General features: G+C 64.3%; 43 protein-coding genes and 1 pseudogene. 16 read left to right on the top strand and 28 right to left on the bottom strand.

Going from position 1 to position 42,203, the window contains the following annotated elements; all coding sequences use genetic code 11:
- Positions 1-424: 424 nt before the first annotated feature.
- Positions 425-1,096 carry a response regulator gene (locus AOQ71_RS11490; protein WP_057746103.1) on the bottom strand — a complete coding sequence of 224 codons (672 nt, stop codon included), beginning with the start codon at positions 1,094-1,096 and terminating at the stop codon, positions 425-427.
- Between the two features lie 303 nt (positions 1,097-1,399).
- On the opposite strand from AOQ71_RS11490, the gene AOQ71_RS11485 reads away from it, so the two are divergent.
- Entirely contained in the window at positions 1,400-3,103 is a 1,704-nt protein-coding gene (locus tag AOQ71_RS11485) for an MFS transporter (RefSeq protein ID WP_057746100.1), read from the top strand.
- Positions 3,104-3,173: 70 nt separating this feature from the next.
- Here AOQ71_RS11485 and AOQ71_RS11480 read toward each other — a convergent pair whose 3' ends face one another.
- From AOQ71_RS11480 to AOQ71_RS45915, 3 genes are all read right to left on the bottom strand, one after another.
- Positions 3,174-3,650: a secondary thiamine-phosphate synthase enzyme YjbQ gene (locus tag AOQ71_RS11480; RefSeq protein ID WP_057746097.1), complete on the bottom strand. Its 477-nt coding sequence runs from the start codon at positions 3,648-3,650 to the stop codon at positions 3,174-3,176.
- 132 nt (positions 3,651-3,782) lie between these two features.
- Entirely contained in the window at positions 3,783-4,301 is a 519-nt protein-coding gene (locus tag AOQ71_RS11475; protein ID WP_057746814.1) for a hypothetical protein, read from the bottom strand.
- A 42-nt stretch (positions 4,302-4,343) separates the two neighbouring features.
- The gene (locus AOQ71_RS45915) at positions 4,344-4,571 is read right to left on the bottom strand and encodes a hypothetical protein (protein WP_057746095.1); all 228 of its coding nucleotides are present in this window, start codon (positions 4,569-4,571) and stop codon (positions 4,344-4,346) included.
- Between the two features lie 113 nt (positions 4,572-4,684).
- Here AOQ71_RS45915 and AOQ71_RS45015 point away from each other — a divergent pair, with 113 nt between their 5' ends.
- The 5 genes from AOQ71_RS45015 to AOQ71_RS11445 all read left to right on the top strand — a co-directional run bounded on the left by AOQ71_RS45015 (position 4,685) and on the right by AOQ71_RS11445 (position 7,312).
- Positions 4,685-5,059, top strand: coding sequence for an AtpZ/AtpI family protein (locus AOQ71_RS45015; protein WP_057746092.1), 375 nt, complete (start codon positions 4,685-4,687; stop codon positions 5,057-5,059).
- 115 nt (positions 5,060-5,174) lie between these two features.
- On the top strand, positions 5,175-5,924 hold the full coding sequence (locus AOQ71_RS11460; RefSeq protein WP_057746088.1) for a F0F1 ATP synthase subunit A: 750 nt from the start codon (positions 5,175-5,177) through the stop codon (positions 5,922-5,924).
- A gap of 53 nt (positions 5,925-5,977) precedes the next feature.
- On the top strand, positions 5,978-6,205 hold the full coding sequence (locus AOQ71_RS11455) for a F0F1 ATP synthase subunit C (protein WP_018643436.1): 228 nt from the start codon (positions 5,978-5,980) through the stop codon (positions 6,203-6,205).
- Positions 6,206-6,254: 49 nt separating this feature from the next.
- Positions 6,255-6,821, top strand: coding sequence for a F0F1 ATP synthase subunit B (locus tag AOQ71_RS11450; RefSeq protein WP_057746086.1), 567 nt, complete (start codon positions 6,255-6,257; stop codon positions 6,819-6,821).
- Positions 6,822-6,826: 5 nt separating this feature from the next.
- Complete coding sequence (locus AOQ71_RS11445; RefSeq protein WP_057746083.1) at positions 6,827-7,312, top strand: F0F1 ATP synthase subunit B family protein; 486 nt, start codon at positions 6,827-6,829, stop codon at positions 7,310-7,312.
- A gap of 205 nt (positions 7,313-7,517) precedes the next feature.
- Here the strand turns inward: AOQ71_RS11445 and AOQ71_RS11440 are convergent, their stop codons facing one another.
- The 5 genes from AOQ71_RS11440 to AOQ71_RS11420 all read right to left on the bottom strand — a co-directional run bounded on the left by AOQ71_RS11440 (position 7,518) and on the right by AOQ71_RS11420 (position 12,660).
- Positions 7,518-8,168, bottom strand: coding sequence for a hypothetical protein (locus AOQ71_RS11440; protein ID WP_057746080.1), 651 nt, complete (start codon positions 8,166-8,168; stop codon positions 7,518-7,520).
- Between the two features lie 122 nt (positions 8,169-8,290).
- Complete coding sequence (locus AOQ71_RS11435; protein WP_018316343.1) at positions 8,291-8,878, bottom strand: GNAT family N-acetyltransferase; 588 nt, start codon at positions 8,876-8,878, stop codon at positions 8,291-8,293.
- Positions 8,879-8,935: 57 nt separating this feature from the next.
- Positions 8,936-10,225: a M16 family metallopeptidase gene (locus tag AOQ71_RS11430; protein WP_057746075.1), complete on the bottom strand. Its 1,290-nt coding sequence runs from the start codon at positions 10,223-10,225 to the stop codon at positions 8,936-8,938.
- Positions 10,222-11,640: a threonine synthase gene (thrC, locus tag AOQ71_RS11425; RefSeq protein WP_057746072.1), complete on the bottom strand. Its 1,419-nt coding sequence runs from the start codon at positions 11,638-11,640 to the stop codon at positions 10,222-10,224. Before thrC ends, AOQ71_RS11430 begins: the two co-directional genes overlap by 4 nt.
- 360 nt (positions 11,641-12,000) lie before the next feature.
- Positions 12,001-12,660, bottom strand: coding sequence for a response regulator transcription factor (locus AOQ71_RS11420; protein ID WP_057746069.1), 660 nt, complete (start codon positions 12,658-12,660; stop codon positions 12,001-12,003).
- Between the two features lie 86 nt (positions 12,661-12,746).
- Here AOQ71_RS11420 and AOQ71_RS11415 point away from each other — a divergent pair, with 86 nt between their 5' ends.
- Positions 12,747-14,087 (top strand): histidine kinase, encoded by a 1,341-nt coding sequence (locus AOQ71_RS11415; protein WP_057746066.1) that lies wholly within the window; start codon positions 12,747-12,749, stop codon positions 14,085-14,087.
- On the opposite strand, the gene AOQ71_RS11410 is transcribed toward AOQ71_RS11415, so the two are convergent.
- The 9 genes from AOQ71_RS11410 to coxB all read right to left on the bottom strand — a co-directional run bounded on the left by AOQ71_RS11410 (position 14,084) and on the right by coxB (position 21,169).
- Entirely contained in the window at positions 14,084-14,449 is a 366-nt protein-coding gene (locus AOQ71_RS11410; RefSeq protein WP_057746063.1) for a nuclear transport factor 2 family protein, read from the bottom strand. The genes AOQ71_RS11415 and AOQ71_RS11410 overlap by 4 nt on opposite strands.
- Before the next feature lie 110 nt (positions 14,450-14,559).
- Positions 14,560-15,324, bottom strand: coding sequence for an SURF1 family protein (locus tag AOQ71_RS11405; protein ID WP_057746060.1), 765 nt, complete (start codon positions 15,322-15,324; stop codon positions 14,560-14,562).
- A complete protein-coding gene (locus AOQ71_RS11400; protein ID WP_057746057.1) occupies positions 15,321-15,722 on the bottom strand; it encodes a DUF983 domain-containing protein in 402 nt (133 codons plus the stop codon). Before AOQ71_RS11400 ends, AOQ71_RS11405 begins: the two co-directional genes overlap by 4 nt.
- A gap of 99 nt (positions 15,723-15,821) precedes the next feature.
- Complete coding sequence (locus AOQ71_RS11395; protein ID WP_057746054.1) at positions 15,822-16,718, bottom strand: cytochrome c oxidase subunit 3; 897 nt, start codon at positions 16,716-16,718, stop codon at positions 15,822-15,824.
- A gap of 65 nt (positions 16,719-16,783) precedes the next feature.
- The gene (locus AOQ71_RS11390) at positions 16,784-17,434 is read right to left on the bottom strand and encodes a cytochrome c oxidase assembly protein (protein ID WP_057746051.1); all 651 of its coding nucleotides are present in this window, start codon (positions 17,432-17,434) and stop codon (positions 16,784-16,786) included.
- Between the two features lie 6 nt (positions 17,435-17,440).
- The gene (locus tag AOQ71_RS11385; RefSeq protein WP_057746048.1) at positions 17,441-17,617 is read right to left on the bottom strand and encodes a hypothetical protein; all 177 of its coding nucleotides are present in this window, start codon (positions 17,615-17,617) and stop codon (positions 17,441-17,443) included.
- A complete protein-coding gene (locus tag AOQ71_RS11380) occupies positions 17,614-18,558 on the bottom strand; it encodes a heme o synthase (RefSeq protein ID WP_057746045.1) in 945 nt (314 codons plus the stop codon). The genes AOQ71_RS11385 and AOQ71_RS11380 overlap by 4 nt, the downstream gene beginning before the upstream one ends.
- 65 nt (positions 18,559-18,623) lie before the next feature.
- Positions 18,624-20,240 (bottom strand): cytochrome c oxidase subunit I, encoded by a 1,617-nt coding sequence (ctaD, locus tag AOQ71_RS11375; RefSeq protein WP_057746042.1) that lies wholly within the window; start codon positions 20,238-20,240, stop codon positions 18,624-18,626.
- An 89-nt stretch (positions 20,241-20,329) separates the two neighbouring features.
- A complete protein-coding gene (gene coxB / locus AOQ71_RS11370; protein ID WP_057746038.1) occupies positions 20,330-21,169 on the bottom strand; it encodes a cytochrome c oxidase subunit II in 840 nt (279 codons plus the stop codon).
- 445 nt (positions 21,170-21,614) lie between these two features.
- Here coxB and AOQ71_RS11365 point away from each other — a divergent pair, with 445 nt between their 5' ends.
- From AOQ71_RS11365 to AOQ71_RS11350, 4 genes are all read left to right on the top strand, one after another.
- A complete protein-coding gene (locus tag AOQ71_RS11365) occupies positions 21,615-22,187 on the top strand; it encodes an invasion associated locus B family protein (RefSeq protein WP_057746811.1) in 573 nt (190 codons plus the stop codon).
- Positions 22,188-22,294: 107 nt separating this feature from the next.
- A complete protein-coding gene (tldD, locus tag AOQ71_RS11360) occupies positions 22,295-23,722 on the top strand; it encodes a metalloprotease TldD (RefSeq protein WP_057746808.1) in 1,428 nt (475 codons plus the stop codon).
- A complete protein-coding gene (lepB, locus tag AOQ71_RS11355) occupies positions 23,719-24,495 on the top strand; it encodes a signal peptidase I (protein ID WP_057746034.1) in 777 nt (258 codons plus the stop codon). Before tldD ends, lepB begins: the two co-directional genes overlap by 4 nt.
- Before the next feature lie 12 nt (positions 24,496-24,507).
- Positions 24,508-25,074: a nucleotidyltransferase family protein gene (locus AOQ71_RS11350; RefSeq protein ID WP_057746031.1), complete on the top strand. Its 567-nt coding sequence runs from the start codon at positions 24,508-24,510 to the stop codon at positions 25,072-25,074.
- 130 nt (positions 25,075-25,204) lie between these two features.
- Here AOQ71_RS11350 and AOQ71_RS11345 read toward each other — a convergent pair whose 3' ends face one another.
- From AOQ71_RS11345 to AOQ71_RS11335, 3 genes are all read right to left on the bottom strand, one after another.
- Positions 25,205-25,798, bottom strand: a complete 594-nt coding sequence (locus AOQ71_RS11345) for a PAN domain-containing protein (RefSeq protein WP_057746804.1) — start codon at positions 25,796-25,798, stop codon at positions 25,205-25,207.
- 119 nt (positions 25,799-25,917) lie between these two features.
- Positions 25,918-27,288: a glutamate--cysteine ligase gene (locus AOQ71_RS11340; RefSeq protein ID WP_057746029.1), complete on the bottom strand. Its 1,371-nt coding sequence runs from the start codon at positions 27,286-27,288 to the stop codon at positions 25,918-25,920.
- 102 nt (positions 27,289-27,390) lie between these two features.
- A complete protein-coding gene (locus tag AOQ71_RS11335; protein ID WP_057746026.1) occupies positions 27,391-27,885 on the bottom strand; it encodes a MarR family winged helix-turn-helix transcriptional regulator in 495 nt (164 codons plus the stop codon).
- A gap of 126 nt (positions 27,886-28,011) precedes the next feature.
- Between AOQ71_RS11335 and gstA the strand changes: the two genes are divergently transcribed.
- Positions 28,012-28,626: a glutathione transferase GstA gene (gstA, locus tag AOQ71_RS11330; protein ID WP_057746023.1), complete on the top strand. Its 615-nt coding sequence runs from the start codon at positions 28,012-28,014 to the stop codon at positions 28,624-28,626.
- A 249-nt stretch (positions 28,627-28,875) separates the two neighbouring features.
- Here gstA and AOQ71_RS11325 read toward each other — a convergent pair whose 3' ends face one another.
- Genes AOQ71_RS11325 through AOQ71_RS11310 form a run of 4 tightly spaced genes read right to left on the bottom strand, consistent with a single transcriptional unit; the run spans position 28,876 to position 34,579 of the window.
- On the bottom strand, positions 28,876-31,086 hold the full coding sequence (locus AOQ71_RS11325; RefSeq protein WP_057746020.1) for an FAD-dependent oxidoreductase: 2,211 nt from the start codon (positions 31,084-31,086) through the stop codon (positions 28,876-28,878).
- Between the two features lie 18 nt (positions 31,087-31,104).
- A complete protein-coding gene (locus tag AOQ71_RS11320) occupies positions 31,105-32,313 on the bottom strand; it encodes an acetyl-CoA C-acetyltransferase (protein WP_057746017.1) in 1,209 nt (402 codons plus the stop codon).
- A gap of 48 nt (positions 32,314-32,361) precedes the next feature.
- Entirely contained in the window at positions 32,362-34,152 is a 1,791-nt protein-coding gene (locus tag AOQ71_RS11315; protein ID WP_057746014.1) for an acyl-CoA dehydrogenase C-terminal domain-containing protein, read from the bottom strand.
- A gap of 40 nt (positions 34,153-34,192) precedes the next feature.
- Complete coding sequence (locus AOQ71_RS11310; RefSeq protein ID WP_057746011.1) at positions 34,193-34,579, bottom strand: nuclear transport factor 2 family protein; 387 nt, start codon at positions 34,577-34,579, stop codon at positions 34,193-34,195.
- Positions 34,580-34,754: 175 nt separating this feature from the next.
- On the opposite strand from AOQ71_RS11310, the gene AOQ71_RS11305 reads away from it, so the two are divergent.
- Positions 34,755-35,342, top strand: a complete 588-nt coding sequence (locus AOQ71_RS11305) for a PadR family transcriptional regulator (RefSeq protein WP_057746008.1) — start codon at positions 34,755-34,757, stop codon at positions 35,340-35,342.
- A 20-nt stretch (positions 35,343-35,362) separates the two neighbouring features.
- On the opposite strand, the gene AOQ71_RS11300 is transcribed toward AOQ71_RS11305, so the two are convergent.
- Together AOQ71_RS11300 and AOQ71_RS11295 are read right to left on the bottom strand one after the other, a co-directional pair.
- On the bottom strand, positions 35,363-35,947 hold the full coding sequence (locus tag AOQ71_RS11300) for a response regulator transcription factor (RefSeq protein ID WP_057746005.1): 585 nt from the start codon (positions 35,945-35,947) through the stop codon (positions 35,363-35,365).
- Positions 35,948-36,448: 501 nt separating this feature from the next.
- The gene (locus AOQ71_RS11295) at positions 36,449-36,838 is read right to left on the bottom strand and encodes a hypothetical protein (protein WP_157083488.1); all 390 of its coding nucleotides are present in this window, start codon (positions 36,836-36,838) and stop codon (positions 36,449-36,451) included.
- Positions 36,839-37,291: 453 nt separating this feature from the next.
- Between AOQ71_RS11295 and AOQ71_RS11290 the strand changes: the two genes are divergently transcribed.
- A complete protein-coding gene (locus AOQ71_RS11290) occupies positions 37,292-39,076 on the top strand; it encodes a methyl-accepting chemotaxis protein (RefSeq protein WP_057745999.1) in 1,785 nt (594 codons plus the stop codon).
- A gap of 138 nt (positions 39,077-39,214) precedes the next feature.
- On the opposite strand, the gene AOQ71_RS11285 is transcribed toward AOQ71_RS11290, so the two are convergent.
- Positions 39,215-40,111 carry a LysR family transcriptional regulator gene (locus AOQ71_RS11285; protein ID WP_057745996.1) on the bottom strand — a complete coding sequence of 299 codons (897 nt, stop codon included), beginning with the start codon at positions 40,109-40,111 and terminating at the stop codon, positions 39,215-39,217.
- Between the two features lie 132 nt (positions 40,112-40,243).
- Here AOQ71_RS11285 and AOQ71_RS11280 point away from each other — a divergent pair, with 132 nt between their 5' ends.
- Together AOQ71_RS11280 and AOQ71_RS47645 are read left to right on the top strand one after the other, a co-directional pair.
- Positions 40,244-41,617 (top strand): MFS transporter, encoded by a 1,374-nt coding sequence (locus AOQ71_RS11280; protein ID WP_057745991.1) that lies wholly within the window; start codon positions 40,244-40,246, stop codon positions 41,615-41,617.
- 36 nt (positions 41,618-41,653) lie between these two features.
- Positions 41,654-42,203 (top strand): annotated as a pseudogene (locus tag AOQ71_RS47645) (FAD-dependent monooxygenase); the annotation flags it as partial.

The raw sequence follows: 42,203 nt of genomic DNA, 5'->3' as shown, positions 1-42,203 counted from the left end.
GCCGCGGCTGCGGCTGCGATGCCGAGGAACTGGCGGCGATGCTGATCGATCATCTGTGTCATGGTCCTGGTTCCTTGTTAGTTGCTGATGTCGCTGTCGGACACGCATCCTGGCTCATGAGCGCCTCGTTGCAGCTACGCAACTGACTATCAGCGTGTTACGCGCGACGCCCGTTTGGACCTGTGAGAAGTTGTGAGGCACTCCATCAAAAGCCCGTCATTGCGAGGAGCTCTTGCGCCGAAGCAATCCAGAATCCCTCCGCGGAAAGACTCTGGATTGCTTCCAGCTTCGCTCTGCGGCTTCGGCGGACAAGTCGCGCGCCCGAAATGACGGTCGAGCCTTTTGCCCGGATTACGCTTTCCACCTTCGCTCTGCGCGCTACGACGGGGACAAGCCGCTCCATCCGGGCTCCAGCAGCCGGTAGCTACCCCGTCGGCGTGCCCTGCTTCCACTGGCCGCCGGCGATCTTGGCGGCGGCGATCACGGCCTGGGTGCGGCTCTCGACGCCGAGCTTTTGCAGGATGGCCGAGACATGCGCCTTGATGGTCGCCTCGGAGACGCCGAGCTCGTAGGCGATCTGCTTGTTCAGCAATCCCTCCGACAGCATCATCAGCACCCGCACCTGCTGCGGCGTCAGCGTCACCAGGCGGTCGCGCAGCTTGGTCATGTCGGGGTCGGCGGCGGCCGTCAGATCCGTGTCGGCGGGAACCCAGACGTCGCCTTCCATCACCTTGAGGATGGCATCGCGCAGCGTCTCGACGCCAAACCGCTTCGGGATGAAGCCGGAGGCGCCGAAATCGAGCGAGCGGCGGATCGTGGCGCTGTCGTCGGAGGCCGAGACGATCACGACGGGGATCGCCGGATATTGCGCGCGCAGATAGATCAGGCCGGAAAAGCCGGAGATGCCGGGCATCGAGAGGTCGAGCAGGACCAGGTCGACGTCCGAAGTCTGTTCCAGAAGCTTGGTCAGATCGTCGAACGATCCGGCCTCGTCGATCTTCGCGGTCGAGAGAACGCCCGCCACCGCCTGCCGCAGCGCATCACGGAACAGCGGATGGTCATCGGCAATGACGAGATGGGTGGAGGGAGCGTTCATCGATCTCTTGCTGTCGTTTATGTCAGCGCCAGTAATCCTGATAGGCACGATGGTCAATTCTTCCCCGCCCGGCCGTGGCATGCAAGAGCACATTATTCCTTTGCCGAAAGGGGGTTAATCCGCAACCCGCCCGCGACCGCGCGGCGCTATAAGTCACCACCGTCAGTTGCGCGTCAGTGCGGAAGGCCGAAAGTCGTATTGGGGCAGGTTTCACGCCGATGTTACCTTGGGGGCAAGACCTGGGTTGATCCGGCATGCCCGGACCGGGACGCGAGGAAACGAGATACGGGGAGCGCATTCACGATGTCCACACTAGCTGCAACGTCGGCTCGGTCGACCGGCATGACGAAGGATGAGCGGTTCGTCATCCTCGCATCGTCACTCGGCACCGTCTTCGAGTGGTACGACTTCTATCTCTACGGATCGCTGGCCGGCATCGTGGGCACGCAGTTCTTCACCATCGCCGGCGCCGACGGCAAGCCGATGTTCGATCAGGCGACGCGCGACATCTTCGCGCTGCTGGCCTTCGCGGCAGGCTTCCTGGTCCGTCCGTTCGGCGCAATCGTGTTCGGTCGGATCGGCGACATCGTCGGCCGCAAATACACCTTCCTCGTCACCATCCTCATCATGGGTCTGTCGACCTTCATCGTCGGCCTGCTGCCGGGTGCCGCGCAGATCGGCATCGCGGCGCCGATCCTGCTGATCGGCCTGCGCCTGCTGCAGGGCCTCGCGCTCGGTGGCGAGTATGGCGGCGCGGCGACCTATGTCGCCGAGCACGCGCCGCCCGGCAAGCGCGGCTATTACACCTCGTTCATCCAGACCACCGCGACGCTCGGCCTGTTCCTGTCGCTGCTGGTGATCCTGTTCACGCGCACCGCGACTGGCGAGCCGGGCTTTGCCGGCGCTCCGGGCGCCTATTGGGGCGGCTGGCGCATTCCATTCCTGGTTTCGGTGTTCCTGCTCGGCATCTCGGTCTGGATCCGTCTGCGCCTCAACGAGTCACCCGTGTTCCAGCGGATGAAGGAGGAAGGCAAGACTTCCAAGGCGCCGCTGACCGAAGCCTTCGCCAACTGGAGCAACGCCAAGATCGTGATCCTGGCGCTGGTCGGCCTGACCATGGGCCAGGCGGTGATCTGGTACACGGGCCAGTTCTACGCGCTGTTCTTCCTGCAATCGATCCTGAAGGTCGACGGCTACACCGCCAACCTGCTGATCGCCTGGTCGCTGCTGCTCGGCACCGGCTTCTTCCTGGTGTTCGGCGCGCTGTCCGACCGGATCGGCCGCAAGCCGATCATTCTGGCGGGCTGCCTGATCGGTGCACTGACCCTGTTCCCGATCTTCAAGATGATCTCGTCCAACGCCAACCCGGCGCTGGAGAAGGCCTATGAGACGGTCAAGGTGCAGGTGGTGGCGGATCCCGCAAGCTGCGGCGATCTGTTCAACCCGGTCGGCACCCGCGTCTTCACGGCGCCTTGCGACACGGCACGCGCCTTCCTCGCCCAATCGTCTGTGAAGTACTCCACGGTTCCGGGGCCGGCGGGCGCCGTGAAGATCGTCGTCAACGACAAGGAAGTGCCCTACACGGATGCCAAGACGTCGAACCCCGCGATCACCGCGGCAGTGCAGGCGGCGGGCTATCCGAAGCCGGGTGACGCGGGCATCGTCAAGATGTCGAATCCGTTCGACATCTTCCGTCCGCAAGTGTCGGCGACCATCGGCCTGCTGTTCATCCTCGTGATCTACGTCACCATGGTGTACGGCCCGATCGCGGCGATGCTGGTCGAATTGTTCCCGACCCGCATCCGCTACACCTCGATGTCGCTGCCTTATCACATTGGCAACGGCTGGTTCGGTGGCCTGTTGCCCGCATCCGCTTTCGCGATCACCGCAGCGAGCGGCGATATCTACGCGGGCTTGTGGTACCCGGTCATCTTCGCGGCTATCACGGCGGTGGTCGGCTTCTTCTTCGTCCCCGAGACGAAGGACGTCGACATCACCAAGACCTGATCGCGCGTCGCAAGACGCTGACACAACATCCGGCCGCGGAGCGATCCGCGGCCGGTTTGCTTTTCCGGGGCTATTGATTGCTGCCGATGAATTGCAGCACGATCTCGCGGCGATGCGGACGGCTGCGGTGCTCGACGAGATAGATCGCCTGCCAGGTGCCCAGCGCGAGCTTGCCGCCCAATACCGGCACCTGCAGCGAGGTCTGCGTCAACATCGTCTTGACGTGCGCGGGCATGTCGTCCGGCCCCTCGGTGTCGTGTGTCCACGGCACGCTTTCCGGCGCGAGCCGTGACAGTGCGGTGGTGAGATCGACCAGCACGGACGGATCGGCGTTCTCCTGGATGGTCAGCGACGCCGAGGTGTGGCGGATGAACAGCGTCAGCGCGCCGTCGCCTGCGTGGGCCTCGCGGACGAATTTTGCGGCCTCGCTGGTGAGATCGGTGAAGCCGCGGCCCTTTGTCGGCACGGTGAGCAGCAGCGATGAGACGATCGTGGTGGCTTGCACCGATGATGGCGTGGAGCGGGTGATGGATTTGGCCGATGTCATCGACGGTCTCTCAACGTGCAGGGTGCCGTAGGGTGGGCAAAGCGGAGCGTGCCCACGAATCGGTGCGACGATGTCCAGGTGGTGGGCACGGCACGATGCGCCTTTGGCCACCCTACGGCACCGCGTGGTATTTCAAATCTTCCCCGACACGTCCTTCTGCACGCGGTTGGCCATGTCGATCAGGCGGCGCCAGGCCCTTTCCAGGAACGACATCGCGCGGTCGAGGTCCTGGTCGCTCGGCAGCGGAATCTCGAGCTTGCGCTCGCCCTCGGCGACCTTTGGCTCGGCCTTTTGCAGCGGGTCGGATTTTGGCAGCGCTTCGTCGATCTTGCCGGAGACTGTGGGCCCGGCGGCGAGCTGCCCCTTGAGCTTCTCGACCTCGGCCTGAAGGCGGCCGATCTCGGCGTCGAGTGCAGAGCGCTCGTCGGGAACGGCGTAACAGGCCCAGCCAGCGCCATTCTTGCTGCAGGTCGAGACCGTGCCGGTGCGGGTGTCGAGCCGCAACACGCCCTCGGGGATCGGCGTCATGGTGTAGCGGCCATTTTCGCCGTCGGGCGCCGATTGCGCGGCAACCAGGCTGCCGCTGACAGCGGTCACCACGACGATGGCCGCCGCGCACCATGATGTTGTGGATGGTTTTGCAGGTCTCATCGTGCTCTCCGCCACGCCGCGCAGGTGGCACATCATCGAATTCTACACCCCGCCGGGCGACGGCGCATCGCCGGCGCGCGCGAATCCGCCGCCTAAACCGCGCCTTGTGGAATCAATGATGACGGCCATCCCTTTGATCCCGAGAGCGCGGCGAAATGTCGACCGCAGCGGCAGATCACGCGGCGAGCTGCTGCGGTGCGGCGTCACGCTGTGTGCGGCGCTCGCGCGCGGGTCGATATCTCCAGCAAAATCAAACATATAGCTGATCACGACGCGATCGTGACTTGGCTTGACTTGATTATGTGCGGTCAGTATGGTCCGCGCGGCTTTTGAGGGTGGCGGGCGTAATTTCCATTCAACCGCAGCGTTCGGGTCTTCGTGGCATGGCTCAAGACACGGGACACAGCGGGAATGGAGATCGCGATAGATCGCCCGAGGAAGCTGCGCTTTCCGAACGGCTCGGAAGTCTCGATCAGCGGTTGTCCGAATTTCGCGACCGCCACGTCAAGACCGAGCAACCCGCAGGTGACGGTGGAGACGGAGCGGCCAGAGCCTCGGCGATGGCGCTTGGTTTTCGGTTATCCTCCGAGTTGGTCGCCGGTGTCGCTGTCGGAGCGGGGATTGGCTGGGGTTTCGACCGCTTGCTGTCGACGTCGCCCTTCGGATTTATCGTGTTCCTGCTGCTGGGCTTCGTGGCCGGCGTGGTGAATGTGGTGAGGTCGGCGGGCGCAGGTCAGAACAGGCGTGGGGGTTCGTAAGGCCAATCCGCACACGGAGAGGAATTGTCGCGCCGGGATCCCCGGTGCGGGCCGGCCCGGCCGGCAGAAATCGAGACACGCCGGCCCGTCCGGCAGACCAAGAGATGCCGCGCCGATGAAAATCGATCCGATCCACCAGTTCAACATCGAGCCTCTCTTCACGATCGGCCATATCGGCCATCAGACGATCGCCTTCACCAATTCATCGCTCTACATGCTGGTGGCCGTCGTCATCATCTCGCTCCTGATGCTGGCCAGCGGCGCGCAGCTGGTTCCGGGGCGCCTGCAGTCGGTCGCCGAGATCTCCTACGAGTTCGTGGCCTCGACCATCCGCTCGACCGCCGGCGCGGAAGGCATGAAATTCTTCCCGCTGATCTTCTCGCTGTTCATGTTCATCTGCGTCTCGAACCTGGTCGGCATCATCCCCTACACCTTCACGGTCTCCAGCCACCTGATCGTCACCGTAGGCCTGGCGCTCCTGGTCTTCTTCACCGTGCTGATCTACGGCGTCGCCAAGAACGGCCTGAAATTCTTCTCGATTTTCGTTCCTCACGGCGTCCCCGGCTACATCCTGCCGCTGGTCATGTTCATCGAGATCCTGTCGTTCTTCCTGCGGCCGGTCTCGCACAGCATCCGTCTGTTCGCCAACATGCTGGCCGGCCACATCGCGCTGAAGGTGTTCGCGGGCTTCGTCGCCATGCTCGGCTTCTCGCTCGGCGCCATCGGCTGGGTCGGCGGCGTGCTGCCGCTGGCGCTCACCATCGCGCTGTACGCCCTCGAGATCCTGGTCGCGTTCCTGCAAGCCTATGTGTTTGCGATCCTGACCTGCATCTACCTCAACGACGCCATTCATCCGGGACACTGAGCGGTCCGGGGAATTTCCACCCACAACCCAATCTTTCTTCCAAGGAGTCTAAAATGGATCCGGCAGCAGCAAAACTTATCGGCGCGGGCATCGCGTGCATCGGCATGGGCGGTGCGGGCGTCGGCGTGGGCGTGATCTTCGGCAACTACCTCGCCGCAGCCGTCCGCAACCCGTCGGCCGCTCAGGGCCAGTTCGGCAACCTGATCTTCGGCTTCGCCGTGACCGAAGCGCTCGGCATCTTCTCGCTGCTGATCGCGCTGCTTCTGCTGTTCGTTTTCTAAAGAACGACTTCTTCCGCNAAGCGGCGCGTGACAGCAACAGGAGTACTCCATGGCCGAGAGTCATGGCGGGGCGAAAGCTCCGGCGACCGACGCCCACACCGAAGCCGATGGCGGTCATCACGGCGGCGGCTTTCCGCCGTTCGAGAGCAGCACCTTTGCTTCGCAGCTGGTGTCGCTCGCGATCTTCTTCGTCGTGCTTTACGTGATCGTGTCCAAGCTCGCGCTGCCGAAGGTCGGCGGGACGATCGAGGCGCGTCAGAACAAGATCGAGGGTGACCTCACTGAAGCGCAGGCGCTGAAGGATCAGTCCGAGGCGGCGCTGAAGGCCTATGAAAGCGAGCTCGCTGCGGCGCGCGCGCGGGCGCAGGCGATCGGCAACGAATCCCGCGACAAGGCGAATGCGCAGGCGGAAGCCGAGCGCAAGGCCCTGGAAGAGCAGCTGGCGGCCAAGCTCGCCGAGGCGGAGAAGACCATCGCCTCGACCCGCGCGACCGCCATGAGCAACGTCCGCAGCATCGCGGCCGATGCGGCAGGCACCATCGTGCAGCAGCTCACCGGCGTCGTTCCGGATGCGGCGTCGGTCAATGCCGCCGTTGATGCGTCCTTGAAGGGTTAGTCGATATGTTCTTCGATCCTGAAACCTGGGTCGCCGTCGCCTTCGTGATCCTGATGGTCGTGTTCGGCTATCTCGGGGTCTTCAAGTCGGCGATGTCGGCGCTCGACAAGCGCGCCGAGCGCATCAAGGCCGAGCTCGACGACGCAACGCGCCTGAAGCAGGAAGCCGCCAAGGTGCTGGCCGACTACAAGGCCCGCAGCGCCTCGGCCGAACGCGAGGCCGCCGACATCATCGCCAACGCCAGGAGCGAAGCCGAGCGCATCGCGACCGAGGCCAAGGCGAAGATGGAAGACTTCGTCGCCCGCCGCACCAAGACCGCGGAGAGCAAGATCGCGCTCGCCGAGGCCCAGGCGCTGGCCGATGTCCGCGCCGCAGCCGCGGAAGCCGCCGTGCAGGCCGCCTCCACGATCCTGTCGCAGTCGGTCAAGGGCCAGGTCGCCGACGATCTGCTCGCCAAGGGCATCACCGAGGTTCGCCAGAAGCTGAACTGAGGGGTTCATCCTCGGCCAATCAAAAAGCCGGCGCTGATCGCGCCGGCTTTTTTGTTGTCTGAAGGCTCTCTTGTCCCGGACGCGGCGCGGCATGCAATCCGCGGGTTCTGGGCCCCGGCTCTGCACCGCCCCGCTTACGCGCTGCCGTAGCGTGTCGCAGACGCGCGTAAACGCGCTGATGGCGTCCTGGACACGAGACCTCGAGCTACTTCCTCTTCCGCGCCTTCGGCTCGGGCGAGAGCGCCTGCGGGTCGAAGCCGACATAGAAGATGTAGGAATCGGCGACCGCAGGAGACGGCAGCGGGTAGGACAGGTCCTCGGCGACGAAGGTGAAGGGCACACTGGCGCCCTCGGTCATCTGGACCGTGGTGCGGTAGGCCTTCGAGGCGATCACCTTCTCGCCGACGCCGCCCTGGACCACGGCGACGCGCAAGGGGACTTCCACCGTCGCAGGCGCGCCGGCGGGGCCCGCGATGACGCGGCCCTGGATGCCGATATGCGCCGTGATTTCGCCGCCATTGCGGATGCATTCGCGTGCCATCTTGGAGATCGAGGCCTGGAAGCGCACGTCATTGCCGACCGCCGGCTTGCCGTTCGCACCGACGCCGTAGGTCGACGCTCCGGCACGCACCGTGACCTGCGGGCAATCATATTCGTCATCGGCCTGGGGCGCGCCTGGCGCGGGCGCCGGCTTGGGCTGGGCAGGCTCGTCGGATTTGCCGCCGAACAGGCTCTTGAAACGGTCGGTCAACGACTGCGCGGTAACAGGCGAGACCGCCGCCAGCGACACCGACAGCGCCAGCGCGATCACCGGACCCCGCCGCAGCGCCTTCCGCAATGACCGAAGCTCATTCATGAACGGCAGTACTCCATAACAACGTCCCGGCCGATCGGCCGGCTTGTGCGGGTTATATCGCCAAAATCGGCGATCAAAAGGCAGCAAAAAGTGGGTGATCTCGGCGCGCCCGGTGGCTCAGCTCAGCCGCGGAAATCCTCGTGCAACAGGCCGAACAGCAGATGGTCCTGCCAGACCCCGTTGATGCAGAGATAGCGGCGCGCCAGTCCCTCGCGGGAGAAGCCGCACTTCTCCAGCACCCGGATCGACGGCGCATTGGTGGGGATGCAGGCGGCCTCGACCCGGTGCAGATTGAGCTCGCCGAACAGCGTCGGCAGCAACACCCGCAGCGCTGCCGTCATGTAGCCGCGATGGGCGTGGGGCTGGCCGACCCAGTAGCCGATGGTGCCGGCCTGGACGATCCCGCGGCGGACATTGGCGAGCGTGATGCCGCCGACCATGGCGCCGTCGAGCTCGCGGAAGATCAGAAAGGGATAGGAGCGGTCCGCGGCGATATCCTCGGAATAGCGCCGCAGCCGGCGGCGAAAGCCGGAGCGGGTCAGATCGTCCGACGGCCAGATCGGCTCCCACGGCGTCAGATAATCCCGGCTGGTCTCGCGCAAATGCGCCCATTGCAGGAAGTCCGACATCTGCGGGGCGCGCAGCAACAATCCGTTGCCGCGCGGGGCGAGAGCGGCAGGTCCACTGGAGGGCAGGCGAAACAGGGCCATGTGATGCTTCCCGGGGCGGACCTTCCGCCAAAGCGGCTCCTCATGCAGCCGCGCCTTTTAGTGCAACCGAGCTTTGGCGCGCGCCCGGGTCAATCCTTCCGCAAAAGACACCGCCGTGTCCAGACCCCTGCCGCTGCCTAATGCGACGACGGCAGGGCGGCTGCGCGACAGCAGCGCCCGCGCCGCATCGCGGGTCGATTCGACGCTGACGGCATCGATCCGGGACACCAGTTCCTGCACCGTCTGCGGCCGGCCATAGGCCAGCACGTGCCGGGCGAGCTGCTCGGCGCGCGAGGAACAGCTCTCCAGCGCCATCAAGAGGCCCGCCTTCATCTGCGCCTTGGCGCGGGCGATCTCGGCCTCGGTCAGGGTCTCGACCGAATCATTCATGATGTCGACCACGACCTCCATCATTTCGGGCGCGTCGGCCGGATCGGTGCCGGTGTAGAGACCGAAGAAGCCGGTGTCGGTGTAGGGCGCGTGGAAGGTGTAGATGGAATAGCAGAGGCCACGCTTCTCGCGCACCTCCTGGAACAGCCGCGACGACATCCCGCCGCCGAGGATGTTGGTGAAGACCTGGAGCGAGAACAGCGACAGATCGGTCTGCGGCACGCCCTCCAGCGCCAGCGTCAGATGCGCCTGCTCGAGCTCGCGATGCACGACCTTGGTGCCGCCCTTGCCGAATTGGGCAGGCTGGGGCTTCGGCCCCGGCGTCGCATCAAAGCTCGCAAAGCGCTTCTCGGCCTCGGCGACCACCTGCTTGTGATCGACGGCGCCGGCCGCCGCCACCACCATGTCGGGGCCGCGATAATGCGTCGAGAGGTAATTGCGCAGCGAGTCGCGATTGAAGCTCTTCAGCGTCTTGGCGGTACCGAGCAGCGAGCGGCCCATCGGCTGGTCGGGATAGCAGAGCTCGTTGAGATGCTCGAACACGACGTCATCAGGGGTATCCTGCGCCGCACCGATCTCCTGCACGATGACGTTCTTCTCGCGCTCGAGTTCGTCGGGCTCGAAGGCGGGATTGGCAAGGATGTCGGCGAGCACGTCGAGCGCCAGCGGCACGTCGGCCTTCATCACCCGGGCATAATAGGACGTGGTCTCGGTCGAGGTGCCGGCGTTGAGGTCGCCGCCGACCGCCTCGATCTCCTCGACGATCTCGCGCGAGGAGCGTCCCGTGGTGCCCTTGAAGGCCATATGTTCCAGGAGATGGGAGATGCCGTGCTCGTTCGGCTTCTCGTCGCGGCCGCCGACCCCGGCCCAGACCCCGAGCGCGGCGGTCTCCAGATGCGGCATGTTGTCGGTGACGACAGTCAGGCCGGACGCAAGCTTGGTGATCTCGACGCTCATCCGGCAACTCCCTGTTTTGCGGCGCGGCTGACCGACAGCACGAACCGCTCCACCTCGGCCTGATCGTTCTTCATCACCTTCATCTGTTCGGACTTGGTCATGAGACCGTCGAGCCAGGCCGGCAGAAGCGGTCGCTGGCCACAGGCCGCCTCGACCGCATCAGGGAATTTGGCGGGATGCGCGGTCGAGAGCACGATGTTGGGGACGGTCGTGTCGGTGGTGTCGCGATCGGCAACCGCAAGCGCCACCGCGGTGTGGGGATCGACCAGCTCGCCGGCCTCGCGCCAGGCGGCGCGGATCGCAGCCGCGGTCTCGGTCTCGTCGGCGCGGCCGGCGTCGAATTCTTCGCGGATCGCGGCGAGCGTGGCATCGGGTAGGACGAAACGGCCCGATTGCTTCAGCTGCTCCATCAGCCGGCGCACACTGCTCGCATCGCGCTTGCTCGCCTCGAACAGCAGCCGCTCGAAATTCGAGGAGATCTGGATGTCCATCGACGGCGAGGCCGTGGCGTGCACCTCCCGCACCTCGTAGATGCCGGTCTTGAGCGTGCGGGCAAGGATGTCGTTGACGTTGGCGGCGATGCGCAGCGTGCGCACCGGAAGGCCCATGCGCTTGGCGACATAGCCGGCAAAAATATCGCCGAAATTACCGGTCGGCACGATGAAGTCCACCGCGCGCGCCGGAGCGCCGGCGGCAACCGCTGACGTGAAGTAGTAGACCACCTGGGCGACGATGCGTGCCCAGTTGATGGAATTGACGCCGGACAGCGAGGTCGCGTCGCGGAAGCGATGGTTGTTGAACATCCCCTTCACCAGCGCCTGGCAATCGTCGAAATGCCCTTCGATGGCGAGCGCGTGGACATTGGCCGCGCCCGTCGTCGTCATCATGCGCTGCTGCACCTCGGAGATGCGCTGGTGCGGAAACAGCACGATGAGGTCGACATTCTCCAGGCCTGCGAAGGCTTCGACCGCGGCGCCGCCGGTGTCGCCCGAGGTTGCCACCACGATGGTGGTGCGCTGGCCGCGCTTGGCGAGCACATGATCCATCAGCCGCGAGATCAGCTGCATCGCCACGTCCTTGAACGCGAGCGTCGGACCGTGAAACAGCTCCAGCACGAATTGATGCGGCGACATCTGCCGCAACGGCACCACGGCCGGATGACGGAAGGTGGCATAGGCCTCGTTCGCCATGCGGCCGAGCTCGGCGTCGGAAATCTCCCCGCCGACGAACGGACGGATCACGTCGACCGCGACCTCCCAATAGGGCCGGCCAAAGAAGCCGGCGATGGTCTCGGCTGGCAGAAGCGGCCAGGTCACCGGCACGTACAGGCCGCCGTCGCGGGCGAGCCCCGTCAGCATCACGTCGCAGAAGCCAAGCTCAGGGGCCTCGCCCCGGGTCGAGATATAACGAGTCAAACTGCCCTCCAAAGGCTGGCGCGGTCCGAGTCCGGGCCTTAAGCCTTTGATTTCACGATGGTCCTAGTTCCAAGCCAGGGGCTTTGCGGCACCATAGAGTGTTTTGGGGGGCCGCACCATGCCCAACGAAAAAGGGCTGCGGCGAGGCCGCAGCCCTTCCCTTGGAAGGTCTGTCGTTGATGTGTGCAGACCCGGTTTCGTCGCTGGGGCGCCTGCCCCGAAAATCGCTGGTTCGAGCTATCGTTTCCTGTCACGAAATCGTCAAGGAGAAAACGGCGCGCGGCGCCAAATGTTCCGGTTTTTCCCGGTAGGCCCCGGCGTAGTGGGCGCGAACGTCGCCGGGCGCGCGGCATCATTGCCTCAGCCCCTGACGGGTGAGTTCATCCCGATTTCCACCGCGATCCGGATCAGGTCGGAATGGTTCTTGGCCCCCAGCTTCTGCTTGAGCAGGGAGGTGGTGTTGGCGACGGTCTTGTAGGAGATACCGAGCGCCTCGGCGACTTCAACGATCTTGTGGCCGCGCCCGAGCAGGCGGAGAATTTCGAGCTCCCGTGGCGTCATCTGCGAGGCCGGATTCGCCTTGATCGCGGCGCCCGAGAAGGTTACCGCCTCCGCAAGCTGCGGCGAGATGAAATTGTCGCCGGCGACCACCTTGCGCACGGCCTTGAGCAGGATCCGGGGATCGTCGCCCTTGGAGACATAGCCCTGCGCCCCGAGCTCCACCGCGCGCACCACGAAGGCCGGATCTTCATTCATGCTGAACATGATGATCTTGGCGCCCGGATCGTCCTTGCGGATCCGGCGCATCAGCTCGAAGCCCGAGACGTCTGGCAGGCTGATGTCGATGACCGTGACGTCCGGCCGCTTGCTGATATAGGCCTTGTGTCCGGATTTGGCGTCGTTCGCTTCGTCGATCCGAATCGAATGATCGGAGGCAAACAGGGTGCGACAACCGGACAGCACAACGGGGTGGTCGTCGACGATGAGGACCCGGGTCGCCAGCTTGGTTGTATCTTGCATTCGTACTCTCGTGTTTCGGCAAGTCATAGACCGGCGGGAACAAATGGAAAGAGAGAATCCCGCCAATGCGCGTTAGAATTGTCCTAATGTGGCAACGACTTCCATTCAGGACCCAGTTATTCCTTCCACTCGGCGTGAGCTTCGTCGCCGCGCTGGTCATGGGCGGCGTGCTGCTCCAGACCTTCTCGGCCGGCCAGCTGGCCGACGAGAACGAGCCTGGTCGACGCTCGGCTCAGACCATCGCGGTCGCACTCAACAGCGCCCTGAGCGCGTCAGACAATCCGAGCAAGATGCTCGACGCATTTGTCAAATCTTTGGGCACCTCCTCCGATATCCAATTCCATCCAGCGGAGGCGGGTCCCGCGCCTTCCGTCCGGGACGGCCTGCACGGCGCGCATGGCGTCCCGCAATGGTTCGTGGACCTGATCGCCATCCCGGATATCGATGCAGCATCGCCTGTGATGATCGACGGCAGGCGCGTTGGCGACCTCGTGTTCAGGCCCGACCTCTCGGCCGACCTGTTCGAGAAATGGGTCGGTTTTTTGGCCCTGATGGGCCTCGTCGCGGTGCTGATGGCGTTGACCGGCGCGATCGCCTATCTGTTCGCAAGATCGACGCTGCAACCGCTGCAAGATCTCGGCGCAGGCCTGACGCGCATACAACGCGGCGATTATGCGACGCCGATCCCGGTCGCGGGGCCGCCGGAAATCCGGCAGAGCTGCAAGGAAGCCAATGCCCTCGCCGCAACGCTCGCGCAATTGAGCCAGCACAATCGCGACCTGTTGCATCGCCTGGTGTCGCTCCAGGATGATGAGCGGCACGATCTCGCCCGCGAGCTGCATGACGAGCTTGGCCCGTTGCTGTTCAGCATCCGTGCCGGCACGATCGCATTGAGCGAAGCCTCGCCGCAGACGGGACATCTCGGCAACTCCGTGCAGGAGGTGATGCGGTCCATCGAGGCGCTCCAGCAGACCAATCGCCGCATCCTCGACCGGTTGCGGCCACTCTACATCGAGGAACTGGGGCTCGAGGCCAGCGTGCAGACGCTGCTGCGCAATTTTCGCGCGCAGGCACCGCATATCGGCCTCACCGCAACGATCGATCCTGATCTCAACGGGATCAGAGGGCCGTTGGCCCAGACCGTCTATCGTGTGATCCAGGAGGCGTTGACCAATGTGCTGCGCCACGCCGGAGCGAGGAATGCCCATGTGGAGGCGGCGACGTCAGGCGATGCGCTCACCATCGAAGTCTCCGATGACGGCGGCGGCTTTCCCGCCGACAATGTCTTCGGCCGCGGCCTGACCGGCATGCACGAGCGCGTGCGCGCGCTCAGCGGCTCGCTGTCATTGCTGCGTGCGGACCAACGCACCTATGTGCGCTGCCGCCTTCCCCGCGGGGAGATCAGGGGTCGAGCCGAGGTAGATTAACACGCACAGCAATCGTGCGAACCCTGCTGCGCCGGTTCGCACAGCGTGCTGTGGATCTTGCCTTCCGCGCTGAAGCGAAACGAGGCGCGGATGCGCAGCGCACCCGCAACGGAATATTCGAGATCGATGCCGCTCTGTGCCGGGTGGATTTCCTCCAGGCCGAAACCCGCCGAGGAAAAGGCGCTGAGCTTCGGTCCCCAATAGGTTTCGAGTTCGCCCCGGCCGCGATAAATCTGCGTGCCGTTGCACGTGCATTCAAGCTTGGCGTCGTCGGCATAGAGGTCGAGTAGCATCGCGAGGTCGCCCTTGCGGCAGGCATCCACCCAATCAATGACAAGTCCCATCTGATCGAAATCGCTCAACGCCAGCAATCCTGTTTGCCGCGGAAAAAACCTGAAGGCGGATTAGGACCACCCTCGTGAATAAGCGCTGAATAATATAGACCGGACGATACCGGGTTCCCACCGGGAACCTACGGGCTCGCGCCGCCCTGGCGCCGTCCTCTCACCCACACGGCAAAGGCGATGAGCACGGCGCCGGCGAGCGTGAACCAGGTGATGGCGTATTGGAGATGATCGTCCTTCAGATGCACATCGAGCGGCCCCGGACGCGGGATGCCGTTCGCAGGCACCGGCTGCTCCAGATCGATATAGAACGGCGCAACCGCACCCCAATGAAGCGCACTTGCGATTGCCCGATGATCGCGCACGAACCAGAGCCGCCTGTCGCGGTTCTCCGCCGGCGTCAGCCAGCCTGGCGCCTCCGGAAAGCGCAGATAGCCGGTGAGCGACAGCGGCTCGCCCGTGACGAGCTTGTGCACCGCGCGATCCTCGACGCCGCGGTCCTGCATCGTGTTCTCGACGAAGCCCGCATCGATCACCACGATCTCGCCGCTCGGAAGTCGCGCCGGCAGGAAGGCCCAGGTGCCGGGCGTGGAGGCATCCCTGCGCACCGCGGAGCCGGAGGAATAGACCATGGCATCCGGCAGGGGCGCATAGGTCGCGGTGAAGCTGACGCGGCGAAACTCATCGCGCGCAGGCGTCAGCGCGGGCCATTGCTCCGAAGGCGGCAGCGCAATGGGTGCTGCCGCGAGGCGCTCGGTGAGCGCTGCGATCAGCTCGTGCTTGGCGGAACGGCGCTGCAATTGCCAGATTCCGAGCGCGACGAAAGCCGCGGTCAGCAAAAGTGTGAACAGCATGAAGCCGGCGACGCCGGGCTTGCGGGACGTCTCGTTCATTTCGCGCGGTCGATCAACCGGCCGGGTGCTGCCTTGTGATGGAATTGCAGCGCGATCAGAAGCGACTTCATCGAGCGCAGCGGCAGGAGCGTGGTGGCGAGGATCAGCGGCAGCCACAGCACCGCATGCAGCCAGAATGGCGGCTGATACTTGACCTCGACGACGAGCGCGCAGCCGACCACGATCGCTCCGGCCAGCATGATGATGAAGATCGCCGGACCATCGCCGGCATCGATGAAGGCGTAGTCGAGGCCGCAACGGCTGCAGGAAGGCGCCAGCGTCAGGAAGCCCGCATAGAGCTTGCCCTCACCGCAGCGCGGGCATTTGCAGGCGAGCCCGCGCAGCGCGCTTTGCAGGACGGTGGGCTGGGCCTCCGGGGTGTCGGCAGTGTCGTTCATCACACGCAAGCCTATCACAATTTCGGCCCAAACTCCGGCCGCTGGACAACGAAAGGGCGGCCCTGCGGCCGCCCTTTGCTAGAATCGATCCGTCCCGGCTCAGTGCGCGCCGTGGGCCATGGTCTCGGCACCGTGTCCCCAGACATAGATGCAGAGGAACAGGAAAAGCCAGACCACGTCGACGAAATGCCAGTACCAGGCGGCGAACTCGAAGCCGAGGTGCTGCTTCGGCGTGAAGTGGCCGGCATAGGCGCGCGCCAGGCACACGATCAGGAATACGGTGCCGACCAGCACGTGAAAACCGTGGAAGCCGGTCGCCATGAAGAAGGTCGCGCCGTAGACGTTGCCGGCGAAGGAGAACGCCGCGTGGCTGTATTCGTAGGCCTGCACGCAGGTGAAGGTCGCGCCCAGCAGGATGGTGAGGATCAGGCCATATTTCAGGCCCTGGCGATCGTTCTCGAGCAGGGCGTGGTGCGCCCAGGTGACCGTGGTGCCCGAGGTGAGCAGGATCAGCGTGTTGAGCAGCGGCAGATGCCAGGGATCGAAGGTTTCGATACCATGGGGCGGCCAGGTGCCCGGCACCGCGCAGGCGCCGGCCGCCGTGCCGAGACCGCAACCGAACACCGCGTCACGGGTGGCGTGGACGGCGTCGGCCGGAAACAGCGCGGCGTTGAAATAGGCCCAGAACCAGGCGACGAAGAACATCACCTCGGAGGCGATGAACAGGATCATGCCGTAGCGGTGATGCAGCTGCACGACGCGGGTGTGGTCGCCCTTGTACTGGGCTTCCTTGATCACGTCGCCCCACCAGCTCGCCATGGTGTAGAGCACGCCGACGGTGCCGATACCGAACACGATCGGCGCGGCGGAGAACATGTGGTGCATCCAGGAGATCGCACCGACCGCCATGATGAAGGCGGAGACCGAGCCGACCGCCGGCCACGGAGACGGATCGACCAGATGGTAGTCGTGATGCTTGCCTTGCGCGGTAGCCATTGCGGTCTGTCTCCTCAATCCCGTGCCTGTCCGGCACTTATCCCCTTGGTCCAACCTCCGAAGCGTCAACCCGGCGGCTGGAGATTTCCCTTGCGCTTGTTGTCATCACCGGATGCGAGCGGCTTCACCACCGGATCCTTCACCGGATAGAACGTGTAGGACAGCGTGATGGTGCTGAGCCCGTCATTGTCGTGGTCGCCGACGATCGACGGATCGACGTAGAACACCACGGGCATCTCGCGCTTCTCGCCGGGCGCCATGGTCTGCTCGGTGAAGCAGAAGCAGTTGATCTTCTGGAAATACGACCCGACCGTCAGCGGCGCGACATTGTAGGCCGCCTGCCCTGAGGTGGTGCGCGCGGCCTGGTTGGTCACGGTGTAATAGATGGTGGTGACCTGACCGATATTGACCTCGACCTCGGTCTGCTCCGGCTCGAACTTCCAGGGCAGGCCGGGGGCGACGTTGGAATCGAACCGCACCGCGATCTTGCGTGCGATCGGGCCACTGGCGGGCGCGGAGGTCGCGACCTGCGTGGTGCCGTTGAAGCCGGTGGCGCGGCAGAACCAGTTGTAGAACGGCACCGCCGCGTAGGAGGCTCCGACCATCAATGCGACCACGCCGCCGCAGATCGAGGCGACCAGCACATCGCGGCCGAGGCCCCGGCCCTTGCCGGCCGTTCGGCTCTGATGCTGCGATATGGTCGGCTTCTGATCCATCTGCCCCTACAGCGGCCGAACGAGAACCGCCGGTCCCTTGACCATGGTGACGGCGAAGAAAAGCACGACGAGCACACCGAGCGCCAAAGCAATGGCAATGGAGCGCTGACGACGGCTCTTCTTCTGCGCCTCGGTGAGGACGATTCCATCTGGCTCGGGTTTGTCAGCCATCGCCGTGATCATGCGCCCCCTACCATCCGAGCAAGCACAGGGAATACGACCTCGGCCAGCAAGGTCGCGAACAGCGCGAACAGGTACAGGATCGAGAAGGCGAACAGCTTTCGCGTTGCGCGCAGCGACTGGCTGCGCTCGCGGCGGAAGTAGACGTTGATGGCGAGCACCAGCATGCCGGCGCCGAGGATCAGCGAGACGATGCCGTAGACGGCGTCGAAATAGCCGAGCGCCCAGGGCGCTGCGGCCACCGCGATCAGCACGATGGTGTAGAGCAGTATCTGCAGGCGGGTCGCGTCCGGGCCGGCGACATTGGGCAGCATCGGAATGCCGGCGCGGGCATAGTCGTCGGAACGGAACAGCGCCAGCGCCCAGAAGTGCGGCGGCGTCCAGAAGAAGATGATGGCGAACAGCAGCAGCGGCTCGACATCGACCGTGCCCGTGACGGACGCCCAGGCCACCACCGGCGGCAAGGCGCCGGCGGCGCCGCCGATCACGATGTTCTGCGCGGTCCAGCGCTTCAGGCCCATCGTATAGATGACGACGTAGAAGAAGATGGTGAAGGCGAGCAGCGCGCCCGCGATCCAGTTGACGAGGATGCCGAGGGTCATCACCGAGAAGAAGGCGAGCGTCATCCCGAACGTCATCGCCTCGGGCCGGGTGATGCGGCCACGCGGGATCGGGCGGTTCGCGGTGCGCGACATCTTGGCGTCGATATCGCCCTCGAGCGCCATGTTGAGCGCGCCGGAGGCGCCGGCGCCGACGGCGATGCAGAGCAGCGAGGTGATGGCGAGCACCCAGTGGAAATGTCCCGGCGCCATCGCCATCCCGACCAGCGCGGTGAAGATCACGAGCGACATCACCCGCGGCTTGAGCAGCGCGAGGTAGTCACCAACCTCCGCCTCGGAGATGCGGGGATTGATGTCGATGGCATTCTGATCGAGGACGGACACTTAAACCTGCTCGTTTCGTTGCAGAGCCGCGGCGCCCGTCGCGGGCGCCGCGGGAGTCGTGTTGCTTACTGCACGCGGGGCAGCACTTCGAACTGGTGGAAGGGCGGCGGCGAGGGCAGCGTCCATTCCAACGTGGTGGCGCCAGCGCCCCAGGGATTGTCGCCCGCCGGGACCTTCTTCATGAAGGCGTCGAGCACGCAGTAGAGGAAGATCAGCACGCCGAAGCCGGAGATGTAGGAGCCGATCGAGGAGATCAGATTCCAACCGGCGAACGCATCCGGATAGTCGACATAGCGGCGCGGCATGCCCGACAGGCCGAGGAAGTGCTGCGGGAAGAACACCAGATTGACGCCGATGAAGGTGACCCAGAAATGCGCTTTCGCCAGCGTCTCGTTGTACATGTAGCCCGTCATCTTCGGGAACCAGTAGTACCAGCCGGCGAAGATCGCGAACACCGCACCGAGCGACAGCACGTAGTGGAAGTGCGCGACGACGTAATAGGTCTCCTGCAGCACGCGGTCGACGCCGGCGTTCGCCAGCACGACGCCGGTGACGCCGCCGACCGTGAACAGGAAGATGAAGCCGACGGCCCAGATCATCGGGGCGCGGAATTCGATCGAGCCGCCCCACATCGTGGCGATCCAGGAGAAGATCTTCACGCCCGTGGGCACCGCGATCACCATGGTGGCGGCGACGAAGTAGGCCTGCGTCGCCGAGGACATGCCGACCGTGTACATGTGGTGCGCCCACACCACGAAGCCGATGCCGCCGATCGCGACCATGGCGTAGGCCATGCCGAGATAGCCGAACACGGGCTTGCGCGAGAAGGTCGAGACGATCTGGCTGATCATGCCGAAGCCGGGCAGGATCAGGATGTACACCTCGGGGTGACCGAAGAACCAGAACAGGTGCTGGAACAGCACGGGATCGCCGCCGCCGTCAGGCGAGAAGAACGTCGTGCCGAAATTGCGGTCGGTGAGCAGCATGGTGATCGCGCCGGCGAGGACCGGCAGCGACAGCAGCAGCAGGAACACCGTCACCAGGATCGACCACACGAACAGCGGCATCTTGTGCAGGGTCATGCCCGGCGCGCGCATGTTGAAGATGGTGGTGATGAAGTTGATGGCGCCGAGGATCGAGGAGGCACCGGCCAGGTGCAACGACAGGATCGCGAAGTCGACGGCCGGACCCGGGTGGCCCGTGGTCGACAGCGGCGCGTACATGGTCCAGCCGGCGCCGACGCCGTTGGCGCCGGGCTCGCCCTCGACGAAGCTCGACAGCAGCAGCAGCGCGAAGGAGGCCGGGAGCAGCCAGAACGAGATGTTGTTCATGCGCGGGAACGCCATGTCGGGCGCGCCGATCATCAGCGGCACGAACCAGTTGCCGAAGCCGCCGATCATCGCGGGCATGACCATGAAGAAGATCATGATCAGGCCGTGCGAGGTCACGAAGACGTTATAGGTGTGCGTTTCGTGGAATATCTGCACGCCCGGAAACATCAACTCAGCACGGATCGCGATCGACATCGCGGCACCGATGATGCCCGCGATGACCGCAAAGATCAGGTACATCGTGCCGATGTCCTTGTGGTTGGTCGAATAGACGTAGCGACGCCATCCGGTCGGATGGGCGTGCTCGTCATGGTGCGCGTGATCGCCGTGTGCCGCTGCGCTCGTTGCCATTTTCAAATCCTGCCTTGCGTCCCATTCGGACCTATGGAGGTCCCGCCCTTTATGTCGCGTTCAGTCCGGTTGAGCCGTCCGCCCGGCGCTTACTGCGTCGGACCGGCTGCGGAGGCGAAGGTGCTGGTGCCGCCGCTCGCAAATTTCTTCTTCGCCGCATCGACCCAGGAGGCGAACTCCTGGTCGTTCACCACGCGAATGGCGATCGGCATGAAGGCGTGGTCCTTGCCGCAAAGCTCCGAGCACTGGCCGTAGAACATGCCGGTCTTGGTGGCCTTGAACCAGGTCTCGTTCAGCCGGCCCGGGATGGCGTCGATCTTGACGCCGAACGCCGGCAGCGCGAACGCGTGGATGACGTCGGCACCGGTGACCTGAACACGAATCACCTTGTTGACCGGCACCACCATCTCGTTGTCGACGCCGAGTAGGCGGGGTTGCTTGTCCTGGGCCAGCAGCGAGTCGAACTCGAACTTGCCGTTATCAGGATAGGCGTAGGACCAGTACCACTGTTTGCCGGTCGCCTTCACGGTCAGATCCGCCTTCGGCACGTCGAGCTCGAGGAACAGGAGGCGGAACGACGGCACCGCGATGCCGACCAGGATCAGCACCGGCACCAGGGTCCACACCACCTCGATCAGCGTGTTGTGGGTGGTCCGCGACGGCACCGGATTGGCCCTCGCGTTGAACTTCATCACCACGATCACCAGCAGCGCCAGCACGAACAGCGTGATCAGGATGATCAGCACGGACAAGAAGTTGTGGAACCAGACGATGTTGTCCATCACCGGGGAGCCGGAACCCTGAAGGTGCCATTCCCACGGCTCGGGCTGCCCAAGCTCGGCAAATGCCGCACCGCCCGTCGCCAGCGTCAGACCCGCCACGGCCAATCCCAGCAAGTGCCGGCCCACCCGGCCCATCGACATCTTCATGCCGTTCGCGCTCCCCTAACGAAATCACCCCAAGTGCATTCCCCTATTTTTGGGGAACGCTTATTCGATCCGCCCGTCTGACAAACCGCCGCAAGAATACCTCTAGGAGGAATTGGGGCCAGATCGCTAGAACGCCGAAATCAAGCCTCTCAAACCATAATTCTTGATCTATCGCAATGCAGTCTTGAGGCCCCTCTGTCAGCCATCACCCGCAAGATATTTCCTAGTAACATCAGACAAAAATACCGTTTCCCGGGAGGCCGCGGCTTGACAGCCGAATTGCCCGCTGTAGGCACAGGCGCAGGGCCGTGCAGGAACCTGATTCGTGGCGGCAATGGCGGCCAAGGCGGCGCGGAATTTGCTTGTGAATTGCCTTCAAGACGCCGTCATTCCCGTATCAGTCCACCAGCGCGAGCGACCCGAGCGAGCAGAGGGACCGACCCCGATGGGGCTTTCGAGATGCATGGCAAGATCGGCTCCAAGATCGGTTGTATGGCCGGCTGACCGTTTCACGACGCTGATCCGCCTCGTGGCGGTCGTCCTTTTCCTGTCCCTTCCCGGCCTTTTCCTATCAAGCGCTGCCCATGCGCAGGGCGCGGTGCGCTCCGTTCATGGCGACTGGCAGATCCGTTGCGATACTCCGCCGGGCGCCCAGGCCGAGCAATGCGCCCTGATCCAGAGCGTGGTGGCCGAAGACCGCTCCAATGCCGGCCTCACCGTGATCGTGCTCAAGACCGCCGACCAGAAGAGCCGCCTGATGCGCGTGGTGGCCCCCTTAGGCGTGCTGCTGCCCTCCGGCCTCGGGCTGAAGCTCGACAACCAGGACGTCGGCCGCGCCGGCTTCGTGCGCTGCCTGCCCAATGGCTGCGTCGCCGAGGTCGTCATGGACGACAAGCTGCTCGGCCAGCTCCGCAGCGCCAAGACCGCGACCTTCATCATCTTCGAGACGCCGGAAGAAGGCATCGGCTTCCCGCTCAGCCTGAACGGGCTCGGCGAGGGGTACGACAAGCTGCCGTAGGGTGAGCCCGTCGAACCTATTGTTTCCGTAATGTGACGCTGCGCGCCCTCGCGGAACCAACTCGAAACCATTATCTTGCCTCACATCGACCGATAATGGACGGACGCATGACCAACCCTGCCACAACCTCCCTGCTCGACCGCGCCAATCTCGATCGCGACCAGGTTCGCAACGAGGTCGCGCGCGGGCTCTCCGGTGCCGACGACGGCGAATTGTTCCTGGAATACAGCCAGACCGAAGCGCTGATGTTCGACAATGGACGGCTCAAGCAGGCGACCTACGACACCTCGCAAGGTTTTGGCTTACGCGCGGTCAAGGATGATGCCGTGGGCTACGCCCACTCCTCCGATGTGTCGCTGCCGGCGCTGATTCGCGCCGCCGATGCGGTCGCGGCCGTGCGCGGCGGCTATTCCGGCAGCTTTGCCGCGCCGCCTCCGCACACCAATGTGCGCCTCTATGGCGATGAAAACCCGCTCGATGCCCCCGGCTTCGAGACCAAGGTCAAGCTGCTGGCCGAGATCGACGCTTACCTGCGCGACAAGGATCCGCGGGTGCGGCAGGTCAGCGTCAGCCTGGGCGCGACCTGGCAGGTGGTCGAGATCCTGCGGCCCGACGGCGAGAGCTATCGCGACGTGCGCCCGCTGGTGCGCGTCAACATCTCCGTCGTCGCAGGGCAAGGCGACCGCCAGGAGAGCGGCAGCAAGGGCTATGGCGGCCGCGCCGGCTATGCCGAATTCATTGAGACCAAATCCTGGCGCGATGCCGCCGACGGCGCACTGCGCGAGGCCCTGGTCAATCTGGAATCGATTCCCGCCCCCGCCGGCGAGATGGACGTCGTGCTCGGCGCCGGCTGGCCCGGCGTGATGCTGCACGAGGCAGTCGGCCACGGCCTCGAAGGCGACTTCAATCGCAAGAAGACCTCTGCTTTTGCGGGCCTGATGGGCCAGCAGGTCGCGGCCAAGGGCGTCACCGTGGTCGATGACGGCACCATCGCCTCGCGGCGGGGCTCGCTGTCGATCGACGACGAGGGCACGCCGACCAACCGCACCGTGCTGATCGAGGACGGCATCCTGGTCGGCTACATGCAGGACCGCCAGAACGCGCGGCTGATGAACATGAAGCCGACCGGCAACGGCCGCCGCCAGGGCTATGCCCATGTGCCGATGCCGCGCATGACCAACACCTACATGCTCGCGGGCGACCGCGACCCGGCCGAGATTCTCGCGTCGGTGAAGAACGGCGTGTTTGCCGCGAATTTCGGCGGCGGCCAGGTCGACATCACCTCGGGCAAATACGTGTTCCAGTGCACCGAGGCCTACAAGATCGAGAACGGCAAGCTGGGCGCGCCGCTGAAGGGCGCCATGCTGATCGGCAACGGGCCGACCGACCTGCATCGCATCCGCATGATCGGCAACGATCTGGCGCTCGATACCGGCATCGGCACCTGCGGCAAGAACGGCCAGGGCGTGCCAGTCGGCGTCGGCCAGCCGTCGCTTCTGATGGAACGCATTACGGTGGGTGGAACGGGCGCATGAGCGTTGAGAAGGTAACGGCCGCTCCGAAGCGGAAGAGCTCCGGCTGGGCCGGCCAGTTGATGCAGCTTGCCGGCATCGTCGCCGCGGTGTTCATCGCCAAGGGTGCGCTGGCCGAGCCGTTCTACGTGCCGTCGGGCTCGATGGAGCCGACGCTGCTGATCGGCGATGCGCTGCTCGCCTCGAAATTCCCTTATGGCTACGGCACCTCGTCGCTGCCGATCCAGATCAACTTGCCCGAGACCGGCCGTGTCTTCGCGGAAATGCCGAAGCAAGGCGACGTCGTCGTGTTCCGCTGGCCCGGCGACCGCTCACAGGCCTGGGTCAAGCGCGTCGTCGGCTTGCCCGGCGACCGCATCCAGATGCGGCAGGGACAGCTCTTCATCAACGACCGTCCCGCCGAATTGAAGCCTGACGGCGTTGGCGCCGCCGAGGACGACAATGGCGGCAGCGAGCCGGCCTACCGTTACGTCGAGACGCTGCCGAATGGCGTCTCGCATCTGATCTTCAAGATGCGCGACAACGGCCCGCTCGACAACACACCCGAGGTGAAGGTGCCGGCCGGGCATTTGTTCGTGCTTGGCGATAACAGGGACAACTCGGCCGACAGCCGCGTGCCGCTGCGCTCCGGCGGCGTCGGCCTCTTGCCGGTCGACAATCTGGTCGGCCGTGCCGATGCCGTGCTCGGCTCCTGGGATCTCGGCATGCGCGGCCAGCCGGTCTGGACCTGGCTCTCCGGCTTCCGCCTCGCGCGGTTCTTCACCGCCGTGCGCTGAGGGGATCGCGACATGGGCAAGGACGAGTTTCTCGCCCTCGCCCTGAAAAATCCGGTCAACACCGCAATCATCGACGAGCTTCATCGACTTGCGCTGCCGGACGCGTGGCTGGTCTCGGGATGCCTGGTGCAGACGGTGTGGAACGTGCTCACGGGCCGTGCCGTCGATTACGGTATTGCGGATTACGACATCTTCTACTTCGATCCCGATGCCTCCTGGGACGCGGAGGACGCCGTCATCCGCAAGCTGCAAACGCGCCTCGATCATCTCGGCGTCAAGATCGAGACCCGCAACCAGGCCCGCGTGCATCTGTGGTACCCGGCCAAGCACGGCCTGCCCTATCCGCCGTTGTCGCGCTCGACCGACGGCATCGACCGTTTCCTGACGCAGAACACGCAAGTGGGCGTGAGGCGCGCCGGTGATGGTTTCGAAGTCTACGCGCCGCATGGCTTCGATGACGTCGCAGGCCTGATTGCGCGCCCCAATCCGGGTCCGAATTTCTCCGCGGCAAATTACGCGGTGAAAGCTCAGAGATGGAAGGCGTTGTGGCCGGAGCTGACGGTGATTGCCGCGGAGTGAAATCTCGTAGATGGGCAAAGGCGCGCATCTTCGCGCGACGTGCCCACGTCCTGTCGGACTCATGGAGAGGTGGTGGGCACGGCGCAAGTGCGCCTTTGCCCACACGGCTAACCCGCCTAAGGCACCTTGCCTATCTCACCACGCCCGACGTGAACCCGGCCTTCCGCCGCGGCGGCTTGATATCTTTCTTCAGGAAGCACCGCGCTTCGCGGCCGGTGTAGCCGGGGCGGGCATAGGTGAAGGCGCGACACTTGTTGTCGGCGATACAGGCGGCCTTGCAGGCGTCCTCGCCCTCGCCTTCCTTGAGCTCGAAATTGCGCAAATCGCCGCCGGGGCGGTCGATCGAGGTCTCGACGCCCTCGACGCGCGGCTCGATCACGCCGGCCCCGCGTACCCCGGAGATGCAGCAATTGGCGGGCTGTCGCGGCGGCACGGTATTCTTGAGCCAGCACACCGCCGCGGCGCCATCGATATCAGGATAGGCGAAGCTCCAGGCGCGGCAGCGGCGATCGCGTTCGCAAAGCAGCGCGCAGTCCTCGGGATCACCCGATGTGACCGGCGTATTGAAATAATCGCCGCCGGGCCGGTCGAATGCCGTCTGGGCGCGCGCGGGCACACTCGCAAAGACGAGCGAGAGCAGCGCGGCACAGGCCACGACGCAAGCCAAAGCCCTCGCCCTCAAGACCTTTGCCATGACGGTCCCAGGCAGGCGGCCCTTCCCCATCGGAACAGCTTTCGAGTTATTGACGACGCTCAGGTTTTTTCGGCCGGTCATTTGATCGCCGCAAACCTGTACGGCCGATGAACGGTCCCGAATCTGCTCGTCGGCCTATTTGCCCAAAACTAGAACGCGTACTCCGCGTAGGCCGGTTCCACCGAGCCCTTCCAGGGGCCGTTGAACTTCTCGAGCATGTCCTCGGCCGGTGTCCGGCCGGAATCGATGATGCGATCCAGCGGCTCCAGATGCCGGGTTTCGTCGCGGCCGATGGCGTCGATGCGGCCTCGGCGGCGCAGGCCCGCATGTGCCAGAACGAGGCATTCCTTGGCGATCTCGAACAGATAACGGTCCTTGATCCGGGCCTTGAAGCCGAAGCGCGGCACATCGTCGCGCAGGGCCTGACGCTCATGTGCGGTCCAGTGCTTCACCAAATCCCAGGCCGCATCGAGCGACGCACCGTCATAAAGCAGCCCGACCCAGAACGCCGGCAGTGCCGGCAGCCGACCCCATGGGCCACCGTCGGAGCCGCGCATCTCGAGATAACGCTTCAGCCGCACCTCGGGAAAGATCGTCGAGAGATGATTGGCCCAGTCCGACAACGTCGGACGCTCCCCGGGAAGGTTGTTGTTGCGGCCCTCGAAGAAGGCTCGGAACGAGGAGCCCGACACGTCGATATATTCCTCGCCGCGCTTGACGAAATACATGGGCACATCGAGCGCGTAGTCGACATAGCGCTCGAAACCCATGCCGTCCTCGAACGCCCACGGCATCATGCCTGACCGCGCATTGTCGGTATCGCGCCAGATCTCGGAGCGGAAAGACAGGAAGCCGTTCGGCTTGCCTTCGGTGAACGGCGAATTGGCGAACAGCGCGGTCGCAACCGGCTGCAGCGCCAGCGAGACGCGCAGCTTCTTGACCATGTCGGCTTCCGAGCAGAAGTCGAGATTGGTCTGCACCGTGCAGGTCCGGTACATCATGTCGAGGCCGTATTGGCCGACCTTCGGCATGTAATTGGTCATGATCTTGTAGCGGCCCTTGGGCATCACAGGGATGTCGGCGCGTGACCAGGATGGCGTCATGCCGAGCCCAAGGAAGCCGATACCGAGCGGGGCAGCGATCTCGCGCACCTGCGCCAGGTGCGCCATCAGCTCGCTCTGGGTCTGGTGCACGTTCTCGACCGGCGCGCCTGACAGCTCGAACTGGCCGCCGGGCTCCAGCGAGATCGCGCCGCCGCCGGTGACGTCGTAGAGCCCGATGATGTTGCCCTTCTCCATGATCGGCTCCCAGCCGAGCAGGAGCTTCATGCCTTCGAGCAGCGCACCGATGCCGCGCGCGCCTTCGTACGGCACGGGACGATGGCCTTCGAGCGTGAACGGCGTCTTCTCGTGCTCGGTGCCGATGCGGAATTCGGACGGGTGCTTGCAGCCGGCCTCGAACCACGCAACGAGCTCGTTGCGTGACTGCAGCGGCGTCATATCGATCTGGTCTCGCGCCATATCAAACTCTAATCAAAAGGGCGCTTCGATCGAAGGCGCGCGGGTGACGGGGATGGTCCGCGGACCCCTTGGGGTGCACGGACGAGCTGGTTTGCCGCGCGGTCATCGCGACGGCGTGGTTTCGTTGACGTTGACGACGGGCAGCTTCATCTCGCCGCACGAGCATCCCAGCCGGTCGAGCAGACCGCTGAGCTTGACGGCATCGGCGTCGGAGAGCTTCGAGCCGACATATTTCTCGATCGCAGCCGAATAGGCGCCCCACATCCGCTTCTGCAATTCGCGGCCGGCCTCCGTGATCTCGACGAACTGGCCGCGCTTGTCGATCTTGCATTCACGCCGGGAGGCGAGCCCCTCGTCCACCAGGCGGTCGATCAGCCGCGAGGTGGAGTATTGCGGGATCAGCATCTGCCGCTCGAGCTCCACCGGCCGCAATTCGCCACTCGGTGCGCGCGACAATTCGAGCAGCGCGTCGTACCACGCCAGGGGCGGGAACCCGGCCTTCTTCAGGTCCTGCTCCACGCAGTCCAGCACACGGCTCTGCACCCGCATCAGGCGGATCCAGGCACTGGTTGCCTCGGTCGATGGTTTGCGCTTCATGGTCCCGCTCAAGCTCGTCGTCCGCTTCTTACCCCACTCGATGCACCTGCATCAATCTTGACTATTGCATGCAGGTGCATGTAGGCGTTCTTTCGCCCCTACCAAGCCTCAAGAGGAGGAAATTCCATGAAACTGTATTACGCGCCCGGCGCCTGCTCGCTGTCGCCCCATATCGCGCTTCTGGAGGCCGACCTGCCCTATGAGCTGGTCAAGGTCGATATCCGGGCCAAGAAGCTCGAGAACGGTGACGACTATCTGAAGGTCAATCCCAAGGGTCAGGTCCCCGCGCTGGGCCTCGATAACGGTGAGATCGTGACCGAAGGCCCGGTCATTGTCCAGATGATCGCCGACAAGGTTCCGGCCAAGGCGCTGGCGCCCGCGCGCGACAGCTCCGAACGCTACAAGCTGCTCGAATGGCTGAACTTCCTCACCTCGGAGGTGCACAAGAGCTTCGGCCCGATGTTCGCGCCGGCGCTGAACGACGACGCCAAGGCCTTCTTCAAGGACCGTGTCATGGGCAAGCTGAAGCACATCGACAGCCAGCTCGCCGGCAAGGACTACCTGATGGGCAAGCAGTTCTCGGTCGCCGACGGCTATCTCTTCACCATGCTGACCTGGGCCGACCGGATGAAGTTCGACCTCTCGGCAATGCCGAACCTCTCCGCCTACAAGGCCCGCGTCGCCGCGCGGCCGAAGGTGCAGGAAGCGCTGACCAAGGAAGGGCTGGCGCAGGCGAAGTGAGCCCGCACAGGATGCGAACACGCGAAAGGCCGGATCGACGATCCGGCCTTTCTCGGTTTGCTGCGATCCATCCAAACGTCGTCCTGGCGAAGGCCAGGACCCATTACCCCAAATGTTCGTAGCTTTGGGCGCGCTTCTCCGGGATGACAGCCGCGTAGCCCGGATGGAGCGAAGCGCAATCCGGGAGGGCTTTCGCGACTGACAAACTCTTCCCGGATTTCGCTGCGCTCCATCCGGGCTACGAGTGCCTTAAGCAGCCGCCTTCTTCGGCGCGAAACGGCCATAGAAGGTCTCGCCCTTCGCCGCCATCTCCTCGAGCAGCTTGGGCGGCGTGAAGCGCGAGCCGTATTTCGCCTCGAGCTTGTGGCAGAGCTCGACGAACTTCTTCGTGCCCATGAAGTCGATATAGGACAGCGTGCCGCCGGTGAACGGTGCGAAGCCGAAGCCGAGGATCGAGCCGACATCGGCTTCGCGCGGATCGGTGATGACGTGATCCTCGACGGTGCGCGCGGCCTCGACCGCCTGCACCACCAGGAAGCGTTGCTTCAATTCCTCGACGTCGAGCGTGTCAGGATCGAGCTGCTTCGGCTGCAGCGCGGAGAGACCCGGCCACAGGCTCTTCTGACCCTTGCCCTCGGGATAGTCATAGAAGCCCTTCTTGTTCTTGCGGCCGAGGCGGCCCTGCTTCTCGACCATCTCGACCATCAGCTTCTTCTGGTCGGGGTTGATGGCGTTGGGGCCGAGATCGGCTTCGGTGGCCTTCATGATCTTGAGGCCGAGATCGAGCGCGACCTCGTCCGAGAGCGAGAGGGGACCGACCGGCATGCCGGCCATCTTGGCGCAGTTCTCGATCATCGCCGGCGGCACGCCTTCCAGGAACATCTCGTTGCCCTCGGCGACGTAGCGGCCGACGCAACGGTTGGCGAAGAAGCCTCTGGAATCGTTCACGACGATCGGCGTCTTGCCGATCTGGCGGACATAGTCGAGCGCGGTCGCGAGCGCGAGATCGCCGGTGTTCTTGCCCTTGATGATCTCGACCAGCATCATCTTCTCGACCGGCGAGAAGAAGTGAATGCCGACGAATTTGCCCTGGTCCTTGAAGTTCTCGGCCAGGGACGTGATCGGCAGGGTCGAGGTGTTCGAGGCAAAGATCACGTCAGGCTTGAGATATTCCTGCGCCTTGGCAAAGGTGTCGGCCTTGACCTTGCGGTCCTCGAACACGGCCTCGATGACCAGATCGACGTCCTTCAGGGCCGCGTAGTCCGCCGTCGGCGTGATGCGCGCGAGCAGCTTCTCGGCATCATCAGGCTTGGCGCGGCCCTTCTTGATCTGGTCCTCGATGACCTTCTGGGCATGGGCCTTGCCCTTGTCGGCACTCTCCTGGTCGCGATCGATCAGGACGACGTCGAGCCCGGCGCGGGCCGAGACGTAGCCGACGCTCGCGCCCATGAAGCCGGCGCCGATGACGGCGATCTTCTTCACCTTGGTCGGGGCTACGTCCTTCGGACGGCGCGCACCCTTGTTGAGCTCCTGCATCGACAGGAACAGGCTGCGGATCATCGCGGCCGCTTCCTTGGAGCGCAGCACCGAGGTGAAATAGCGCGACTCGACGCGAAGCGCCGCGTCGATCGGCAGCTGCAGGCCTTCATAGACGCAGCTCATGATGGCGCGCGCGGCCGGATAGTTGTCGTAGGTCTCGCGGCGATAGATCGCGTTGCCGGCCGGGAACATCATCATGCCGGCCTTGGAGAACACCGGGCCGCCGGGCAGCTTGAAGCCCTTCTCGTCCCAGGGCGCGACGGGCTTGCCGCCGCCCTTGATCCAGTCCTTCGCGGCCTTGATGAGATCGGCGGCGGGGACGATGGCATGAATGAGGTTGAGCTGCTTCGCCCTGTCGATGGTAACGGGATCGCCCTTGAGCAGGATCGTCATGGCGTCCTGCGGCGGCACCAGCCGCGGCACGCGCTGCGTACCGCCGGCGCCGGGGAACAGGCCGACCTTGACCTCGGGCAGGCCGAGGCGCGTCTTGGGATTCTCCGCAGCCACGCGATAGTGGCAGCACAGCGTGATCTCGAAACCGCCGCCGAGCGCGAGGCCGTTGATCGCCGCCGCCCAGGGCTTGCCTGACGTTTCGATTCCGCGCAGCACCTGCGAGAACCGACGGCTCTGGTCGAACAGCATCTCGTTCGCCGCGGTCTCGCCCTGCTCCTTGAGGACTTTTGCGTAGGCCTGGTTCATGCCTTCGAGCATGGAGAGGTCGGCGCCGGCGCAGAACGCTTCCTTGGCGGAAGTGATGACGACGCCCTTCACGGCGGCATCCGTGGTGGTCGCCTTGACGATCGCCTCCAACTCATTGGTGGAGGTCTCGTCGAGCACGTTCATCGAGCGGCCCGGAATGTCCCAGGTGACGAGCGCAATGCCGTCCGCGTCGGTTTCAACCCTGAAATTCTTGTAAGCCATGTTGGTTGCTCCTACCCCTTAGACGCGCTCGATGATGGTCGCCGTGCCCATGCCGCCGCCGATGCACAGCGTGACCAGGGCGGTGGACTTGTTGGTGCGCTCGAGCTCGTCGAGCACGGTGCCGAGGATCATCGCGCCGGTGGCCCCTAACGGATGGCCGAGCGCGATCGCGCCGCCGTTGACATTGATCTTGGCGTTGTCGATGTCGAAGGCCTGGATGTAGCGCAGCACCACCGAGGCGAAAGCCTCGTTGAGCTCGAACAGATCGACGTCCGACTTCTTCATGCCGGAGCGCGCGAACAGCTTTTCGGTGACGTCGACCGGACCGGTCAGCATCATCGCAGGCTCGGAGCCGATGTTCGCGAAGGCGCGAATTTTGGCGCGCGGCTTCAGGCCGTACTTGGCGCCCGCCTCCTTGCTGCCGACCAGCACGGCGCCGGCGCCATCGACGATGCCCGAGGAATTGCCGGCATGGTGCACGTAATTGACGCGCTCGATCTCCGGGTGCGACTGAATCGCGACACCGTCAAAGCCGCCCATCTGCGCCATCATCGTGAACGACGGCTGCAGCTGCGCCAGCGACTGCATGGTCGTCGAAGGACGCATATGCTCGTCCTTGGCGAGGATGGTGAGGCCATTGATGTCCTTCACCGGCACCACCGACTTGTTGAAGCGGCCCTCGTCCCAGGCCTTGGCCGCGCGTTGCTGGCTCTGCACGGCGTAGGCATCGACGTCGTCGCGCGAGAAGCCGTACTTCGTCGCGATGAGATCGGCCGAGACGCCCTGCGGCATGAAATAGGCCGGCACGGCCATCGAGGGATCCATCGGCCAAGCGCCGCCGGAGGCGCCGATGCCGACGCGGCTCATCGATTCAGCGCCGCCACCGATCACCAGCTCATGCTGGCCGCTCATCACCTGCGCGGCCGCGAAGTTCACGGCGTCCAAGCCGGAGGCGCAGAAGCGGCTGATCTGCACGCCGGGCACGGCTTCGCCGAGGCCGGCTTTCAGCGCGGCAAAGCGCGCGATGTCGGAGCCGGCTTCGCCGACCGGATCGACCACGCCGAGCACGACGTCGTCGACGGAATCTTCCGGCAAATTGTTGCGGTCCTTGAGCGCCTTCAGCGGCACCGTGGCGAGCGCCAGCGCGGTGACTTCGTGCAGCGCGCCGTCCGGCTTGCCGCGGCCGCGGGGGGTGCGAACGTGATCGTAGATGAATGCCTCAGGCATGACGCCCTCCTGATCTGTTGTTCGAATTTTGATGATGCGGAAGCCGACTCAGAACGCTTCCGCCGGCAATTCCATGATGGTGGCGCAGCCGGACTGGATGCGCGCGAGATTGGCCGCGGTCTCCGGCAGCATCCGCTCCATGAAGAAGCGGCCGGTGACGAGCTTGGTCGAGAGATAAGGCGTCGCGCCGCCCTCGGCAATCTTGGCCAGCGTGACCTTCGCCATCTTCGCCCACATGTAGCCGAGCGCGACGAAGCCGAAGAGATGCAAATAGTCGGTTGCGGCGGCTCCCGCGTTATCAGGCTTCATCATCGCGTTCTGCATCAGCCAGGTGGTGGCCTGCTGCAGATGGCCGAGCGAGGTCGAGAGCGGGGTGATGAAGGGCTTCATCGCCTCGTCGCCGCCGTTCTCCTTGGCGAAGGCCATGACCTCGCCGAAGAAGGCCATGATGGCGCGGCCGCCGTCGCGCGGTAGCTTGCGGCCGACGAGATCGAGCGCCTGGATGCCGTTGGCGCCTTCATAGATCATGGCGATGCGCGCATCGCGCACGAACTGCTCCATGCCCTGCTCGGCGATGTAGCCGTGGCCGCCATACATCTGCTGCGCCTGCACCGCATTGGCGAAGCCGTAGTCGGTGAGGAAGCCCTTCAGCACCGGCGTCATCAGCCCCATGTGATCGTCGGCGGCCTGGCGGTCCTTCGGATCCTCCGAGCGATGAGCGACATCGCTCTTCAGCGCGGTCCACATCACGAAAGCGCGGGCGGCCTCGTTGAAGGCGCGGATCGAGAGCAGCGTGCGGCGCACGTCGGGATGCACGATGATCGGATCGGCCGGCTTGTCCGGCGCCTTCACGCCTGACAGCGCGCGGCCCTGGATGCGCTCGCGCGCATAGGCCGCCGCGTTCTGATAGGCGACCTCGGACTGCGCGAGGCCCTGCACGGCGACGCCGAGCCGGGCCTCGTTCATCATCACGAACATGCCCTGCATGCCCTTGTTCTCTTCGCCGATCAGCCAGCCGGTGGCGTTGTCGTAGTTCATCACGCAGGTCGAGTTGCCGTGGATGCCCATCTTGTGCTCGATCGAGCCGCAGACGACGCCGTTGCGGGCACCGACCGAGCCATCCGGGTTCACCAGGAATTTCGGCACCACGAACAGCGACACGCCCTTGATGCCGGCGGGCGCGCCCTCGATGCGGGCCAGCACGAGGTGGATGATGTTGGAGGCAAGATCGTGCTCGCCGGCCGAGATGAAGATCTTGGTGCCCGTGATCTTGAAGGAGCCGTCGGGCTGGCGCACTGCCTTGGTGCGGAGCATGCCGAGATCGGTGCCGCAATGCGGCTCGGTGAGATTCATGGTGCCGGTCCACTCGCCGGCGATCATCTTCGGCACGTAGGTCTGCTTCTGCTCCGGCGAACCATGCACCAGCAGCGCGGCGGTCGCGCCCATGGTGAGGCCGCCATACATCGAGAACGCCATGTTGGCGGAGATCTGGAATTCGTTGACGGCCTGGCTGAGCGTCACCGGCAGCCCCTGGCCGCCGAATTCGGTCGGCGCGGAAAGACCGAGCCAGCCGCCTTCCGCCACTTGCTTGAACGCCTCCTTGAAGCCCTTCGGCGTGGTGACGCTGCCATCGTCAGCGCGCTTGCAGCCTTCGAGATCGCCGACGCGGTTGAGCGGCTGCAGCACCTCTTCGGCGAGCTTGGCGGCTTCGCCCAGGATCGCCTCGCGCACGTCGCTCGAGGCATCGGAGAAGCCGGCGAGGTTGTCGTAGCGGTCGATCTGGAAAACGTCGTTGAGCAGGAAGTTCACGTCTTCGACGGGGGCTTTGTAGATCGGCATGGTGGTCTCCCGGCAGGCCTTGGAAAGTGATGATGCTGAATCAGGATTGGGCAGCGGCGAGCTGCTCCGCCATCAGGCGGTGCAGCATGTTGATGGCCTTGAGCGGACGCACCATCACCTTGAAATGGGTGATGCGTCCCTCGGCGTCGAAGCTGATGATGTCGACGCCGTTGATCTCGATGCCATCGATCATGGCCTTGAATTCGAGCACGGCGCCGCTGGCGCTGCGCCACTCGCCGACATAGCTGAAGCCGGGACCGCCGAGCACCTTCTCGGCACTGGCGAGGTATTTGAAGGTGATGTCGCGCCCGCGCTGCGGGGTGTGCACGACAGGGCTTTCGAACACCGCGTCAGGATGCAGCAGCTCCCATAACGCCTTGGTGTCGTGGGACCTCATGTAGGCGTACCAGGATTCGAGGCCGGTCATTGTCAGGTGCCTCCCAAAGGGCTTTGGCAAAAACGCGAAAACAACCCCATGCACAGTAGCGCCAAGGTCGCTTGTCCGGGGGTCTGGAGCCCCCACCTCATATGCACATTGACGCATATGCGCCGATGCGCATAAAGTCAAGCTGGTTGGTTCAGGATACAGGGAGGCAGGTCACATGGCGCTGGGCGACGCGATCCTCGCATGCCTGACGGAACGTCCGATGACGGGCTACGAGCTCGCCAAGACGTTCGATTCCTCGATCGGCTTCTTCTGGAAGGCCGACCACCAGCAAATCTACCGCGAGCTCTCCAAGCTGCGCGACCGCGGCTACATCCAGGGCCGCGAGGTCGTGCAGACGGGCAAGCCCAACAAGCTCATCTATACGCTCACTCCCGAAGGCCGAACAGCGCTGCGGCACTGGGCCGCGCGGCCGAGCACCCCGCCCTCGATCAAGGACGATCTCCTGGTCCGGCTGCATGCGCTCGACAGCATCGACATCGAGCCGATCCGCACCGATCTGATGGACCGGCTGGAGCACCATCGCGACCGGCACGCCAATTACGAGCGCATCCTGAAGAAGCGTTTTCCTGACGGGACGGCGGAGGGCCGGCTCGACCTCGGCAATCTGCTGCTGCTTCGCCTCGGCGCGCGGCACGAGCAGATGGTGGCGGATTTCTGCGAAGAGGCGCTCGAGGCGTTGTCGGCGATGTCAGGCAAGGGCACCGTGGTGCCGCTGGAGGACGGCAAGCGGGAGAAGGGCTGAGGGCTCCGACGGATCTCCCCTCACGTTCGCTGGCGCACCGCTGCAATCGCAAGCCGCACCAGTTCGGCGAGGTTCTTCGCACTCACCTTGCGCATGAGGTTGGCGCGATAGCTCTCGACCGTCCGCGGGCTCAGATTGAGGCAACGCGAGATCTCCTTGGTTGACCTTCCGCCGATGAGTTCATGCAAGACATCCCGCTCGCGCAATGTGAGAGGCGGTCGGCCTGGAAAATGAAAGATCGGCGGCGAGGCCTGGCGCTTCACAGGGCTTATCGCGGCCCTCACGCGGGTAACGAGGTCGCCTCCGCGAAACGGTTTGGTGACGAAATCGAAGGCACCTTCCTTGATCGCCTGCACGGCCGTTTCGATGTCGCTCCTGCCGGACATCATGATGATCGGCCTCTCAAAGCTATGTTTTCGCAGCTCCTTGAGAACTTCCAGGCCCGATATCTCAGGCAGAACCACATCGACCAGTAGGCAAGAGGGGTTCTTCTCTCGGCAGAGGCTAACGAAGGAAGCAGGCTCGCTGCAGCTGATCACGTCAAAGCCCTCGCTTCCCAGCACGAGCGAGACGATCTGGCAGACCGTCGGTTCATCATCCAGCATGAGCACCGGTCCAGAGAGCTCGTGACGGCAAGCAATTCCCGTAAAATTACGTCTCGTACGATCCATATCGAGTCCAGACATCGCCGCATTCGACGCTGGCCGAATCGGAAGAATGAGGTGTTCGAAAAGTTAGGCGGGAACCGCCAAGCCGCTCGGCTGACCCGGCTCAATTAATCGGCTGAGGAGGAATTGGAGGAACTCGGTGGAGGTCGAGCTCTCCACTTCGAACAATCCACCCGCGGGATCGCTTCGACGATCGGCAAGCCGCTTGCCGCGCCCCGATCGCCGATCACTATTCTCGAATATCGGCTCGCGAAAACTTCCAGGCCGAGTTGGTCCGCTAGGTATAGTGCGATCCCAGGCCAGCAAGCTGATCGCAGAACAGGGCAGGTTGCTGATACGACTGATCCCGGCCAAGCGCCTGGCGCGACGCCGCCGGGCGCCGGAAGATCCAAACCAGACGCATGGCTCGGTCAAGGACATCGCGTTAGGTTGCGCTTTTCAGACCCGATCCATTTGGGCCACGTCTTCAAGAGGGCCTTTGGACTGTTGCCCGGCCACCTTCGCAAGCGCAGGGTGGGCTTCTGATGCCGCAGTCGTCGCAACGGCTTGCTGCGCAAGACCTCGGCGGATGTCGACGAGCTCCCGCTCCAAGATCGTCAGCTCGTCGATGGCCGCTTTCAATTCGCTCTGAAGCGCGCGAAAGCGGATGCGATAGCCATGCCGCTTGGCACCGTTCAACGAGCCGATGATCGATTCCAGATTAGCGAAGGACTCGGCGTATTTTGCGGCCTTTTGCCTGGTCTCTTCGCTCTGTGCGATGAGATCGGCTGCGATCGATCGATGGCTCGACAGATAGCTGCTGAGCTGCAAAGTGGTTACATTGCTCATTTTCGACATCGGATTGGAGGGATGAGACAGAGCTCGGCGTGCCCCGGGCGCCATCGCTTCGGATGGTTAAACCGGCGAGATCGTTGTTCCAACTCGGTTGACGAAAGCTGAACCTGCGACCATCGTGAAAGTACGGGTGTTCGCTGCGATTGTATGCTGCTCCTGTCGCAAGGAGACACCGATAAAGCAGCCTGAGTCGAGTTCATTTGAGCCCCGATCAAGTGTCCCCTGCCCGTGATGAGCAAGGCTGCGCGACGGCCGCTTCGGGGAAGCAAGCCGAACAAAGTCATGCAATGCACCGAGCGCAGCCGCTGACCAATGGTGAACACGCTTTGACGGCTCAACATTTGTTGCACGGGGACCGGAAAGCTACGCAGCCCCAATTTTACCCACCATTAATCGCGACTTTTCTAGTTTTTTTCCAATTTTCACGGAATCCCAAGGGGGGACGCGATGCCGACGATCAGGACGACATTCATTATTCTAAGCAGCGTGGCTGTGCTGGCCGGCTTCGCTACAGCCATCTCGATCATAAAGTCGCGCGGGGCTTCAGCGGACGAAGCAGCGGCATATGACAACCGCTACCGTTCCTACCTTTTGGCAGACGAGCTCCGCCAGAGCTCGGATGATCTCACCCGCCTCGGCCGGACCTACGTGGTCACCGGCGATGCGTCCTACAAAACTCAATATCTCGACATTCTCGCCATCCGCAACGGCGACAAGCCGCGGCCGCAAGCCTATCACCGCATCTATTGGGACTTCGTCGCCGGCGGGACGGCGAAACCGCGGCCTGACTCGGAGACTGTTGCCCTATCGAAGCTGATGAAGCGGCAAGGCTTCACCGATGCCGAATTCCAGCAGCTTGAGCAGGCGCAGAAGAATTCGGACGGGCTCGTCAATCTCGAAGTCGAAGCGATGAACCTCGTCGAGGGCAAGGATAAGAACGGCCAGCCGATCGCCGCGCCGGATCGTACGAGGGCCATCGAACTGCTGCATTCGAAGACCTATCATCAATACAAGTCGCAGATCATGGAGCCGATCGATCGCTTCTTCGTCATGCTGGACGAGCGAACCCAGGCGAGCATCGACGATGCGTCGTCGCGAGCGACCTTGTGGCGAACCGCTTCGGTGGTCGCAATCGGGCTCTTGGTGATCTCGGTGCTGATGCTGTGCGCCTATATGTACCGTTTCGTGGTCCTGAGCCTGTCGAAGATCGAGACGACGACCCGAGCTTTGGCGGGGGGCAACTTCGACGTGGCGATCGAGGAGACCCACCGCAACGACGAAATCGGCATCATCGCGCAGTCGATGGTGGAGTTCCGCGACGGGCTGAAGCGCGCCAGGACCCTGCAGGCTGCAGAGGAGGCGGAGCATGCCGCGAAAGACCGTCGCGCCAATCTGCTCGACAGCCTGGTAAAGCGCTTTGAACAGACGATGCATCAGATCGTCGGCAGCGTCAGCAGCGCTTCATCGGAGCTGGAAGCGACCGCCAGCACTCTGACCAAGACGGCCAATCACACCCAGCAGCTGGCGGGCGTCGTGACCGATGCTTCGGAGAATGCCTCCACCAACGTCCAGTCGGTGGCATCTGCGACGGACGAACTCACCGCGTCGATTCACGAGATCAGTCGGCAGATGCAGGAGTCGACCAAGATTGCAGCTGCGGCTGTCGAGCAGGCCCGTGCCACCGACGACCGGATCAATACTTTGTCCGAGGCGGCGAACCGGATCGGAGATGTAATCAAGCTGATCACGACGATCGCCGAGCAGACCAATCTGCTGGCGCTCAACGCCACCATCGAGGCCGCCCGGGCCGGAGAGGCGGGTCGCGGCTTCGCCGTCGTGGCGCAGGAAGTGAAGGAACTCGCGGCCCAGACCGCGAAGGCAACGGGAGAGATTGGAGGCCAGATCACGTCGATTCAGAGTGCGACCAACGATTCTGTCGTCGCCATCAAGCAAATCGGCGATACCATTGCCCAGATATCCGGCATTGCCACCACGATCGCGGCTGCGGTGGAGCAGCAGGGCGCAGCGACCACCGAGATCGCCCGCAATGTGCAGAGGGCATCCGACGGCACCCGCGAGGTCTCAGGCAGCATCACCAAGGTCAATGCCGGCGCGCAGCAGACCGGCGCGGCGTCATCGCAGGTGCTGGCCTCCGCCAACTCGCTGGCCGCGGAGAGCAGCAGGCTTCAAGCCGAAGTCGCGCAATTCCTCAGCGAGGTCCGCGCGGCCTAGCGCATGGCGGCGCGGCGATCGGGGTAATACCGGCGCCGCCGCCGTACCAAGATGCTCTGCGCCTCGATGCCGCTCAGGCCGACGGTACAGAGGCGCTTCCGACGATGATCAGGCTGAATCGCCAGCACGCTCAGGTCACTATCGCGTCGACAAGGCGCGCCTGGCGATTTCGGCGAACTGCTCCGCTGCCGGCGAGAGTGTGAAGTCGGCCCGACTCAGCAGCGAGACGTGCCGTTTGACGATCGGCTGGCTTAGTGCAACGGCTGCAAGGGTTGGAAACTGCGCCTTGGGCAGCATATGCGCCGGCAGGATGCTGATTCCGGCCCCCTCCGCGGTCAATGCCAGGGCCGTCGTGATGAGCGAGACTTCGAGGGCCGGCTTCAGCTCCTGGCCCGTCTGGCCCAAGGCCTCGTCGATCTGGGTCCGGATCCGCGTTCCGCGGCGCATGGTGATCAGGTCGGAGCCGGCGAGTTCGTCCCAGGTCAGGCGCCGACGCTTCTCGAACCGGCCGTTCCTGATGCCGATCGCCGAGAGCGGGCTTTCCATCAGCGTTTCGATCCGCGCCTCCGACGTACCATCGTCCTCGAAGCTGCCGATTCCGAACTCGGCGTGGCCGGCCATGACGAACGGCAGCAATTCGTCCGGAGCGACATCGAACAGATCGATCCTGACCTCGGGATAGCAGGACCGAAATCTGGCCAGGATGCGCGGCAGCAGGGCCGAGGCTACACCGGCGGAGACTGCGAGGGCGATCCGGCCCGTCCTGACTTCGACGAGGTCGCGCATATGCTGCGCGAGGCCTCGTGCACTCGACAGGATCCGCTCCGCCGCGGGGATTGCTTCCCTGCACGCAGCCGTCGGGTGCAGTGCGCGCGTCGTCCGATCGAACAGCTTGACCTGGAAGTTCTCCTCGATCTGCCGGATGAGGAGGCTGATCGCCGACTGCGTCACGCGCAGCTCGGCCGCCGCCTTGGTGATGCTGCCGAGGCGATAGACCAGGACCAGCGCCTCGAGCTGCCGCATGGTCGGATTCATAAGCTAGCCTCATGAATTTATGAGAATTTTGTGGCTAATCGAAAGAGTTGGGGTGTGCAAGATAATTCTGACCGCGCTCGCCATCCACGCGGCTGATATCGTCGGAAAAACGAAATACAGGGGGAGGGAGACTTGGCGCAGGCGATCAACATCGGCCGTTACATCGACGACCGTCCGCTTTCGGCCTTCCAGGTCCGCGCAATCTGTTTGTGTGCCCTCGTGATCGGGCTCGACGGCTTCGATGCCCAGGCGCTCGGCTTCGTCGCGCCGGCGCTCAGCAAGGACCTGCATCTGGCTCCCGGCGCGCTTGGTCCTGTGTTCGGCGCCTCGTTGTTCGGCGTGATGATCGGCTCGCTGCTGTTCGGCGCGCTGGCCGACTATTTCGGTCGCAAATGGCTGGTGATTGCGGGCGTGATCGTATTTGCGCTGGGCTCGCTGGCCACCAGCAGGGCCGGAAGCGTTCAGGACCTCGTGGTGCTGCGCTTCCTGACCGGCCTCGGTCTTGGTGGCGTCCTGCCGAATGCGATCGCACTGACCGGCGAGTATTCACCGCAGCGCCGCCGGACGCTGCTGATCATGCTGATGTTCATGACGGTGTCGCTGGGATCGGCGATCGGCGGTTCGGTCGCGGCCAGGCTGATTTCGGCCTACGGCTGGCAGGGCATCTTCGTGATCGGTGGCGTGCTTCCGCTGCTGCTCTGCCCGGTCCTGATCGTATGGCTGCCGGAATCGCTGTCGCTGCTGGCGCTCGACCAGCGCAACAGCGGCCGCGTCCGCTCACTCCTCGGGCAGATCGACCCGTCGGCGAAGTTCGCGGATGACGCGCGCTTCGCCGTCATCGAGGAAAGCGGCAAGGGATTCCTGTTGCCGCAGCTCTTCGCCAACCGGCGGCTCGTGCCGACGCTGCTGTTGTGGATCATGTTCTTCATGAACATGCTCGACATCTACTTCCTCAACAGCTGGCTGCCGACGCTGACGCATGGCGTCGGCCTCGACGTCGAGGCCGCGATCTCCGTCGGCATCGCGTTCCAGCTCGGTGGGATGGTCGGCACGGTCGCGCTGGGATTGCTGATCGAGCGGCTCGGCTTCCATCGTGTCCTGTTCCTGACCTACGTCGCCGGCTTCGTCTCGATCGTGACCATCGGATTTGCCGGAGCCGTGCTGCCGATCCTGGTGCCGGCGGTCTTCATTGCGGGCGTCGCGGTCATCGGCGGCCAGATCGGCTGCAACGCCTATGCGGCGCGGCTCTATCCGACCTATATCCGCGCCACCGGAATCGGCTGGGCGCTCGGCATCGGCCGTTTGGGCTCGATTCTCGGCGTGACCGTCGGCGGACTGATGCTCGCCGCGCATTGGAGCGTCCCGTCGCTGTTCCAGACCAGCGCGGTGCCGCAGCTTTGCTCCGCGCTGGTGATCCTTGGCCTTGCCTTGCTCAGCATGCGCCGCGGCGGCGCGGTCAGCGGCCAGCCCCGGGACGACGAGCTTTCGGTGGCGAAGCGCGCCTGAGCCAGCGCGAGAACACGCCAGAGAAGAAGAGATGACATGAAAGACATCCAGACACAGGTCCTGATCGTCGGCGCGGGGCCAGTCGGCTTGACCGCCGCCATGGATCTCGCCTCCCGCGGCATCGACGTCGTCGTCGCCGAAATCCGCTCGCCCGGCGAGCCACCGAACGTCAAATGCAACCACGTCTCCGCGCGCTCGATGGAGGTGTTCCGCCGCCTCGGCATCGTCCGCGAGGTGCGCGAAGGCGGCTTGCCGGCCGACTTCCCGAACGACTGCGCCTATCGCACCGCCGTGGTCGGGCGCGAGCTGACACGGATCCCGATTCCCTGTCGCGCCGATCGCTACACCGCGACCGGCGGCCCCGATACAGACTGGCCGACACCCGAGCCGCCGCACCGGATCAACCAGATCTATCTCGAGCCGATCCTGTTCGCGGCCGCCGAGGCCCGGCCGGGAATCCGGATTCTCAATCGCGTTCAGGTCGCGCATTTCGAGCAGGGCGCAGACGGCGTTGTGGCGCGGGCGCAGGCCCTGGATGATGACCAGACCATCACCATCGCGGCCGATTATCTGATCGGCTGCGACG

The organism is Bradyrhizobium manausense, assembly GCF_001440035.1.
Lineage (GTDB): Bacteria > Pseudomonadota > Alphaproteobacteria > Rhizobiales > Xanthobacteraceae > Bradyrhizobium > Bradyrhizobium manausense.
This window is presented reverse-complemented; position numbering and strand designations above follow the sequence as displayed.

What these genes read in the sequence shown, in the direction of transcription:
- AOQ71_RS11490 (WP_057746103.1), bottom strand. Translation starts at nt 1,096, where the DNA reads ATGAACGCTCCCTCCACCCATCTCGTCATTGCCGATGACCATCCGCTG.
- AOQ71_RS11485 (WP_057746100.1), top strand. Translation starts at nt 1,400, where the DNA reads ATGTCCACACTAGCTGCAACGTCGGCTCGGTCGACCGGCATGACGAAG.
- AOQ71_RS11480 (WP_057746097.1), bottom strand. Translation starts at nt 3,650, where the DNA reads ATGACATCGGCCAAATCCATCACCCGCTCCACGCCATCATCGGTGCAA.
- AOQ71_RS11475 (WP_057746814.1), bottom strand. Translation starts at nt 4,301, where the DNA reads ATGAGACCTGCAAAACCATCCACAACATCATGGTGCGCGGCGGCCATC.
- AOQ71_RS45015 (WP_057746092.1), top strand. Translation starts at nt 4,685, where the DNA reads ATGGCTCAAGACACGGGACACAGCGGGAATGGAGATCGCGATAGATCG.
- AOQ71_RS11460 (WP_057746088.1), top strand. Translation starts at nt 5,175, where the DNA reads ATGAAAATCGATCCGATCCACCAGTTCAACATCGAGCCTCTCTTCACG.
- AOQ71_RS11455 (WP_018643436.1), top strand. Translation starts at nt 5,978, where the DNA reads ATGGATCCGGCAGCAGCAAAACTTATCGGCGCGGGCATCGCGTGCATC.
- AOQ71_RS11450 (WP_057746086.1), top strand. Translation starts at nt 6,255, where the DNA reads ATGGCCGAGAGTCATGGCGGGGCGAAAGCTCCGGCGACCGACGCCCAC.
- AOQ71_RS11445 (WP_057746083.1), top strand. Translation starts at nt 6,827, where the DNA reads ATGTTCTTCGATCCTGAAACCTGGGTCGCCGTCGCCTTCGTGATCCTG.
- AOQ71_RS11440 (WP_057746080.1), bottom strand. Translation starts at nt 8,168, where the DNA reads ATGAATGAGCTTCGGTCATTGCGGAAGGCGCTGCGGCGGGGTCCGGTG.
- AOQ71_RS11435 (WP_018316343.1), bottom strand. Translation starts at nt 8,878, where the DNA reads ATGGCCCTGTTTCGCCTGCCCTCCAGTGGACCTGCCGCTCTCGCCCCG.
- AOQ71_RS11430 (WP_057746075.1), bottom strand. Translation starts at nt 10,225, where the DNA reads ATGAGCGTCGAGATCACCAAGCTTGCGTCCGGCCTGACTGTCGTCACC.
- AOQ71_RS11420 (WP_057746069.1), bottom strand. Translation starts at nt 12,660, where the DNA reads ATGCAAGATACAACCAAGCTGGCGACCCGGGTCCTCATCGTCGACGAC.
- AOQ71_RS11415 (WP_057746066.1), top strand. Translation starts at nt 12,747, where the DNA reads ATGTGGCAACGACTTCCATTCAGGACCCAGTTATTCCTTCCACTCGGC.
- AOQ71_RS11405 (WP_057746060.1), bottom strand. Translation starts at nt 15,324, where the DNA reads ATGAACGAGACGTCCCGCAAGCCCGGCGTCGCCGGCTTCATGCTGTTC.
- AOQ71_RS11400 (WP_057746057.1), bottom strand. Translation starts at nt 15,722, where the DNA reads ATGAACGACACTGCCGACACCCCGGAGGCCCAGCCCACCGTCCTGCAA.
- AOQ71_RS11395 (WP_057746054.1), bottom strand. Translation starts at nt 16,718, where the DNA reads ATGGCTACCGCGCAAGGCAAGCATCACGACTACCATCTGGTCGATCCG.
- AOQ71_RS11390 (WP_057746051.1), bottom strand. Translation starts at nt 17,434, where the DNA reads ATGGATCAGAAGCCGACCATATCGCAGCATCAGAGCCGAACGGCCGGC.
- AOQ71_RS11385 (WP_057746048.1), bottom strand. Translation starts at nt 17,617, where the DNA reads ATGATCACGGCGATGGCTGACAAACCCGAGCCAGATGGAATCGTCCTC.
- ctaD (WP_057746042.1), bottom strand. Translation starts at nt 20,240, where the DNA reads ATGGCAACGAGCGCAGCGGCACACGGCGATCACGCGCACCATGACGAG.
- coxB (WP_057746038.1), bottom strand. Translation starts at nt 21,169, where the DNA reads ATGAAGATGTCGATGGGCCGGGTGGGCCGGCACTTGCTGGGATTGGCC.
- AOQ71_RS11365 (WP_057746811.1), top strand. Translation starts at nt 21,615, where the DNA reads ATGGGGCTTTCGAGATGCATGGCAAGATCGGCTCCAAGATCGGTTGTA.
- tldD (WP_057746808.1), top strand. Translation starts at nt 22,295, where the DNA reads ATGACCAACCCTGCCACAACCTCCCTGCTCGACCGCGCCAATCTCGAT.
- lepB (WP_057746034.1), top strand. Translation starts at nt 23,719, where the DNA reads ATGAGCGTTGAGAAGGTAACGGCCGCTCCGAAGCGGAAGAGCTCCGGC.
- AOQ71_RS11350 (WP_057746031.1), top strand. Translation starts at nt 24,508, where the DNA reads ATGGGCAAGGACGAGTTTCTCGCCCTCGCCCTGAAAAATCCGGTCAAC.
- AOQ71_RS11345 (WP_057746804.1), bottom strand. Translation starts at nt 25,798, where the DNA reads ATGGGGAAGGGCCGCCTGCCTGGGACCGTCATGGCAAAGGTCTTGAGG.
- AOQ71_RS11340 (WP_057746029.1), bottom strand. Translation starts at nt 27,288, where the DNA reads ATGGCGCGAGACCAGATCGATATGACGCCGCTGCAGTCACGCAACGAG.
- AOQ71_RS11335 (WP_057746026.1), bottom strand. Translation starts at nt 27,885, where the DNA reads ATGAAGCGCAAACCATCGACCGAGGCAACCAGTGCCTGGATCCGCCTG.
- gstA (WP_057746023.1), top strand. Translation starts at nt 28,012, where the DNA reads ATGAAACTGTATTACGCGCCCGGCGCCTGCTCGCTGTCGCCCCATATC.
- AOQ71_RS11325 (WP_057746020.1), bottom strand. Translation starts at nt 31,086, where the DNA reads ATGGCTTACAAGAATTTCAGGGTTGAAACCGACGCGGACGGCATTGCG.
- AOQ71_RS11320 (WP_057746017.1), bottom strand. Translation starts at nt 32,313, where the DNA reads ATGCCTGAGGCATTCATCTACGATCACGTTCGCACCCCCCGCGGCCGC.
- AOQ71_RS11315 (WP_057746014.1), bottom strand. Translation starts at nt 34,152, where the DNA reads ATGCCGATCTACAAAGCCCCCGTCGAAGACGTGAACTTCCTGCTCAAC.
- AOQ71_RS11310 (WP_057746011.1), bottom strand. Translation starts at nt 34,579, where the DNA reads ATGACCGGCCTCGAATCCTGGTACGCCTACATGAGGTCCCACGACACC.
- AOQ71_RS11305 (WP_057746008.1), top strand. Translation starts at nt 34,755, where the DNA reads ATGGCGCTGGGCGACGCGATCCTCGCATGCCTGACGGAACGTCCGATG.
- AOQ71_RS11300 (WP_057746005.1), bottom strand. Translation starts at nt 35,947, where the DNA reads ATGCTGGATGATGAACCGACGGTCTGCCAGATCGTCTCGCTCGTGCTG.
- AOQ71_RS11295 (WP_157083488.1), bottom strand. Translation starts at nt 36,838, where the DNA reads ATGAGCAATGTAACCACTTTGCAGCTCAGCAGCTATCTGTCGAGCCAT.
- AOQ71_RS11290 (WP_057745999.1), top strand. Translation starts at nt 37,292, where the DNA reads ATGCCGACGATCAGGACGACATTCATTATTCTAAGCAGCGTGGCTGTG.
- AOQ71_RS11285 (WP_057745996.1), bottom strand. Translation starts at nt 40,111, where the DNA reads ATGAATCCGACCATGCGGCAGCTCGAGGCGCTGGTCCTGGTCTATCGC.